Below are 57,671 nucleotides of genomic sequence, written 5' to 3' on the forward strand. Positions count from 1 at the left end.
AACAGAGCTTGGAGAATATATTCCAAGTATGGGAGAAGAAGTACCGGATTACCTTAACTTTGAAGATATTTCAGGTAGAGGCAGATTATTACTGGAATTCCTGCATAGATATTTTAAATTGTTTCCGGAAGATGTATTTAGGCGAAGTCACTTTTATACAAAGGATGATATAGATAAGTTATATGCGAAGGTACCATGGAATGAGACTTGGATGTATGAGGATCCTAAAACATTCTAAATTATACTATTGATATTTTTTAAGAGGAGCTGTTTTATATCTTAACAGCTCTTTTTTACTAAAAAAGTTGATAAACTTATAGATTGGTTTAGAGAGGTTATAGATGAGATGATAGAGGAAGGGGAATACGATGAAATATGAAGAATTAAGTAAGGAAGTTTCATACGCACTTCGCCATGCACCTTGGGAGTATGAACTTGAAATGGATGAAGAAGGCTGGGTAAGTATTGACGCAATATATAATATGCCTGAATAGGACGCAAGGTGGATTTACAAAAATCCTGATACATATAAAGAGAAAAGTAAATATTTAAAAAATTAGGGAGTATATTAAGATAATGGGAGCATCGGCATCGTTATTTAGAAAAGGTAAATATGTAACAGAAAAAGACTTGGATATAATAATTGATATATTTACCAAGATGAAGTTTTATTCAAGTGGCATAGATAAAGAAAAATTAAGTAAAGGCGAATGCTTTAGTATTAGCTTTACTAATGATCATTGGAGAAGAAGATGGGATGATGACGATTATCAATGGGATTCACTGGATGATAATGACCATATTATAATTTACTTCTATCCTAATGTGGAAATAGAGCTTGGAGAATATATTCCAAGTATGGGAGAAGAAGTACCGGATTACCTTAACTTTGAAGATATTTCAGGTAGAGGCAGATTATTACTGGAATTTTTGCATAGATATTTTAAATTGTTTCCGGAAGATGTATTTATGGAAATGCACTTTTATACAAAGGATGATATAGATAAGTTATATGCGAAGGTACCATGGAATGAGATTTGGATGTATGAGGATCCAAAAACTTTTTGATTTATACGTATAAAAAATAAGAGCCGGTCAAATAATGGCCGACTCTATTTATTTGCTGTTTATGTAGAGAAAACGAAAATTTAGTGCTTCTCATACAGATAATCATCATTTTTCTTTGGCGGCTTTTCATTTAAGTTGCCCACGTCAAAGGTAGTCTCATCTGAGATATCATTCTCATTGTTTTGTCTCTCATCAACCAGAATATCGTTTACCTCGGTTCCCTCGGCGGAAATAAGCTTGGTCTGATTGATTTCACTGTTGTTAAAGTCTACAGCACCTTGATTTCCGGCGGTATCTGAAACATATGCCTTTATACCGTAGGTGTCAAAATCAAAAGTGGCTCTGCCTTCGTCCTTATCAAGCTTTGTAGGCAATATCTTTTTGTCATTGCTGTCTATCGCATATATATTGTCATAGTCGATATCGGAATGTGTGTCCTCAAAGGTTATATTCAGCTCACCCTTTTTTACAAGCTGTGCAAATATGGTAGGAGCGGTCGAGTCTATCTTGTCAATCTTTTCATATATGGTCTGTGACATAGTATTAAGATTGGTTGCCACCACCTCCAAAGTACCGTTTTTTGTAGCTGTAGCCTCATATGTATTACCGTTTTTTGTAAAGGAGAGAGGCTCATTGTCAAGCGTCATAGTGAAACTTTTTAAAGGGAAAAAGCTTTTTTGTACCACCTTGATATCAACAGTTTTTGAGTTCTCCACCGCCTCTACAGAAACTTCAAACTTAGGCTGTGATGTAACTGCAAAAAATATGATTACATTTACGAATATAAATGCTATTATATACTTGAGTTTTGAAAACCTCCTTTTTTTAGGTTTTTCATTTACATTGGTTTCATCTGCCATAGATAATCCTCACTTTCACTTGTACAAGCAATCTTTGACTAGAATAGCAGACTTAAAATAAAACTTCAAGTTAAAATTTGCATAATAGTAATATAAGAAAATAAAGGAGTTGTTATGATAGAAAAAGCGGTGAAATTTGCTACAAAGGCACATGAAGGCCAGTTTAGAAAAGGGACTGAAATACCTTATATCACACATCCGCTTGAGGTATGTTCGATAGTATCACTGATGACCGACGATATAGATGTAAGATGTGCGGCTCTGCTTCATGATACCGTGGAGGATACGCCTGTGACAGTTGAAGATATTAGAGAGAATTTCGGCAAAAGAGTGGCAGCTCTTGTAAGTAAGGAATCTGAAGATAAGTCAAAGTCATGGATTGAGAGAAAGACACATACATTGGAGCATTTGAAAAAAGAATGTATTGAGGTCAAAATGATAACCTTGGGAGACAAGCTGTCAAATATGAGAGCCTCCGCCAGAGATTTCTTGGCTTTCGGAGACGAATTTTTATTAAAGTTCAATGAAAAGGACAAGGTAAAGCAGGGTATGTACTATTTCGGCATACTGGATTCTATAAAAGAGCTGGAGGACTGCGGGTTTTATAAGGAGTATGAGAAACTCTGTAATTTTGTATTTGGAGATGTGAAAGAGAAGATATGAGAGACGGTTTTGTAAGAGTTGCAAGTGTAACACCAGATATCAGAGTATGTGATGTAGCATATAATAAGGAAAATATAAAAAAGGCGATTGAAAAAGAATGGGAACATAAAAGCAAAATCATAGTGTTTCCCGAGCTTTGCCTTACAGGCTATACCTGCAATGACTTATTTTTTCAAGATATACTGATTAGTGAAGCAAAGAAAGCTTTAAAGGAGATTGTAGAGTTTACATCAGGTCATAAGTCGGTTGTATTTATCGGTTTGCCGCTTGATTTTAAGGGAAAACTTTACAATGTTGTTGCGGCAATATCCGACGGTGTGCTTTTAGGTTTTATAAACAAGCTGAATTTGCCGAACTACGGCGAGTTCTACGAGGAGAGATACTTTAACAGAGGTTTTGAGGAGCCTGTATGGGTGGATTTCTTTGACAATGTGGTACCTATGGGAGCAAATATACTCTTTGAGTGTACCAACTTTCAGGGGCTTACAATCGCAGGTGAAATCTGTGAGGACCTTTGGGTAGCCGATCCGCCAAGTGTGTCTCATGCGCTTGCAGGTGCAAATGTTATTATAAACGCTTCGGCATCAAACGATATAGTAGGCAAAAAAGCTTACAGAGATCTGCTTATAAGCAATCAGTCAAAGAAACTTATATGCGGCTATATCTATGCCAATGCAGGTGAGGGCGAGTCCACACAGGATCTTGTATTCGGAGGTCAGGGCATTATTGCGGAAAATGGTAAGATATTGGCGGAAAGCAACAGATTCAAAAATGAGGCTGTAAGAATTGAGATAGATATTAACAGGCTGAATTTGGAGAGAAGAAAACAAACCACTTTTAAGACCTGTGATGATGAAGGGTATTTTAAGGCCGAGTTTGAGCTTGATATAGAAGAACTTGAGCTTAAAAGAAGCTTTGACCCTAAGCCTTTTGTACCGGACGATCCTACAAAGAGGAGTGAAAGATGTGAGGAAATACTTACAATACAGGCACTCGGACTGAAGAAGAGATTGGTTCACACAGGTATAAAAAATGTGGTACTGGGTATTTCGGGAGGTCTTGACTCCACGTTGGCGCTTTTGGTATGTGTAAAGACATTTGAGATGTTGGGGCTTGATAAGAGCGGAATAAAGGCTGTTACAATGCCTGGCTTCGGAACTACGGACAGGACATATAATAATGCCTGTGAACTTACAAAGAGCTTAGGTGCAAGTCTTGAAGAGATTTCTATTGTAGAGTCGATAAAGAGGCATTTTATTGATATTAAGCATGATATAAATGTGAAGGATGTCACATATGAGAATGCACAGGCAAGAGAGAGAACACAGATTCTGATGGATATTGCAAACAGGGATAACGGGCTTGTGGTAGGAACGGGAGACTTGTCTGAACTGGTACTTGGTTGGGCTACATATAACGGAGACCATATGTCGATGTACGGCGTGAACGCTTCCATACCGAAGACATTGGTAAGACATCTGGTAAATTACTATGCCGATACTCTAAGCAATAAAAGGATTGCAGATATTCTCTATGATATTTTGTATACACCCGTATCCCCTGAACTTTTACCGCCTGAAAACGGTGAGATAGCACAAAAGACCGAGGATTTGGTGGGACCTTATGAGTTGCATGATTTCTTTTTATACAATGTATTAAGGTTCGGATTTATGCCGTCAAAGATATACAGAATGGCAAAAGCGGCATTTGATAAAGAGTATGATTATGAGGCTGTACTGAAGTGGCTTAAGGTATTTTATAAGAGATTCTTTGCACAGCAGTTTAAGAGGTCAACTCTGCCTGACGGACCTAAGGTGGGAAGTATAGCCGTATCTCCGAGAGGCGACTTAAGGATGCCCAGCGATGCAAGCAGATACCTTTGGGAGCAGGATTTGGAGAATATAAAATGATTACTTCCACATCCAACAAAAAGATAAAAGAGCTTGTAGCAATGGTCAAAAAAAGCAGTATCGGAAAGAAAAAGAATGCCTACATTATAGAAGGAATCAGGATGTTTAGCGAACTGAAGCCTGAAGAGATACTCGAGGTTTTTGTAAGCGAAAGTTTTGAAAACGAAAATAAAAGCTTGATTAAGGATATTTTTCCCGAGTATGAGACTGTAAGTGACAGAGTATTTGACTCAATATCCGATACAAAGACACCTCAGGGAGTTTTGGCGGTTGCAAAAAGAAAAGAGTATACACTTGAGGGTATACTAAAAAATGCCCAAGAGCCGTTTAGTTTATTGATACTTGACGGCTTACAAGACCCCGGAAATCTGGGCACGTTGGTCAGAGCCGGAGAAGGCGCCGGAGTAAGCGGTATTATTATGAGTGAAAATACTGTGGATATTTACAATCCTAAGGTGATACGATCTACAATGGGTTCAATATTCAGAGTTCCTTTCATATATGTAAAGGATTTGAAGGAAGTAATAGATAAGCTTAATTCAAAAGGTATTGCAGTATATGCAAGCAGTCTTGAAGGCGCTATGGAATATGACAGGCTTGATTATAAAAAAGATATCGCCTTTATAATAGGAAATGAAGCGGCGGGAATATCAAAAGAGATACTTGATATAACGGATAAAAAGATAAAAATACCTATGCTTGGTGAGGTTGAATCACTGAATGCCGCGGTAGCCGGAAGTATACTTATGTATGAGGCTGCAAGGCAGAGAAGATTATAATTTAAATATTGCATATTTATACATATAAGCGTATAATAATAGATATCACAGTTTAAGAGAGGTATTTATATGAATTTATTTGGAAGAAATTTTCTCACATTGAAAGATTATACAAGAGAAGAGATAGAGTATCTGCTTGATTTGGCTATGAAGCTTAAGGTGGATAAGAAAAAGGGTATCACAGGTGACAGACTCAAGGGTAAAAATATAGCTTTGCTTTTTGAGAAGCCTTCAACCAGAACAAGATGTGCCTTTGTTGTAGGTGCAAGAGATGAAGGCGGATTTCCGGAGTATCTCGGAAAGGACGACATACAGCTCGGACATAAGGAAAGCGTTGCGGATACCGCAAGAGTTCTTGGCAGGATGTTTGACGGTATAGAGTTCAGGGGATTTAAGCATTCCACGGTTGAAGAGCTTGCAAAGTATGCAGGTGTGCCTGTATGGAACGGTCTGACGGACGAATATCACCCTACACAAATACTTGCAGATTTACTTACAATGAGAGAGTATTTCGGAAAGCTTGAAGGGCTGAATTTTGTATATGTGGGTGACGGCAGAAACAATATGGCAAACTCACTTATGATAGGAATGACAAAGCTTGGCGTGAATATGACAATTTTGGCACCGAAGAGCCTGCATCCAAGTGAAGAACTTGTAAACCTGTGTAAGGGATATGCAAAAGAATCGGGAGCAAAGCTTAATATAAGCGATGACTTGGATGCGGTTAAAGGCGCCGATGTGATATATACCGATGTATGGGCTTCTATGGGAGAAGAGGACAAGGCAAAGGAGAGAATAGAGCTTTTAAGGCCTTATCAGGTCAATAAGGAGCTGATGGATAAAACAGGAAAGGACAGCACAATATTTATGCACTGCCTGCCTGCAGTAAAGGGCTATGAAGTCACTGAAGATGTTTTTGAAAGTGACAAATCGGTAGTGTTTGACGAGGCGGAAAACCGCATGCACACTATTAAGGCGGTGATGGTGGCTACATTAGGTAGGGAAGATGACAAGTAGAAGACGACAGGGTTTTCTTTTAATCAGGGATGTTTTGCATATCATACTGGCGATTGCCATTATTGTGATGGTTGTATTTGCTTTTTTGGCACCGACAAAATATGCAATATTTTTCCCGTTGATATTTTTATTATTTTCAATAAACTGTTTACTGGATTCAATAAAGTACTTTAAGAATGAAGAACATCACAAGTACGGATTTATAAGAGCAACGGTAATGTTTGCACTGTTTTTATTTATGCTTTTGATGTCTACAATCGGATTTTTGAACCTGTAAGTTAAAATGCCCGGAATTAAGTTTCCGGGTGTTTTTAATTTTAAGAATATAAAAACTTGATTTTTTTGGCAGACTGTTCTAATATCTTAGTGGTGATAGAGCCGGGATTTTACAGGTTCTATGCGGTTATATATAGGATGGGATTTTTTATGGTTTTTAGTCACAAGTCGGTACTGTTGGATGAGGTGATAGAATCTTTGAATATCAAACCTGACGGTTACTATGTGGACGGTACTCTGGGAGGAGGAGGTCATGCCCTGGAGGTCGTAAAAAGACTTGAGGGCGGTAAACTTATAGGTATAGATCAAGATGCGGATGCTATAAAAGCTGCAACACAGAGATTGATTGATTACCAAAATAGGGTTATAATAGTAAGAGATAACTACGTCAATATTGAAAATATATTGAAAAGAGAGGGTATCGAAAAGGTTGACGGTATATATGTCGACTTGGGAGTTTCATCATATCAGCTGGATGCGGCAGAGAGAGGTTTTACCTACAGATTTGATGCACCTCTTGATATGAGGATGGATGACAGAAACGAGCTTAAAGCATCCGATATTGTCAATGACTATTCGGAGACTGAGCTTTTTCACGTCATCAGAGATTACGGTGAGGACAGGTTTGCAAAGAATATTGCAAAGCATATCGTAGCCTACAGAAACAAAAAAAGAATTGAGACAACATTTGAATTGGTGGACATTATAAAGTCCGCAATTCCGATGAAGATACAAGTTACAGGCGGGCATCCTGCAAAGAGAACATTTCAGGCTATAAGGATTGAACTTAACAAAGAGCTTGAAGTTTTGAAGGATTCACTGAATGTAATGATTGAACTGTTAAACCCGGGAGGCAGATTGTCCGTTATCACATTTCATTCTCTTGAAGACAGGATAGTGAAACAGGCATTCAAAAAGGCGGAGTCTCCATGTATCTGTCCGAAGAATTTCCCCGTATGTGTATGTGGGAATAAGTCAAAGGGAAGAGTGATTACAAGAAAGGCTGTTTTGCCGAGTGAAAAGGAGTTGGAAGAGAACTCCAGAGCAAAAAGTGCTAAACTTAGGGTATTTGAAAAGGGAGTCTAAATGAAAGAAATTAAAAGAAAAAAGCAAGGAATAAGAAGAGCCGGTGTACAAACAGAGTACTACACTGAGGGCAATGTTGTAAGAAAGCTTGAAAGTGCATACCCGCAGACATGGGAAGAAGAGTCGCCAAGCAAAAAAGTAAGGAAAAACAGAGAAAAGATGCTTTCTATGAATTTTCCTTATCTTGTTGTGCTGTCTGCAGCGATGGTAGTCGTATTGGCGCTTTGTGCAAACTATATTTCAGTACAGTCACGTCTTACTTCCGCTATAAAGGAAGCTCAGAAAAACGAGTCAAATCTTGAAAAGTTAAAAGATGAGAATGACTCCGCCGAAAATATGATAGCAACTTATTTGGATTTGGATCATATAAAGGATGTGGCTATGAATAAGCTTGGTATGGTTTATGCCAAGAAAAATCAGGTTATAACATACGAAAAAACGGAAAATGAATATGTCAGACAATTCGATGAAATCCCAAGATAAAAACGGGACAAACAAAAAAAATAAGAATGGAAATACTTCCAATCCTTTAGATATTCTGCAGGGAAGGCTTATCATCATCCTGATTATGATTGGTATAGCTTTCGCTGCATTGTTTTTTAACATACTGTTTTTGCAGAGGAAAAAGGAAGTGGAATACAATCAAAAGATATTATCACAGCAAAGGTATGATTCCAGAGATATACCTTATAAAAGAGGAGATATACTGGACAGAAACGGAACTTATATTGCGACAAGTGAAAAGGTCTACAATATAATTTTGGACCCTAAGCTTATCAATACCGAGCAGGACAAGTACCTTAACGCTTCGGTGGGTATATTAAAAGATGTATTCGGATACAGTGAAGAAGAAATCAGAGGTGTTATTGCCGACAAGTCGGACAGTTCATATGTAAAGTATAAACAAAATATCACATATGATCAGAAGGAAGCCTTTGAAGAAAAGAAAAAAGAGTACGATAAGTGGTACAAGGATAATAAAAAAGACGAAAAAATAGGCGGCATATGGTTTGAAGAAAGCTACCAAAGGGAGTATCCTTACGGGTCTACGGCATGTAATGTACTCGGATTTGCAGGAAATGACGGAGACGGATATACCGGAATAGAGCAGTCTTATAATAATGAGCTTGTAGGTATAGCAGGCAGAGAGTACGGATACTTAAATGATGAGTCGTCTCTTGAGAGAGTTATCAAAAATCCTACAGACGGAAACAAGGTGGTCTCAACCATTGATTTGAACATCCAAAAGATAGTGGAAAAGCATATCAGTGAATGGCAAAGCTCTGTAGGTTCAAATATGACGGCGGCTATAGTGATGAATCCCAACAACGGTGAGATACTTGCTATGGCTACAAGTAGAGCCTTCGATTTGAACAATCCGAGGGATTTGAACAACTACTATACGGCAGAGCAGCAGGCCGGTATGGATGATAAGGCAAAGGTGGATGCGCTTAACAATATCTGGAGAAACTATGCTGTCAGCGATACCTATGAGCCGGGTTCACCGTCAAAGGTATTTACAGTGGCTTCTGCTATGGAAGAGGGTGCCATAAACGGAAATGAGACCTACAACTGTCGCGGATTTGAAGAAATAGGCGGATGGAAGATAAGATGTGCCAACAGAAACGGACATGGTGAAATCAATGTGACAGAGGCTCTTATGGAGTCATGTAATGTTGCGATGATGGATATATCAAGGACTGAGGGCGGACAAAACTTCTACAAATACCAAAAGGTATTCGGATTCGGTTCAAAGACAGCTATAGATTTGCCGGGTGAGGCCGATACAAGCGGACTTGTACATACGGCAGACAACGCCGGAGCTACGGACCTTGCCACAAACTCATTCGGACAAAACTACAATGTTACAATGGTACAGGTTGCCGCGGCGTACTCGTCTGTAGTAAACGGCGGTGCATATTATACACCTCATGTTGTAAAGCAGATTTTAAACCCTAACGGTTCGGTAATAAAAAACATTGAGCCTGAACTTGTAAGAGAGACCGTTTCGGCACATACTACCGCATTTATCAATGAGGCGCTCAGAAGAACGGTAGCCGAGGGTACAGGTAGCGCTGCGGCTGTAGCAGGTTATGATGTGGGTGGTAAAACAGGTACGGCGGAGAAATATCCGAGAGGAAACGGAAATTATCTGGTTTCATTTATAGGAAGTGTTCCTGCACAAAGCCCAGAGGTGGTATGCTATGTGCTTATAGATACTCCGCATTTGGGCGATCAGGCCAGATCCGCTTATGCAAGTTCACTGTTCTCAAAGATTATGACGGAAGTATTGCCATATATGAATATATATTCAAATGTGGATGAAAATATTGATGTGAGCTCATTCCCTTCAGCTGAAGGAATTACAGATTCCAATACACCTGCCGAGTCAAAAAGTTACTCTACCGAAGAGGTGATACCGAATGACGGAAAGAACGATTTGCCGGGTGCACCTGCCGGAGAGGGAGAATAAAGGTTTGGAGATATTATGTTAAAAGATACATTGATTGCGTTACTTATAAGCTTTTTTGTTACTGCAGCATTATGTCCGTTTTTTATACCGATTTTGCACAGACTGAAGTTCGGGCAGATGGTAAGAGATGACGGACCGCAGGCACATTTAAAAAAGACCGGAACACCTACTATGGGCGGCATAACATTTATGATCGGAATACTTGCGGCAAGTCTCTTTTTGATACCGAGATACAAAGAAGTTACCGTTGTATTCTTATTTACCATATCATATGGTATAATAGGATTTTTGGATGATATGCTGAAAATAAAGAAAAAGCAGTCCGAAGGCTTGAAGTCATCTCAGAAGTTTATACTTCAGCTGATAGTCAGTGTTTTTTTTATAGTATATCTGTTCAAAATGTACGGATTTGACTACGGTGTACTTATACCGTTCACAGGTTCGTTTGATACAGGTGTAGTATTAAAACTCGGCATTATCTGGATTCCTTTTGCACTGTTTGTAATACTGGGTACTGACAACGGAGTGAACTTTACAGACGGACTTGACGGACTTTGCTCATCGGTTACAATTATCGTTGCGATATTTTTCATGCTGATAGGGCTTAAGGCGGAATTTAGCGTCACACCGGTTACAGGTGCGGTGATAGGAAGTCTTATGGGATTTTTGATATTTAACGCATATCCTGCCAAGGTATTTATGGGAGATACAGGATCTTTGGCACTTGGAGGATTTGTGGCATCATATGCGCTTATGTGCAGGATACCTGTTTTTATAGCGGTTATAGGCTTTATATATATGATTGAAGTAATATCCGTTATCATTCAGGTAGGATATTTTAAGGCGACAAAGGGAAAGAGATTTTTTAAGATGGCACCTATACATCACCACTTTGAACTGTGTGGCTGGTCTGAAACAAGGACAGTGACGGTTTTTAGTATAGTTACCGTAATACTTGGTATTTTAGTATATCTGTTTATTTAGGAGGCAATATGATCGGAGTTGCAGGATTAGGAAAGAGCGGAATATCCGCCGCAAACTTGCTTTTAAAAAACGGTGAAGAGGTGATACTCTTTGACAGCAATAAAGAACTTGATAAAAATACGATTTTAGATAAGTTTGATAAGAAATATCATGAGAGAATAAAGATTGTCCTCGGTGATTTAAACGAGTCCGATGCAAAGGATATGAAATACTGCGTTATAAGCCCCGGAATCGACCTTGAGGTTGACTTTGTAAAGACATTAAAATCATGTAATATTCCTATATGGAGTGAGGTTGAACTTGGATATAAATATTCAAAAGGTGATTTGATAGCCATTACGGGAACCAACGGTAAGACCACCACAACATCACTTGTAGGCAAGATAATGTCAAACTTTAAGGAAAGTGCATTCACTGTAGGAAATATAGGTATACCTTATACAGATATTGCGGATAAGACAAATGAAAATACGGTTACGGTACTTGAAACCTCATCATTTCAGCTTGAGACCATAATAGATTTTAAGCCGAAGATATCTGCAATACTTAATATAACTCCGGACCACTTGAACAGACACCATACTATGGAGAACTATATAAAAGTAAAAGAGGATATAGAAAAAAATCAGGATGAGAATGATTTTTGTATACTCAACTACGAGGATGCGGCACTTAGAGAGTTTGCAAAGAGAGCAAAAGCAAAGGTTATATTCTTCTCAAGTAGAGAAAAACTTGGTGAAGGGTTTTATCTTGAGGACGGATTTGTTGTACAAAACAAGGGAGGAGTAGTCACCAAGCTTCTTGATACAGGCAAATTGAATATACTGGGCAGACATAATCATGAAAATGTAATGGCCGCTATGGCTATTTCCTATGCTTACGGTGTGCCTATGGATATCATTGTGAACACCTGTTATAACTTTAAGGCGGTTGAGCACAGAATAGAGTTTGTAAAAGAAGTAAACGGAGTAAAATATTATAACGACTCCAAGGGTACCAATCCGGATGCCGCAATACAGGCGGTGCTTGCGATGCCTGCCGCTACATATATTATAGGAGGCGGATATGACAAGGGCTCCGAGTATGACGAGTGGATAGAGAGTTTCGGTAACAAGGTAAAGAAACTTGTACTGATGGGAGCCACTGCCGATAAGATTGCGGATTGTGCAAAAAAACACGGATTTACAAATATAGAAAAGGTTGAGAGCATGCAGGAAGCGGTAAGTCTGTGTGCAAGTGAAGCAAAAGCGGGAGAGTATGTCCTTCTTTCACCGGCTTGTGCCAGCTGGGGAATGTTCAAAAACTATGAGGAACGCGGACATATATTTAAGGACTGTGTCAGGGATTTAGGATAATATGGCTGATGATATAAAAACCAAAAAGCCTCAAAAGACCGAACAGGAAAAAAAGGAACTTATAAATAAGGCCAAAAAAAAGGGAATTAAGGTTGAAAGACCAAAGCCGCCAAAGCCTAAAGAAGAAAAGAATAAGCCAAAGCCTAAAGAAGAGAAGAAAAAAACAGGCAGAATCTACTGTGACTACACTATGCTGTTTATGATCATTTTTTTACTTGTTTTCGGAGTAATAATGATTTATTCGGCAAGTTCATATACTGCCGGAATAAAGTTTAAGGATTCTGCATACTTTGTAAAAAACCAGATCAAATATACGCTGTTCGGTTTCGTTATATTTGGAGTAATGATGATGATTCCATATAAACTTTGGGTAAAAAAGGCGTATATTTGGTATATCGGAAGTATTGTATTGTCGGCAGCAGTGCTTGTTATCGGAAAGAGCGTCAACGGTTCCAAGAGGTGGATTGTTGTAGGTCCGGTAAGATTTCAGCCTTCCGAGTTTGTTAAGGTTACACTGATTTTATTTATTACTTATTATTTGGTAAAATATAAAGATGAGCTGTATTCAAGTGACAGAAAAGTTACTGAACATAGATTGTGGTGGCTGTTTTTATGGGTTATTATTCCGGTAGTACTGGTACTTGTTGCAAATTTGAGTACATCAATAATTATTTTTTTAATAGCTCTGGGTATGAGCTTTATCGGTACTTCAAATAAAAGATTGTTCACAGCAGGTGCTTTGACTTTTGCCGCTGTTTTGGCAAGTGCGAAACCTCTTGTAAAGCTTTTATATTCATGGGGATTCAGAAACTATCGTATTATGAGACTGCTTGTATGGGCCGAGCCTGAAAAGTTCAGCAGAGACGGCGGATATCAGGTAGTGCAGGGACTCTATGCTGTAGGTTCGGGCGGAATATTCGGAAAAGGTCTGGGTCAGGGAATGCAAAAATTCTTTATACCTGAGGCACAAAACGATATGATATTTTCAATAATAGTGGAAGAGTTCGGGCTTGTGGGCGTGCTTATGATACTGGCGGTATTTGCCTTTATTATAAGAAGAATGCTGATTATAGCGTTTTCTGTAAAAGATTTGGAAGGACGCTATATAGTTATAGGTGTGGTAATACATTTGTCTCTACAGGTAATACTTAATATAGCGGTAGTTACCGGAGTTATGCCGAATACCGGAGTATCTCTTCCTTTTATAAGCTATGGAGGCAGTTCCATAGTGGTATTGTTGGCTGAAATCGGTTTGGTTTACAGTGTGGCAAGAACTATAAAGATGGAATAATGATATGAAAAGATTATATATTGTTTTAGCCGTTATTGCCTTTATATTGCTTGGTGTTTATTCTGTAAGGATAGATAAGTTCAATTTTGGAGGAAATACCAGATACAGCGATGAAGAGATGAAAAAAATGATCTTCCCGAACGAGTTTTCAAAAGTAACGCTTTACAATGTTTTCAGAAGCAAGGTTAAAAAAGATTACAATATACCTTTTATACAGGGTATTGATATATATGTAACGGGTTTGCACAGTGCGGACATCATTGTATATGAAAAGAGTGTGGTCGGCTGTGTAAAGTATATGAGTTCATATATGTACTTTGATAAGGACGGTATTGTGGTGGAAAGTTCAAACACTCTTTTGGAAGGAATACCTGTTATAGACGGACTTGATTTCGGCAGGATTGTACTGTATGAAAAACTTCCTATATCAAATGAGAATGTCTTTAAAGAGATGCTTGATATCACACAGGTTTTGGTGGGATATGGAATAAATGTAGACAGGATAACCATATCATCGGACAACAATATTACACTTTATATAGGTAATATTGAAGTGTATTTAGGGGATTCAAGTGAACTTAACGGAAAAGTTGGTGAACTTAAAGATATATGGGAGAAGATAAAGGATTTATCAGGTACACTTTATCTGGATAATTACAATCCTATAAAGGATAATACTACATATACATTCAAAAAAAGATAAAATATTACATTGCACTTTAAAGAAAAATAAGTTGATATTTATATCAAAAACCTTTATTATTAGATGAGAGTTTGCTTAAGTGTAGGTGTACAGGAGGAAAAATATCTGTGTTAGAAATAAATAAGCCGGTAAATGAGAATGCAGCGAAGATCATCGTGGTAGGTGTCGGAGGTGCGGGAAATAATGCCGTAAACAGAATGATTGATGAAAATGTGGAGGGTGTAGACTTCATCGGTGTCAATACCGATAAGCAGGCCCTTGTAAACTGTAAAGCTGGAACTATTATCCAGATAGGAGAGAAGCTTACAAAGGGACTTGGTGCAGGTGCCAAGCCTGAAGTAGGTGAAAAAGCAGCGGAAGAGAATATAGAAGATATCACAAATAAGCTTAAGAATGCAGATATGGTATTTGTTACCTGCGGTATGGGTGGCGGTACCGGAACAGGTGCATCACCTGTTATCGCAAGAGCTTCAAAGGACCTTGGTATACTTACAGTAGGAGTAGTGACAAAGCCTTTCCCGTTTGAGGGTAGACAGAGAATGAAGAATGCACTTGCAGGTATAGAGAATCTGAAGCAGTATGTGGATACTCTGATTGTAATACCGAATGAGAAGTTGCTTCAGATAGTGGACAGAAAGACTACTATGCCTGACGCTCTGAAAAAGGCCGATGAAGTGTTGCAGCAAAGTGTTCAGGGTATAACAGATCTTATCAGTGAGACAGCTATTATCAACCTTGATTTTGCGGATGTTCAGACTGTAATGACAGGAAAAGGCCTTGCACATATCGGTATCGGCTACGGAACAGGTGACAACAAGGCGCTTGATGCTGTTAAGGCGGCAGTTTCATCACCGCTTCTTGAGACAAGTATCGACAATGCCACTCATGTGCTTATTTCAGTATCGGGTGATGTCGGCCTTGTTGAGGCGTATGAAGCAACCGACTATGTACGTGAGCTTGTAAGTGAAGAGGCGAATATTATCTTCGGTGCATCATATAATGATGCCGAGCCGGACAGTGTGAAGATTACAGTTATTGCTACAGGTGTTACTGCAGCGCTTAATGATATTCCGGCCGGAGAACTTATAAAGGATGTTAAGCATCAAAACAGTATTCCAAAGAGGAATGAGCCTTATCCACAGAACTTGAATACGGCTCCCCTACAGCCACAGCCTAAGGTGGAGCAGCCAAAGAGCGACTATCCTCCAAGCAATATACAAAGCTTCGGTGAGGGAAATTATTCAGAGGCAAGCTATGGCGGCTATACCGGAAACTACGGCTCATATCAGGGAGAGAATGTGTCTCAGCCTATGAACAATCAGCCTATAAATAATCAGGGAATGAATAATCAACCTATGAACAATCAGGGTATGAATAATCAGCCTATGAACAATCAAAATCCTTATACAGGAGGCTATACTTACGGTCAGCAGTCAGGTATCAGAGCTGTCAGACCGCATGGAGACGCCAAAATAAATGTACCTGATTTTTTAAAGAGAAAGAAATAAAAAGAGATATAAAAAACTGCCACCGACTTAGCCGGTGGCAATTTTTATTGATTTTTCATATACAGTTTTAAAAGTCCCTTGAGAAGCAGATTGTCATCCACTATAATATCATGTTTACAAAGAGGTGTGACAAAAGGCGCAAGTCCGCCGGTGGCAACCACATTCAGTTTTTGTCCAAGTTCTTCTTCCATACGTGATATTATTCCGTCCATCATACCGGCGTGTCCGAATAAAATACCGCTTCTCATACTGTCAACGGTATTTTTGGCTATAACCTTCTTAGGCATATCAAGGTTTACCTGTGGAAGCTGAGCGGTCTTTGAGCTGAGTGTATCAAGTGATATGCGAAGTCCGGGATGTATGATACCTCCTATATAGTTGCCATGTATATCAACCACAGAGATAGTGGTTGCAGTACCCATATCAATGATGGCAAGAGGCAGAGGGTATTCTTCCATAGCGGCAACGGCATCGACTATCATATCCGATCCGACAGATTTCGGATTGTCCATAAGTATGTTAATACCTGTTTTCATGCCCGACTCTACAAGCATACATTCAATACCGAGTATTTTCTTTACGGCATTTCTTATGGTTATATTGAGCGGAGGTACCACACTTGAGAGGATGGCGCCTTCTATGTCATTTGCCTTTACACCATGTATATCAAGTATGCCTTTTATATACATACAGTATTCAAGCTCCGTTCTGGTAGTATGAGTGGTAATTCTTTCAAGGAAATATATTTGCTTATTGTCGATTCCACCTACTACAATATTTGAGTTACCCATATCGATTGCTAAAATCATAAAATTGTCCTTCTTAATATTAAAATAAAAGCTGTATACTAAAGTATACTAATCTCTCTTCTTGCTTGCAATAATAAAATAGCGTATAATCGATAAGTATGATATTTAATAAGGATTTTGGAGGCTTTATGCTGGAAAATAAAAATATATTGCTTGGGGTTACAGGAGGAATTGCGGCGTATAAGATTGCAACTCTTGCAAGTATGTTAAAAAAGCAGAAGGCAAATGTAAAGGTGATTATGACTGAGAATGCCACACAGTTTATCACGCCTATGACATTTGAAACGTTGACTGCAAATAAAGTATATACAGATACATTTGACAGAAACTTTGAATTTAAAGTGGATCATATAGAGCTTGGTAAGTGGGCGGATGTTTTCCTTATTGCACCTGCAAGTGCCGATGTGATAGGCAAGCTTGCAAACGGTATTGCAGATGATATGCTTACAACTACGGCACTTGCAATGAGATGTCCTATAGTCGTTTCACCTGCAATGAATACTGCAATGTATGAAAATAAGATAGTAAAGCACAATATGATGAAGCTTAGAACTTACGGCATGGAAGTTATTTTGCCTGCAAGCGGATATCTGGCGTGCGGAGATAGTGGAGCGGGAAAGATGCCTGAGCCGGAGGTGCTTTTGGAATACATTAAGAAGGCATTATATAGTGAAAAGGATTTGGCAGGAAAGAAGGTCTGTGTCAGTGCCGGGCCTACAAGAGAGGCTATTGACCCTGTAAGATATATTTCAAACAACTCCACAGGAAAGATGGGGGTCGAGATTGCAAAGATGGCGGCATACAGAGGTGCCAAGGTAACTTTGGTGATAGGACCGTCAGATGAGTTTGTGCCTGATTTTATAAACAGAGTCGATATAAAGTCCGCAGAGGATATGTATGATGAGATAATGAAGATATCGGATTCACAGGATATCATAATAAAGGCTGCCGCAGTGGCTGATTATACACCTGCAAAATACAGCAATGAGAAAATAAAGAAAAAAGACAATGAATTGTCTATAGAACTTTCAAGAACCAAGGATATTTTAAAGGAACTTGGAGAGAGGAAGAAGGAGAATTCCAAAAAGCAGTTTTTATGCGGATTTTCTATGGAAACCGAAAATATGGAAGAGAACTCCAAAAAGAAACTGAAAAGCAAAAATGTTGATATGATAGTTGCAAACAATGTAAAGGTTGAAGGCGCAGGCTTCGGAACCGATACAAATGTGGTCACCATATATACAAAGGATAAAGAGATAATACTTGATAAGCTGTCCAAACTTGAGGTGGCAAAAAAGATATTTGATGAGATAGTGAGGAATTTTTAAGTGAATTTTGAAGAGATAAGTAAGAGAAGGACATTTGCCATAATATCACACCCTGATGCGGGTAAGACAACACTTACAGAGAAGTTTTTGCTCTATGGAGGAGCAATAAACCTGGCAGGAAGTGTAAAAGGAAAAAAGACCGCCAAGTATGCGGTAAGTGACTGGATGGAGATAGAAAAGGAGAGGGGTATCTCGGTAACATCTTCGGTTATGCAGTTTAATTATGAAGGATTTTGTATAAACATACTTGATACACCCGGACATCAGGATTTCTCAGAGGATACCTATAGAACTTTGATGGCGGCGGATTCGGCAGTCATGGTAATAGATGCGAGCAAGGGTGTGGAGGCACAGACAATCAAGCTCTTTAAGGTCTGTGTGATGAGAAAGATACCTATATTCACCTTTATAAATAAGCTGGACAGAGAGGCAAGGGATCCGTTTGAACTTTTGGACGATATTGAGAGTGTCTTGGGTATAAGGACATGCCCTGTGAACTGGCCTATAGGTTCGGGAAAGAACTTTAAAGGTGTATATGACAGACAGACAAAGCAGATAAATAAGTTCACAGCAGCCAATGCAGGTATGAAGGAAGTGGATACACAGCTTATTGAACTTGACGACAGTAAACTTGATGACTACATAGGGTTTGACTATGCGGATATATTGAGAAATGATATAGAGCTTTTGGACGGTGCCAGTGACGATCTTGATATGGAAAAGGTGTCCGTGGGTGAGTTAAGTCCGGTATTTTTCGGTTCTGCGCTTACAAACTTCGGAGTACAGACCTTCCTTGAGCATTTCCTTAAGATGACATCGTCACCGTTAAAAAGAAAGACACATGAAGGCTATGTGGACCCTATGAAGGATGAGTTTTTCTCCGCATTTGTATTTAAAATACAGGCAAATATGAACAAAGCACACAGAGACAGAATAGCCTTTATGAGAATATGTTCAGGTGAGTATGATGCAGGCATGGAGGTTATCCATGTACAGGGAAACAAAAAAATTCGCTTAAACCAGTCCACACAGATGATGGCGGATGAGAGAAAGATAGTGGAAAAGGCATATGCAGGAGATATTATAGGAGTATTTGACCCGGGTATATTCGGTATAGGAGATACTTTGACCACTGCAAATAATATTGAGTTTGAGGGAATCCCTACATTTGCACCTGAGCATTTTGCCAGAGTGCGTCAGGTGGACACTATGAAGAGAAAACAATTCTTAAAAGGTGTGTATCAGATAGCACAGGAGGGTGCAATCCAGATATTCCAGGAGTACAATACCGGAATGGAAGAGATTATAGTGGGAGTCGTAGGTGTATTGCAGTTTGAGGTACTGACCTACAGACTTAAGAATGAATACAATGTAGATGTAAAACTTGACAAGCTGCCTTATGAGCATATAAGGTGGATTGACGAGTCGTCTACTGTGGATATTGATAAGATTCAAGGTACAAGTGATATGAAGAAAATTAAAGACCTCAAAGATCGTCCTCTGCTTATCTTCACACATCCGTGGAGTATAAGAATGGTGGAGGAAAGAAATGAGGGACTTGTACTTAGCGAGTTCGGAAAGAACTAGAAAGGAAAATATGAGAAAATACAGAGAAGAGATAGAAAAGTATATAGATGAGCATACAAATGAGATGGTGGAGGATATAAAAAGACTTTGCGCGATAAACAGTGAAAGAAGCGAGTATGTGGAGGGTGCCCCTTTTGGTGACGGCCCGAGGAAAGCACTTGTTTTGGCACTTGATATGGCGGATAAGTACGGTTTTGATATTACAAATTATGACAACTATGCCGGTGCAATAGACTTAAACAAAAAGGCAAAGGGTCTTGATATACTTGCACATCTTGATGTCGTACCGGCAGGCGAGGGATGGAGTGTAACAAATCCCTTTGAACCTAAGGTTGAAGACGGCAAGATATACGGAAGAGGAACATCCGATGACAAGGGACCTGCCGTTGCAGCGCTTTATGCACTTCGTGCGGTTAAGGAACTGGGTATTCCTGTAAAGAAGAATGCCAGACTTGTACTGGGAACAGACGAAGAATGTGGCAGCGCCTGCATCAAGTATTACTATACAAAGGAAAAACAGGCTCCTATGACATTCTCACCTGACGGAGAGTTCCCGGTAGTAAATATAGAAAAGGGACAGCTTCAGGGAGAATTTTTGGCTGCAGTGGAGGATGCCGGAGATAAGAGACTTGTAAGCATTGACGCCGGAACAAAGGTAAATGTGGTTCCGCCTAAGGCAAAGGCTGTAATAGAAGGCTTCAGTGTTGATGAGGTGGAAAAAGAGGCAAAGAAGGTAACAAAGGAGACAGGTATAAAGTTTGCCTATGACCTTGAGCCTGTATTTGAAATAACCGCAATGGGCGCAAACGCTCATGCTTCAACTCCGCAAATGGGTAACAATGCTATAACAGGGCTGCTTGAGTTGCTTTCAAGACTTAAGTTTTCACCTTCAAATAAAATAGAAACTCTAAAGAAGCTTTACAAGCTGATGCCGCATGGAGATACAAGCGGTGAGGCACTGGGTATTGCCGTTAAAGATGAAAAAAGCGGTGAACTTACACTGGCATTTTCAATGCTGGATTTAAAGGACAACAGATTACACGGATTCTTTGACTGCAGAATACCTGTAAGCGGTGACGGTGATAAGATACTTGAAACTGTAAAGAAGAAGTTTAAAGGTATTGATGTGGAACTTTTGAATGATACTGTAAAATTGCCACATGAGGTGGATGCAAATTCACCGTTTATAAAGACATTGCTTTCAATATATGAGGACTACACAGGACTTAAGGGAGAGTGTATCGCCATGGGCGGAGGAACCTATGTGCATGATATAGAAAACGGTGTTGCATTCGGTGCGGTTTTCCCGGGAACGGATACAAAAATGCACGGTGCGGATGAGTTCGTAGTGATTGACGAGCTGGTAGCCGCAGCGAAGATATTTGCACAGTCTATAGTAGAACTGTGTGAGTAAGGGGGAGTATGGATTCTATTGTAAGTTTAAAGGGCATGGGCAAGGTATTTCATACCAAAAACGGCGATGTCAAAGCCCTTGACAATATCAATCTGGATATAAACAGAGGTGAGATATTCGGAATAATCGGTCTTTCGGGTGCGGGAAAGTCAACACTTGTAAGATGTATCAATTATCTTGAGATACCTACTGAAGGAGATGTTTTCTTTGAAGGTAAAGGACTGAAAGGTATGAGTGAACTTCAGATAAGAAGAGTCAGAAGAGATATGGGTATGATATTCCAACAGTTCAACCTGCTTTCACAAAGAAATATCCTTGATAATGTCTGCTTTCCGCTTGAAATAAGCGGAGTACCTAAGCCTAAGGCAAGACAGAGGGCAAAGGAGCTTTTAAACCTTGTAGGTCTTTTGGACAGAGAAAAGGCATATCCTGCACAGCTTTCAGGAGGGCAAAAGCAAAGAGTGGCGATTGCAAGGGCGGTTGCCACCAATCCGAAATTATTATTATGTGATGAAGCCACATCCGCACTTGACCCGAATACCACAGGGCAGATTCTTGACCTTATAAAGGATATCAATAAAAAGATGGGCATTACAGTAATAGTGATTACTCATGAGATGAAGGTTATTGAAAGTATCTGTGACAGAGTGGCAATAATTGAAAACAGTAAGATTGCGGAGGTGGGCAAGGTCGAAGATATATTTGCCGACCCGCAGTCTGAAATAGGAAAGAAGCTGATACTTGGCGATGTTATGGAGAGAAAAGAAATCGTTTCAGGTGTTAAGTTAAGAATTGAGTTTGACGGCAGAAGCTCGTTTGAGCCTGTACTTTCAAATATGATTCTCTCCTGTGACATTCCTGTAAATATACTGTATGCACAGACTAAGGATATAGGCGGAAGTGCATATGGACATATGATTATCCAGATATCGGGTGAAGAAGAAGCTCAAAAGGCAAAGAGATACCTTGACAGTATCAAAATGAGCTACCATGAGCTTGATTTTTCAGATAATAGTAATGAAAAAATAAGTCTTAAAAAGGGAGAGGAGGATTAGTATGGTTTCAATGATTTTGACAGGCTTGTATGAGACTTTATTGATGACTGCAGCCTCTTCATTCTTTTCATATGTGATAGGTATTCCTTTGGGAGTTTTATTGGTAGTGAGCGATACAAACGGTATCAAGCCGATGCCTGTATTAAACGGTATACTGGGTTCCGTTATAAACTTGATAAGGTCTATACCTTTTATGATTTTGCTTATTATGGTTATACCGCTTACAAGACTGATGGTAGGTACTTCCATAGGTCCTGTTGCGGTTATTCCGCCTCTTGTTATAGCCGCCGCGCCATATATTGCCAGAATGGTGGAGTCTTCTTTAAAAGAAGTGGATGCCGGAGTAATTGAGGCTGCAAAGTCTATGGGTGCAAGCAATATGCAAATCATATTTAAGGTACTTTTGCCTGAATCAAAACCTTCACTTTTGGTAGGTGCGGCTATATCCGTGACCACTATTTTAGGTTATTCGGCAATGGCCGGATTTACAGGCGGCGGAGGACTCGGTACTATTGCCATCAACTACGGTTATTACAGATATCAGACAGATATCATGTTTATCACTGTAGCTATTTTGGTCATCCTTGTACAGATAATACAGGAAATATTTATGAGAAGTTCCAAGCACTCTGACAAGAGAGTAAGATAACAGGTTATAAGAAAAGACTATAAACATACTAAGTATAAAGGATTGACAGAAGAATGTTTTTAGTCTATACATTGTATATAAGAAAACAACGGAGGAGAATATATATGAAGAAAAGAATTTTATTGGCATTAGGTTTGGCATCACTGCTTGCTTTGGCAGGATGCACAAAGAAGGCGGCAGATACAACAACTTCAAGTGAGAGCGCAAGTGAGTCTGTAAGCGAGTCATCAAGTGAGAGCGCAGCTGCAACCGGAGAGTTAAAGACAATAACTGTAGGAGCATCTCCTGCACCACATGCGGAGATACTTGAAGCTGCAAAGCCGGTTTTAAAAGAAGAGGGATATGATCTTAAGATTGTTGAGTACAATGACTACATTCAGCCGAATGTTGCACTTGATTCAAAGGAACTTGATGCAAACTACTTCCAGCATTATCCATACCTTGAAAACTTCAACAAGGAGCATAATACAACTTTAGTTTCAGCAGGTGCAATACACTATGAGCCTTTCGGTATATATGCGGGAAAGACAAAATCACTTGATGCAATTAAGGACGGAGCCAAGGTTTCAGTACCTAATGATGCAACAAACGAGGCGAGAGCACTTCTTTTACTTGAAGCGAACGGACTTCTTAAGTTGAAAGAGGGTGCAGGAATCAATGCTACAAAACAGGATATAGTAGAGAATCCTAAGAACCTTGATATAGAAGAGATTGAGGCTGCACAGGTGGCAAGAACTCTCAGTGATGTGGATATCGCTGTAGTAAACGGCAACTATGCAATACAGGCGGGACTTAAGGTGAGCGATGCGCTTGCAATCGAGGATGCAAAGTCAATTGCGGCTACAACATATGCAAATATCATTGCTGTAAGAGACGGAGATCAGAAGTCGGATGCGACACTTGCACTTATTAAGGCACTTGAGAGCGATACTGTAAAGAAGTTTATAGAAACCAAGTATAACGGTGCTGTTGTACCTATGTTCTAATCTATGAAGACTTTATCTAAGAATATAATTGTACTTGCTGCGGCTGTCTTTGTATTTGTATTTTTTATACTGACAAACAGTGTGTACGGCGCACAGGCAAATGTACAGTCCGCAATCGACAATATGGATTTTGAAAGAAAATCAAAGAATGAGATAAGTTTATCTTTTTCAAGCAGCGGCATAAATGAAGTAAACAGATATGTAATTCTTAGAAAAGATAAGACTTCAAAAAATTTTGTTGAGATAAAGAAAATAGCTTCAAAGGATATGTCTAAGACCGGAAATATTACCTATACCGATAAGTTAAGTGCTACAGGCTATGTCAGATATGAGTACAGAGTGGACGCTTATTTAAAGACCGGAAAGGTATTAAAGGGCAAGTCGATATATGCAAGTAATGTATTGGTTTGCCTTGATCCGGGACATTTTCAGACAAAGAATGCCGTAGAAGGTGATGAGGGCTACGGTTATTCCGAAGCTATGGCCGTTCTTAAGCTTGGACTTTCACTCAGAGATACCTTAAAGAAAAATTACGGTATCAGCTGTGTGATGACAAGGACTACCGAAAGTATTACAATTGACGGATTCAGCGATAAGAATCTGGACGGCGGACATATTTCACTTCGCGGTGATTTCGCAAAGAGAAACGGAGCGGATATATTTATTTCATTGCATACCAACTCAAACAATCCTCATGCCAACGGTTATCCTACAGACAGTCAGCCTCTTGCTATAAACAAGCCGATTATCATATTAAACTCTTTGGCAAAAGAGAATGATATGTGTATAAATATGGCAAATAAGCTTGGCGAGAATCTCACAAAGGTAAGCTTTGACGAGGGACTTTCAAAGAGCAAAAGTTTTGACTCTGTAAAGAAAGGCTCAATAGGTGAGTGGACTGTAGCTAAAAATGACAGTATTACTACAAACGGCAGTGTGTATTACAGACTTGGTGAAAACGGAGACTACTACGGTGTACTAAGAGGAGCCAATGCGGCGGGAGTTTTCGGTATGATAGTGGAACACGGTTTTCACTCGGTGCCTGAGGTCAGAAAGAAGGCTATGCAGTCTGATTTGATAAACAAATGGGCGAATGCAGACGCCAAGGCTATAGCGGAAGGATTCGGATTCTAATATAAGGGAACCTTTAGTTGATGACTGAAGGTTCTTTTTTTATTAAAATTTTAAAATATTTTTTAAGAATGCTAATTTATAATGAAAAAAGTTACAAAATATAGTAAAATAAATGTGCTAGTATTTTACTATTTATGTAGATTTCGGGAGGATATTTTATGAATTGCAAAAAATGTAATGCACCGTTAGAACCGGATGAGATGTTCTGTGCAAATTGCGGAGAAAAGAACCCTGATTACAAGCCGGCAGATGCAAGTGCTTTTGAAGGATATGATGAAGGCCCAAAGAAGAAAAAGAAACCTGTAGCTTTGATAGCAGGTGTTTTGGCGGCGGTTGTAGTTGTAGGAGCGGTATATGCGGGAGTAGGTGTTGCAAAGAGCGTATTTATGTCACCTAAGGATCAGTTTAAGGCCGCAATACAAAAAGAGTCCGATTCCGTGATAGGTTATATCGGAAAGTCAATAGACAGAGTGAAGGAAAGATATAAAGCATACGGAGACGGATACAATACAAACGGTATTGCAAGTTTTGAGTTGTCAAACAAGGGTAAGGATTTTTTATCATCCGAGCTTGGAATTTACAGTGATATAGACTGGTTTGACAATTTACAATTGGAATATAACGGCAATGTTACTCTTGATGATATGGAAATCGAGTTTAATACAAAACTTAATAAAAAGGACCTTTTTAAGGTAGATGCATATATGAATGATAAGAGTATGCAGGTAAAATTGCCTGAATTTTCAGATGATGTACTCACATTTAATACGGATGAATTATCGGGAATAGGGTATATGGGAGGATTCAATGCTTTTGAGTCATTGGATATAAACGCCATGTTTGCAGAGGCTGTTCCGGATTCGGCAAAACTTAAAAAGATTTCAGATAAGTATACAAAGATTTTTCTTGAAAATATAGATGATGTGGAAAAGACCTCGGACAGTGTAGAGGCACAGGGCGTGAGAGTAAAGGCTACAAAGCTTACAGCATATATATCTGGAGATAAAATAAAAGAAATCAAAAAGGATATTCTTGATAAAGCGCTTGAAGACGACGAACTTAAAGAGACTGTTATAAAGTGCGGTGACGCATACGGAAAATTCTCAGATAACGGAATGTCAGGTAAGGAGGCTTATGATGAATTCAGAAGTCTTGCAGAGCTTGAGCGTGAATATGCGGACAGCGAGCAGTTTAACGACCTTGAGTTCAGTATATGGGTTTCAGGTAAGAAAGTTGTAGCAAAAGAACTGGTTGCAGACAATCAGACTGTAATTGAGTATAAGACTCCTGTAAGTGCCTCAAAGCTGGGCGTAGAAATCAATATAGGTGACGGATATGAAAAGTTAAGTATTACAGGTAAAGGTAAGATAAAGAACTCGGCTTTAATCGGAGATTTTGATATCACAGCTTCAGGACAAACCGTCAGTATCGGTGTCAACAGAATAGATTTGAAAAAGTTGAAAAACGGATATATGGATATGGACTTGGATTTTGCGTCTGTGACCGACAGAGATATAGCCGACTACAGTTTAGGTGTAAAGGTGCAGGAGGATACAAAGAAGAGTTCGGTTATTTTAAATATTATGAAAGATGACGACACTCTTGTAAGAGTTGCCGTAGACGATGCAACAGGCAAATTCAATAAGCCGAATGAGCTTGACGGAAAGAAGCTTGACTCCACCAACGATACGGATTTGCAGGAGTACGGAGAGAACTTTGACAAGGACAAATTCACAGACAGGTTAAGGAAAGCCGGAGTCCCGAGCGAATATGTGGATGAGTTGGAAGATGAAATCAACTAGTATAGATATAGTAGGACTGAAAAAAAGATACGCAAAAAGAGATATACTAAGAGGAGTATCTCTTAGTATAGAGTTTGGCAGTTGTATAGGGATTTTAGGAGGGAATGGTAGCGGAAAGACTACCATTCTCTCTATATTGGCAGGAATAACCGATGCCGATGAGGGAGAGTTTATCTGTGAGGGGTATGATCTTTTAAAGGATGACAAAAGGAGAAGATTTGTTGTAGGGATAATACCGCAGAAAAATCCGCTTATAGAGGAGCTTTCGGCAAAGGACAATCTTTTGCTTTGGCATGACAGGAAATATTTGGATATCAGTGCAAAAGAGGGAATAATAAGAGACCTCGGCGTCACAAAATTTATAAACAAAAAGGTATCTACTTTAAGCGAGGGTATGAAAAAGAGACTTTCAATAGCCTGTGCGGTAAAGAAACATTCAAAGATATTGCTTATGGATGAGCCTAGTGCGGCGCTTGATATTGCGGCAAAGGAAGTAATACATGAGTATATAAAAAAGTTCACCGCTATGGGAGGTATAGTCATACTTGTGACACATGATGAGGGTGAGCTTAATTTATGTGACAGATATTATATTTTAAAAGACGGATTACTTAGTGATTACCGCTTTGACGGCGATATAAAAAATCTTGCGAAACTGATAGGTGATTAGATGTTCAAATCTTATCTTTTGATTCAAATAAAGAGATTGTTTCGAGTACTTCCGATGGCTCTTTTGTTTAATTTTTTGACAATAGCAGGTATTTGCGGCATTTTTGCTTTAAAAATCGGGACGGCCGGTAAGTCACAAAGCAGGATAGGAGTCGGCATAGTAGGGAGTATTGAAAATAAATATATGAAACTTGGAGTGGAGATGTTAAACAATATGGATGCTTCAAGGTTTTCAATAAAGTTTATAAATATGGACGAGACCGCGGCAAAAAGCTCTCTGAAATCAGGCGAGATAATAGGTTATTTTAAAATAGATAAGGACTTTATAGAGGCGCTTGAAAACGGAGAAAACAGACCTATAGAATATGTAAGCTCGGGAGCAGGCATGGTAAGTGATCTGTCAAAGGAGGTTGCTGCCGTTTTTTCAACGCTTTTGGTAAACTCAGAAAGAGCGATATATGCGGCAGATGATTATCTGATTGATCATCCGCAGGTATATGACAGAGAGCGTGCAAATACCGAACTTAATATAGAACTTTTAAAGAATGTAATGAGCAGAGGTAAAATATATGATGTGAAAAGTGTTGATACTCTGAGCGCACTTTCAGATACGGATAATTATATTTGCGGTATGAGCGTTCTTTTTATGATGTTTACAGGGCTTGGACTTGGAGGGTTGCTTTCTGAAAAAAATGAGAGTCTTTTAAAGGTATTAAAATCTGGAGGACTTTCATACTCTGCTTCACTTACTGCGGATATACTTGTAGTAAGCCTGTATATAAGCTTAATGGTGATTATATTTACAGCCGGTATGGCTTTGACAGGTGATATTTTATCGTGGAATCATAATTCTTTACATTTATTTGAATATTGCAAAGATATAATTTTTTTATCCGCTATGTTTGCTTCAATGCATTTGTTCATATATGAGATAACAGCTAAAAGAGTGGTGGCGGTACTTTTGGAGCTGTTACTTGGGCTTTCACTCGGATATATAGGCGGATGTATCTACCCTATAAGATTTTTTCCGGATACTGTAAAGGGGCTTTCAATGTTTTTGCCTTCAGGTGCGGGTATACAGGTACTTAGTGACGGCATGGGGTATAATGTGGATATTTTTTATTTTGCGGTGATACTTGTATACAGTATTTTATTTATCGGAGGAGTATATGTTTTGCGAAATAAAAGATAATATCCTGACAATAAAAAGATGGTATATTGCTCTTTTTAAAAGACTTCTAAAAAGGACCGAGTTTATAGTAATGCTTCTTACATTGCCTTTACTTGTATTTGGCATAATGTCCGTATCCAAGCAAAAAAAGGGATTACTTGATATCGGAATTGTGGCGTATTCTTCATGTAACAGTGATGTAAGAGCGGTTGTAAATAAGCTTAAGAATGAGAAGAGTGTACTTGACTTTAAGGTTTACGGCGACGAACAACTTGCAAAAGAAAGTTTGAAAAGAGGAAAGCTTGATATCATATGGGTATTTCCGGATTCACTTGATGATATGGTAGATAATAGTATAAAGGTGATTCAAGGCAAAGACTCTGCTATAAACAGTATCACAAGAGAAAAGCTGTATGCCGCACTGTATCCGTATATTGCACACTCCGAGTATATAAAATATATGAGAAAAATCGGTGTGAGTGATACAAAGGTGCTTGATAAATATTTTGACGATATAGATGTGGACGGTGACTTTATAAAGTTTGAGGGTGTAAAAGGAAAGAGTCCTTATGAAAACCTTGACTATATGACATATCCGATAAGAGGTTTTATATGTATATGGCTTTTTGTAGGTACTTTGACTGCCGATATCTATTTTTTAAATGATGAGAAAAACGGACTTTTTTCTATGGCGGATAAAAAGATTAAGAGAGTCATTGCATCTGTATACAGCGTAGGTATTGCGGCTACATTGGCAGCTGTAATGCTTTTTACATTATTTTTGACAGGTCAGGCGGCAGATATATTTATTGAGATAGAGGCTATATTTTTACTTTCGGTCTCGTTTATACTGATTGCGGATATACTTGGAAAAACTTTTAAAAGAGCCGAAATATTGGAAGCGCTTATTTTTCCGCTTATTTTATTTTTGATTATTTTTGCACCTGTAATATTTGATGTGAGAGTTTTGGGTATCAGGTTTATTACAAGGCTTGATCCGATATATTACTATTTGAGTGTGATTGAAGACGGCAGGTTTTATGATTTTATATTATTTGTTGCGGCATTGCTGTCTGTTGATAAAATTATATCCTTTATAAAACTCAAATAAAAAAGCACCTGCGAGACGGTTATTGTCAAACAGGTGCCTTTTTTTAATATGCCGTTACGGCATCATATATTGCTATTGTAGCGTTGCTGCCCGGGTCCACAGAGTACTGTGAAAATCTCCAAACACCGTCACTGCCTTTTTTGAGGACATATTCAGGTTTTTGGTTTACTCTTTCCCATATCCTTATTTGTGAATCCGGACCTACATTCCACGAATTTCTATAAAGTATATTATTTAGCTGGTTTAATTTATCTCCGGTAAAGGAGCTGTACTTTCTGTCAAGTATAACATCATAATCTTCGTCGGTAGCAAGTTTTATAGTATTTTCATCCACTACAGTGATTGAACTTACACTGTATGACATCAGGCTCTCACTTACCACATTGGCAAATCCGCCTGTAACCTGCTTTGACATCTGGTACTTCAGTCCGGTTTCGTCTGTAGGACTTACAGTATCATCTATCTTTGAAGCCAATTGGTTGTAACTGTGAGAATTCATATCTTCGATATAGCTTCTTAAGAAATTACCTAAAAGAGTGTTGAAAAAGTCGTTTCCCGAGTTTGTCTCTATATCGGCACTTCCACCGACACCGTCTCCCTTTACATACACATTAAAATCTCTTTTATCCGTATAGTTTGTCGGATCCGGCATTTCGTATTCTATTTCGTAGTACTTCTTCATTCCTGTATATATGCTGTTGTAGAAATTACCCATATCCATACCGAAAGAGGAGAAGTATTTAAACTCACCTCCTGAGGCTGAAGTGATCTGCATAAGTTCAGGGTCGTTTGCACTGTAGTTATCACCTATTCTTACTATATAAACAGGTATCTTGTAGGATGATACCACATTGACTACATCGCTTGCACTGTTATAGCTTCCTACATCCTCACCGTCTGTAAAAGCCAGAACACATTTAGCACCCGGTATTCCGGATACATCCTGTACTGCATAGATAAGTGTATCGTAAAGTTTTGTCTGACCGGAGGCCACATATGAAAAAATCTTTTGATTAAGTGCGTTTACATCAGATGTGAAAACTCCGCTTTTATCAATATATGAGTTGAACTCAGTAAGCTTTACTTTATCCCCTACATTGAACTGTACGGTATTTAAAAAAGTTGACATTACAGTCTTTGCGCTGCTTAGTCTCTCACCTTCCATACTGGAACTGGTATCCGCTACCATATCAATGTTCAATGCGTCCTTTTGGTCAAGCATTGAGATATTTTTAATGGTTACGGATTGAAAATCACCGTTTGCTACGCTTTTTTGTGAGACAAAGAACATATTAGGCGAGAGATTGGTGACAACATTTCCGGATGAATCTTTTACATCCACATACATTCTGACTGTAGGATAGTTGGTGTAGTCAAACTGGACAATATTTACATCAAGACCTGTAAGCTTTGTGCTTGAATTTTCCACAAGCTTACTGAAGCTCTCTGAAATATCCTTATAATTGCTGAAGTCGTGCTTTTTTATCATGTCTGAAACAGTTTCACTGTACTCGGAGATTTTTTTCTTATCATCCTCCGAGGCGTACGGTACATCTGTTTTGCCCAACTTCTCTACAAGGTCCTTAGCCGAATCCTCAAGCCTTGATTCTATTTGAGAGCTTAGCTTTACAAGCTTTTTTGCAGTCAAAAGTTGAGTTTTGTAATCATTGTCCTTGATATCGTCACATTCTTCATCAATCTTTTGAAGCTTTTCCTTCTCATCGTCCTCAAGTCCGTAAGACTCAAGTTTTTCGGCCAAATCCATTTCCCAGGCGTTGAATTCCTTGCCTTCGGTTATCTTTTTCAGGCTGCCCTTGTCAGTGAGACTGCAGGCGGATATAGAAAATGATAGAGCCAGTAAAGTTGCGGCAATTATGATTTTTTTCATATTTAATAAAAACTCCTTACTTTATTATTAATATTATACATCTTAAAATATTAAGTGTAAATCATGAATAAGTTTTACGAAACATTTATATTTATAATTATTATTGACAGTATTATAAGACAACGGTTGTTTATAAAGTATTTTGTCAAAATTATGATTATATAATTAGGATATGCTTAACAAGAAATTATTTTTTATAGTATTTAAGAATCAATTATGGTAAAATTTACTGTATAAAGAAGATTCTATTACATATCGAGGAGGGAATAATATTATGGCAAAATTCTGTGCAAATTGCGGCGCACCGATGGAAGACGGGGATGCTGTCTGCGGACAATGTGGTACACCTGTTTCAAATGTTGTAAAGGATAAAGCTGAGACAAAGGCTGTGCCTGAAGGAGGAAGCAATAAAAAGCTCGGCATTGCGGTTGCTGTAGGATGTGCTGTAGTTGTAATAGCTGTTATAGCGGTAATAGCAAATATAATCGGCGGCGCTTCAGGATATAAATCCACTTTAAATAAGTTTGTTAAGGCGATGAAAAACGATGACGATACTACGATTGTATCCATATCAAGCAGCATAAGCCAAGATATTTACGGAGCTAAGGATTATGACAAGATGATTGACAGATTCCTTGATAACAAGCTTGACGGCTATGAGGACAGGATAGACAGTGAGGTTAAAAAGATTACTTATGAGATAAAGGACAAGTCTGAAATTACAGACAGAAAACTTGAAAAGTATAAGGATAAGCTTTCAGACGACTACAATGTGGATACAAACGGCATTACAAAGATGATAAAGATTGATAAACTCAAGCTTACCGTAAAGGGCAGCAAGAAGTCATCATCAGACAGTATTGACGATCTTTATCTTATAAAGGAAGACGGTAAGTGGACAATATTCTTTGATGATTACGGAATATTCAGATAGATAAGGGAGAATAAGCATGTTTTGTACAAAATGCGGGAAGCAGGTAAGAGACGGACTCAAGTACTGCACGAACTGCGGTGCACCTATAAAACAACATGAGAGTGGAGGTACAGGCGGTCAGAACAGGATTGTAGCAGGCGGCAAGGTAAATCTTAAAAAGGATGACGATACTGCAAAACCTGCAGCGGTTTCACAGCCAAGCAACAGTATAAGTTTCAATACGGGAAATACCGCAGGAAACACTCCTGTCAAAAAGCCTAAAAAGAATAAAGGAATTAAGATTGCAATTATTACAATACTCGGTATTATATTGGCAATTCTTTTGATTATCTTTGCACTTGTTCAGACCGGAGTTATCAGCATATCTGTAAGTGATAATGAGAATCAGGAAAGTACACTTGATAAGAGCAAGTCGTCCAAAAGAGAGAAGGAAAAGGAGAGAAGGGCCAAGGAAAAAGAGAGCGAGAGTGAGAGTGAAGCAAATACTATGCCTACTGTAGAACAGACGGAGCCTAATACTATGCCTACAGTGGCACAGACAGAAAGCGTTACAGTACCCGGTACAGTTGCAATGAACAGTGAATTTATTTTGCCTGACAGCAGCACAAGGGTACTTGATAAGAGTGAGTTGGCAGGTTTTACTGCCGAACAGTGTCGCCTTGCAAGAAATGAAATCTATGCAAAACACGGAAGAATGTTTGATGACGCCGGATTGCAAAATTACTTCAATTCACGCAGCTGGTATCACGGAACTATACCTGCAGACAGATTCAGTGACACAATGCTTAGTGATATTGAGATACAAAACAGAAATTTGATAATCGCATATGAAAAGGAAATGGGATATACAAAGTAAGGAGGTAATATGAAAAAGAATAAGATGTATCATTTAGTGTGCGGTATATTGATTATATCGGTAGCGGCAAGTATAAGTGTCAGCGCAGGTACCGCAAAGAGAAAGGTAAAACCTGTTACAAGGTATAATACTGCAGAAACAGCCGCCGCTACACAGGCCGCTACGCAGGCACAGGAAAAGAAAACGGCAGTTGCCCAAAACGGAGTATATCACCTGAGCGAGAATTCAAAGTACAGACCTTATCTGTGGAAAAATGCGGACGGAAGTGCACCTGATTATAAGGCTTATGTATTTGAACCTAAGGTGTTCAACGGCCATACGGTATTTGTAGACCCGGGACATGGTGACAATTCGGCACCTGAAGCCAATCAAAAAAGAGAAAAATATTATCCGGTTGATGACTCGCTGCTAAAGAGTATGAAGACTTCCATGGTAGGCGCTAAGGCGTACGGAGTCGGTGTGGAGGCCAGAGACAGCAAAAATGTCTATGATAAAATAGAAACTGAACCTGAGTTCAGTCTTAAGGTGGCTCTGAAACTGAAGGATTTGCTTATAAATAACGGATACCGTGTAGTTATGAGCAGAACGGATTTTAATCAAAATATTTCAAACGGTGCAAGAAGTGCTATAGCAGGTGAGACCTCCGATATTATGGTATCAATTCACTCAAATACCGGTAAAAACTCAGGTACTCTAAGTTTTTATCCGGGAGACAGTGACTATATATCGGGCAGTACTTATCCGGGATATACAAATATAATGGGTCTGACAAAGTCAAATGTAGAGTTGTCAAAGAAGCTTGCGGAAAATATGGAAAGCAATATCACTATGACTACAGGTTTAAAGAATAAGGGAACACATTCTGCGGTTCTTAGGATATTCTCATATTCATCCATTCCTACCTGCTTGGTGGAAGTAGGATTTGCCGACAACGCTACAGATGCAAAGATACTCTCAACAAAGAAAGATGCTATTGCGACTTCTATGGCCAATGCTATAGATCAGTATTTTAACAAGTAGTGGAGAACTTTATGAAAATAAAAAGAGTGATAATATATTTATTTTGTTTATTTGCCGCAATATTTGCCCTTTCTGCATGCGGGTCAAAAAGTATAACAATAAAACTTGGCGGTGATAACAAAACCACAGAGGAAGATAGGGATGAAAAGGAATCCACAGAGGATGAGAGCGTTCCTACGGTGGAAGAAAGCACTGTAGATAAGACCTCTACTGTGCCGATGAGCGAACAGGCGGACATACCGCAGACAACTCAGATACAGACTCAGGCAGCAGAGCCTGCCACAGCTATGACGCAGGTTTTGACTACTCTTTATGTTGTGAATTGTAATGAAAGTATTACACTTCGTACAGCGGACTCTACAAGTGCAAAGGAGATAAGGCAGATACCTTTAGGTGCGGCGGTAAGTTTTATGGAGAATGCCGCAAACGGCTTTTATAAAGTCAGCTATAACGGAAGTACTGGCTATGCTCTTGCTTCATATTTAAGTGTCGACCCGTATAATCACTATGTGGCTTCCACAACTGCGGCAGCAAGTACATCATGGACAGGTAAAGTGGTCAGATGTAATGAATTTATAACTCTTCGCAAGACTCCAAGTACAAAGGGAGAAGAGATTACAAAGATTCCTTTAGGGTCGATAGTGACCGTTTACAGCGGTGCCGATAACGGATTTTATTATATCAATTATTACGGAATCGAAGGCTATGCATTGGCAAGTTATATTGATGCGTATTGATTTTATAGTTATGTGAAAAAATAAAATTGGTGACTATTACAGTGAACATATAGATGCTAAATATACCGGAGTCAGAAGCTTTTAATAACGACAGCTTTCATAAAGATTGTATACATATTGACTTGATATATATCTTGATATATACTTATTTTGAAAGGATGGTGATTTTATGTTGGCAGCAAAAGTTTTTGAAAATGGTAGAAGTCAGGCGGTAAGATTGCCTAAGGAGTATAGATTTCATTGTGATGAAGTGATGGTAAATAAAATTGGTGATGTAGTGATTCTATTACCTAAAAATAGCAAGTGGGATTCTTTTATTATAGCTATAGATATGTTTTCAGACGACTTTATGATTGACAGAGAAGATAACTTAGTTCAGAAGAGAGAAGAACTATGAGATATATGTTAGATACAAATATATGCATATATATAATAAAGAACAAGCCGGACAGTGTAATAGAAGAGTTGAAAAGGCATGATCCTGAAGAAATATGTATTTCATCTATAACATATGCAGAGCTGGTGCATGGTGTAGAGAAAAGTAAGGCAGTTGATAAAAACAGACTTGCGCTAACATTGCTGTTATCTAATATAGAGGTGCTGGATTTTGATATTAATGCAGCAAATAATTATGGAAAAATCAGGGCTTATTTAGAAAAAAAGGGAACACCGATAGGTCCGCTTGATATGATGATAGCTGCTCATGCACAGTCGCTGGGTTATTCTATAGTAACCAACAATATTAAAGAGTTCACAAGAGTCCCCGATTTAGAAGTATGTAATTGGGTCAAGTAAGCATGGAATCCGATTTCCCCCTTGCATTTATGTAAGAAATGTGCTATAGTAATTAAAATATGTTTGACAGGAAAGTGGGCCGGTGGGTCCACTTTTTTATGCATATGAAAGGATAGAAATGAGCAAAAGTGAAACTTATGTAAAAAGAACGGAAGAGTTCTTAGAAAAACTGAGCGGTGAGCTTGAATTTGAGGTGGTGGATGTCGAATTTGTCAAAGAAGCCGGAGAATACTACCTAAGAGCATACTGCGATATGGAAGGCGGCATAGGGATAGAAGACTGTGCCGAGATTTCAAGGCGTCTTAGCGATTGGCTGGATGAGAATGATTTTATTGATGAGGGATATATTCTGGAGGTTTCTTCACCGGGACTTGGAAGAGCCCTGAAAAAGGATAAGGATTTTCTAAGAGAACTTGGGAAAGAAGTTGAGCTTAAGCTCTATAAGCCAAGGGAAGGTGTGAAGGATTTCGAAGGAGTATTAAAGTCATTTGACGGCGAAAATATAACAATAGAAACAGAAGATAAAGATGAAGTCTTTACAAAAAAAGAAATCGCAAATATCAGATTGAAAATAGATTTTTAACGGAGGATAATACAAAGGATGAATAAGGAATTACTTGAGGCGCTTGATCTCTTGGAAAAAGAAAAAAATATCAGTAAGGCGGCAATATTAGAGGCAATTGAGAACTCATTGATCTCTGCATGTAAGAACAACTTCGGAACGGCTGACAATGTAAAGGTAAGCGTAAATCCGAATACATGTGACTACTCCATAATACAGAGTAAGGAAGTTGTGGAAAGTCTGGGCAACAAGCCAAGCCTTGAGGATAAGGCTACAAAGATATCACTTGCGGAAGCGAGAATGAAAAATCCGAACCTAAGCGTGGGAGATGTAGTACTTGTACCTGTTATTTCAAAAGAATTCGGAAGAATAGCGGCAGGAGTGGCAAAGAACGTTATCTTACAAAAAATAAGAGAAGAAGAAAGAAAAGTTATCTTCAACGACTACTATATGAAGGAAAGAGATATAGTAAGCGGAGTTGTTACAAGATTTATGGGCAAGAATGTAGCAATAAATCTCGGTAAAATAGATGCGGTACTTGCTGAAAGTGAGCAGGTAAAAGGCGAAGAATTAAAGCTTGGAGACAGACTAAAGGTATTTGTACTTGAGGTAAAGGACAATCCTAAGGGTCCGAGAATATCGGTATCAAGAACACATCCCGAATTTGTAAAGAGACTGTTTGAGTCTGAAGTGCCTGAGATAAGAGACGGCGTGGTTGAGATAAAGTCAATAGCCAGAGAAGCAGGTTCAAGAACAAAGATTGCTGTATGCAGCAATGAGCCGGATATAGATCCCGTAGGAGCCTGTGTAGGTGTGGACGGCGTCAGAGTAAATGCTGTGGTTGATGAACTCAGAGGCGAAAAAGTGGATATAGTAAACTGGGATGACAATCCTGCATACCTTATCGAGAATGCGCTTTCACCGGCAAAGGTTATCGCGGTTGTAGCGGATGAAGAGACGAAGGAAGCGGACGTAATAGTTCCGGACTACCAGCTTTCACTTGCGATAGGTAAGGAAGGACAAAACGCCAGACTTGCCGCCAGACTTACAGGATATAAGATAGATATAAAGAGTGAAAGTCAGGCAAGAGAGCTTGGAGTATTTGACTCATTAGACGGAAATGAAGATATGTCTACAGACAGTGAAGATTACACGGATGTGGATAATAATGAGGATGCTGAGGCAGAAACAGAAAATGGCAACGATATTGAAGAATAAAGTACCTCAAAGAAAATGTATCGGATGTAATGAGTCAAAGCCTAAAAAAGAATTGATCAGAATAGTAAAGACACCTGAGGGAGAGATGCTTGTAGATGATACAGGCAGAGCAAACGGCAGAGGAGCATATATATGCAATGACCCCGAATGCCTGCAAAAAGCTATAAAAACCAAAGGATTGAACAGAGCATTTAAAATGAATGTAGATACGGATGTTTTGATAAAGCTTAGTGAGGAGATGGCAAAGCTTGGCAAGAGATAAGGTATTGAGTTTGATAGGACTTGCAATGAAAGCAGGTCAGGTGGTGTCAGGAGAGTTTTCAGTGGAAAAATGTATAAAGTCGGGCAAGGCGAAACTCGTCATAATAGCGACTGACGCATCTGAAAACACAAAAAAGAAATTTGAAGATAAGTGTAAATTTTATCATGTTCCAATGATAATATATTCCACAAAGGAAACTTTGGGAACAGCTTTAGGCAAAGGGCTTAGATCATCAATAACATTGACTGAGGACGGATTTAAAAATGCAATATTAAAAATCACGGAGGAATGATAATTGAGAGTAAACGATCTGGCAAAAGAAATAGGAAAAAAGAACAATGAGCTGACAGCATATTTGAAGGAAAAGGGCATAGATAAGGCTGCCATGTCAAATATATCAGCTGATGAAGAAAAAATGCTTAGAGAAAAATTTAATAATATAGATGGTAATAAAAAAGTGAATAATAAAGAGAATATAGAAAACAACAAGGCGGAAGAGACAACTAAAGTATCTGAGGGCAAAAAGGATGAAGCTCCGAAGAAAAAGGTAAATGTCGTGTTCAGACCGCAAAACGCACAGCAGATGAATACAAAAAAATCAGTTTCAAAGGCAGGTACACAGGCAAAGAAGGCTGCAAAGAAAACTTCTGAAGGTGATGTATCAAAGCATACTCAAAATAAGAGTGCAGGTGAAGAAAAGAATAAGAGTGATATGCCAAAAGACGTAAAGAAAGAGGCAAAGAAGCAGGAGACAAGTGCTACTGTAGAGAAGGCACCTGTATCAAAGCCGGTTGAAAATACAGTATCGACTGCAGTAGAAGAAAAAAAGGCTGAACCTGTAAAGGAAGATGTAAAAGAGCCTGTTAAGCCGAGAAATGTCTATGCTGAGATGGAAGCTGCAAAAAAGGCTAAGGAAAATGCCGCGCCTATCAGAAATATCTTCAAGGAAAGAGAAGAAAGAGATAAGGCAAGAGGAAAAGATTCACGCTCTCAAAACAGAGACCAGAATAGAGACAAGAAGCCTTTTAACAGAGATAAGGATCAAAAGGGCAACTTCAAAAACGACAGAAATCAAAGGGGCAAAGACGGAGAGGGCAGAAACAGAAACTTTGCAGGCAAGGACAATAAGAGCTTTGGCAATTCAAACGACAGAAACAAAGACTTCTCCAAAGATAACGGCTCTAACAGAAGTTTTGGAAACAACAAACAGCAGGGCTTTAAGAAAAACGACTCAGCCGCAGGCGGTGTTCCTGTACTTGACGGCTTAGGAAAGAAGACTTCCAACAGAGTCAATAAAAACAACTTTAAAAATAACAATAAGAACGATAAGAAGCACAGAACCGAGGACGGACCTGCAAAGGGTAAGGTAAGCAAGCACCCGTTCATAATGCCTGTAAAGCAGAAGGTGGAAGAGGTACAGGATGATATCAAAGAGATCATTATCCCTGAGACAATCACTATCAAGGAGTTTGCTTCAAAGCTTAAGCTTCAGCCTTCAACAATAGTAAAGAAGCTCTTCTTAAAAGGACAGATAGTTACATTGAATACGGAACTTACATTTGAGCAGGCTGAAGAGATTGCTCTTGAGTATGACGTTATCTGTACTATGGAAGAAAAGGTCGATGTTATCGGAGAGCTTTTGGCTGAAGAGGACGATCCGGAGGATACTTTGGTACCTAGACCGCCTGTAGTAGTGGTAATGGGTCATGTCGATCACGGTAAAACATCACTTCTTGACGCTATAAGAAAGACAAATGTTACCAGCAGAGAGGCAGGCGGTATCACACAGCATATCGGTGCATATATGGTAAAAATCAACGGAGAGCCTATCACTTTCCTTGATACACCGGGACATGAGGCGTTTACAGCAATGCGTATGCGTGGCGCGCAGGCTACAGATATTGCAGTACTTGTAGTAGCTGCGGATGACGGCGTGATGCCTCAGACTGTAGAGGCCATCAACCATGCAAAGGCTGCAGGTGTTGAGATAATAGTTGCAATCAACAAGATAGACAGACCTGCCGCAAATATCGACAAGGTAAAGCAGGAGCTTTCAGAGTATGAGCTTATTCCTGAAGATTGGGGCGGTTCAACTATATTTGTACCTGTATCCGCAAAGACAGGAGAGGGTATCTCAAACCTTCTTGAGATGATAATACTTACAGCAGAAGTAAAAGAGCTTAAGGCAAATCCGAACAGAAAAGCAAGAGGTCTTGTAATAGAGGCCGAGCTTGATAAGGGTAAAGGACCTGTAGCCAGAATACTTGTTCAAAAGGGTACTCTTCATGTAGGAGATTTCATAGCGGCAGGAGCATGCTCAGGTAAGGTTCGTGCAATGATGAACGACAAGGGAGTCAAGGTAAAATCGGCAGGACCTTCAACACCTGTTGAGATCTTGGGACTTGACAGCGTACCGAATGCAGGTGAAGTATTTGTGGCTACAGAAAACGACAAGGAAGCTAAGGCATTTGCCGCAACCTTTATCTCAGAGAGCAAGAATAAGCTTATCGAAGATACCAAGGCAAAGCTTTCACTTGACGATTTGTTCAGCCAGATTAAGGCGGGAAATGTCAAGGAACTTCCTATAGTTGTAAAGGCCGATGTGCAGGGTTCTGTTGAGGCTGTAAAGCAGTCACTTACAAAACTTTCAAATGAAGAGGTTGCCGTAAAGGTAATCCACGGCGGCGTAGGCGCTATCAATGAGAGCGATGTTGTACTTGCGGCAGCAAGTAACGCAATTATTATCGGATTCAATGTAAAACCGGATCAGATGGCAAAGGCCACAGCTGAAAGAGAAAATGTCGACCTCAGACTTTATCGAGTAATCTATCAGGCAATCGAAGATATCGAGAGCGCTATGAAGGGTATGCTTGAGCCTATCTATGAGGAGAAGGTTATCGGACATGCGGAGATCAGACAGATCTTTAAGGCTTCAGGTGTCGGTAATATTGCAGGTAGCTATGTGCTTGACGGTAAGTTTGTAAGAGGATGTAAGGTAAGAATTACAAGAGACGGAGAGCAGATCTTTGACGGAAATCTTGCATCACTTAAGAGATTTAAAGACGATGTTAAGGAAGTTGCCACAGGTTACGAGTGCGGTCTTGTATTTGAGAAGTTCAACGATATCAAGGAATTTGACCAGGTTGAAGCATATGATATGGTAGAAGTTCCGAGAAAGTAAAAGAAAGGAATGTATGAGAAAGAACAGTTTGAAGTCTACTATGATAAACTCGGAGGTAATGAAAACTGTATCTGAAATCATCAGGGGAGAGGTGAAGGACCCGAGAGTCGCACCTATGACCAGTGTTACAGATGCGGAGGTTACCACAGACTTAAAGTACGCTACAATATATGTCAGCGTACTTGGGGATGATGAGCAGTCAAAGAAGACATTGTTGGGATTAAAATCCTCTTCAGGCTTTATAAGAAAAGAGCTTGCGAGAAGATTGAACTTAAGAAACACACCTGAACTCAGGTTTGTTTTGGACGAGTCATTGGCTTACGGTATGAAAATGGATAAGCTGATAGATGAAGTAATAAAAAAAGACGAGACGGGCAATGAATAAATTATTAGAGCTTATTGAGAATGCAAAAAATATAGCAATTACAGGGCATGTAAGCCCTGACGGAGATTGCACAGGTTCAACACTTGCACTTTATAACTATATAACTGAAAATTTTGAAGGTAAGCAGGTAAGAGTTTGCCTTGAGAAGCCGTCTATGAAGTTTTCATATATGAACGGGTTTGACCTGATAAGTGAAGACCCGTTTTTACAGGCGGATCTGTTGGTATCTTTAGATGCCTCTGACAGAGAAAGACTTGGAATCAGGGGTGCAATGCTTGATACTGCAAAGAACAGTATCTGCATAGACCACCATGTCACCAATACAAATTTTGCAAAGTTCAACATAGTGGAGGACTTTAGAAGTTCCACCTGTGAGCTTTTGTATACGCTGCTTGATTATGACAAAATCAGTGTAAATACGGCTGTTTGCCTATACACCGGAATAGTTCACGACTCAGGGGTGTTTAAATATCAGTCAACCACAAGGCAGACTATGGAAATAGCAGGCGCACTTATAGATAAGGGTTTTGATTTTACAAAGATTATTGATGATACCTATTTTAAGAAAGACTTCAACGCAACAAAGCTTTTGGGTTTGGTACTTACAAATGCCAAGCTGATATTTGACGGTAAATGTTGTTACGGCTTGCTTGACTATGACACTTGGACAGGCTATATTGATGATAAGAAAAAAATGGATGGAATCATAGACAATCTCAGAAATATAGACGGTGTGGAGATAGCATTATTTATGTATGAGACTGCCAAAGATGAACATAAGGTAAGTCTTCGCTCAATAAATGCGAATGTAAGCTCTATTGCCACGGCACTTGGCGGCGGAGGTCATATGAGGGCGGCAGGAGCTACAGTCTACGGCAAGGCTGATGAACTTTTGGAGAACACCATATTGCCTATGATAAAGAAAGAACTAAATGGCTAAGAATACTTATAACGGTATAATAAATATCTTTAAAGAAAAAGGTTATACCTCTCACGATGTCGTAGCAAAGATGAGAGGTATATTAAAGCAAAAAAAGATAGGACATTCAGGTACTTTGGACCCTGATGCTACAGGTGTACTTCCCGTTTTACTTGGGAATGCAACCGTACTTTCGGATATGCTTACAGACAAGTCAAAAGAGTATGAGGCGGTGTTGCTTTTGGGTATGTCCACAGATACTCAGGATATATCAGGTGAGATATTAAAAAAAGCCGATACTTCATCATTGAAAGAAGATGATGTAAAGTCTGTAATACTTTCCTTTTTAGGTGAGTATATGCAGCTGCCGCCGATGTATTCCGCACTTAAAGTGGGCGGTAAAAAACTTGTGGACTTGGCAAGAGAAGGCAAGGAAGTCAAAAGAGAGCCGAGAAAAGTTCATATTTTTGATATCGACATTATAGATATAAGTCTGCCGAGAGTTAAGTTTAAAGCCAAGGTATCAAAGGGTACATATATAAGGACGCTATGTCATGATATAGGAGAAAAGCTTTTAGTAGGCGGTTGCATGGAGTCACTTATAAGGACGAGAGTGGATAGGTTTGACATAAAAGGGGCGCTTACCCTTAATAAGGTTGAAGAAAGAAGAGAGTGTATAAATAATGATATAATGAGCGTGGAAGAATACTTTTCCTTCCTGCCGAAGATAAATACCTCTGCCGAATTTGACAAGTATCTGTACAACGGCAATAAGTTAAAGCTTAATAAGGATTTTGAATTAAGTGAATTATACAGATTATATGATTCACAGGATAGATTTATTGCGATATATAGAAGAGAGATGACTGAACTGAAGCCATTTAAGATGTTTTTATAGACAGGTGATAATGTGATTACATTTATAAATACAACTGACATAAATATAACAGAAAAAACAGCTGTTGTTATCGGAAAGTTTGACGGTGAACACAGAGGGCACAGAAAGTTGTTTAGGACGCTTAAGAAAGAGGCGACCGAAAGAGGACTGAAGACTGTGGTATTTTCCTTCAGGATATTGCCGTCAAATATTGTAAAAAATAAACATACCACACAGATTTTTACAAATGTGGAAAGAAGAAAAAAATTAGAAGAACTTGGAATTGATTACTATATAGAGTATCCCTTCAATATGGATATCGCAAGACTCACAGGTGAGGAGTTCTTAAAAGATATTCTTATAGGAAAGCTTGGCATGGCTGAGATAGTGGCAGGAGACGATGCGGCTTTCGGCTATAAAAAAAGCGGTAATATAGAGCTGCTTAACAGGCTTTCAAAGGAATGGGGCTTTGATGTAAAGATAATTACAAAGGAAAAAGACGATTTCCAAAATGATATAAGCTCCACACTTATCAGGTCAAAGCTTGATGAGGGAGATATGGAAGAAGCCAATAAGCTTTTAGGAGGAGTATATTCTATAAGCGGTGTTGTTGAAGAGGGAAATAAGCTCGGTGTTAAGCTGGGTTTTCCGACACTGAATATTTTTCCTTCAAGTGAGAAGCACCTGCCCAAATCCGGAGTGTATGCGTCAAGAGTAAGAATAGGCGATGACGATACACTCTATTTAGGGCTTACAAATGTAGGTTCAAATCCAAGTATAAAAGATGATAAAAAGGACCATATTGCAAGGGTTGAGACATATCTCTACAACTTTGACGCCACACTTTACGGCAGAGAGATAGAGGTATATCTTTATAAATATATAAGACCTGAGATAAAGTTTGAAAGTTTGGAGGCTTTAAAGAGCCAAATAAGCAAGGACAAAGTGGAAGTATTGAACTTCCTGAACAGTCATGCAAATTAAAGGAGAGCTATGGAAGAGAAAGATTTATTTGAAAATGGTATTGTAGATGACGGAAGTGTATCTGTTTCTATCACACTTGATGATGACACGGTATTGGAGTGCATTGTATTAAATATATTCAGTGCAGGTGACAGAGAGTATATTGCGGTAATGCCTGAGACGGATGACGAGGAGGGAACGGTATATCTTTACAGATATTCAGAGACAGAAGACGGTCAGCCTGAGCTTACCAATATAGAGACAGATGAAGAATATGAGATAGTTGCAGATGCCTTTGACGAGCTTCTTGACGATGAAGAGTTTGAGGATATGCTTGGAGACGATGAATTCTAAATAAAATGCAAAATCAGGTTACAGTTTGACAATGCGGTTAAACTGTAACTTTTTGCATATATGGTGAAGGAAATGAAAAAAGAATTAGACTATTTTAATGTTGACGGTAAATATGGATGGGACCAAAACGATTTTAAGGACCTTTGGATGAATAAGGGCGGATGTGCCTGTGTAACCGCTTGTGACAGCTTTATTTATATGAGAAAGTATATGGGTAAGGATAAGCTCTATCCATATGATATTGACAGGATAACTTCCCTTGATTACATTGACTTTTCAAACAGCGTAAAGCCTTATTTAAGACCCAGAATAACGGGAATTGACAGACTTGAGATATATGTGGACGGAGTAAGTGAGTTTTTGGAAGATATGGATGAGCATTCTATAAGTCTGTCGGAATTTTCAGGCGACAACTCACTTGATGATGCAAAAAATGCAGTAAAATCACAGATAGACAGGGGACTTTTGGTGCCGATGCTTGTTCTTATGCATAAGAATACAAAGTACAGAGATTTTTCATGGCATTGGTTTTTGCTTACCGGATATGACGAGGAAGTGGATAAGTTTTTGGTCAAGGTGGTAAGCTATGGAAGCTACAGGTGGTTTGACCTTAAAGAGCTTTGGAATACAGGCTATAGAAGAAAGGGCGGATTGATACTCTTTAATAAAAATGCTTGACAATATCTTAAATAGAGCATAGATTGGTAGAAAAGGCTTATGTAGTTGCCGGAAAAAGGATGGAAGAATGATGGATAAAAGAAATTTGACATTACTGACAGACTTGTATGAACTTACAATGATGCAGGGATATTATGTGGAAAACAGCGCCAATGAAACAGTTATTTTTGATATGTTTTACAGATCAAATCCGAATAAGAACGGATATGCAATATGTGCGGGACTTGACCAAGTCATCGACTACATAAACAACCTGCACTTTGATGATGAAGATATAGAATATCTGAGAGGTACAAAGATATTCAGAGATGATTTTTTGGAGTACTTAAGAAACTTCAAGTTTACAGGAGATATCTACGCTATACCTGAGGGTAGCGTTATCTTCCCGAGAGAGCCGCTTGTAAAGGTTATTGCACCTATAATGCAGGCACAGCTTATAGAGACCGCACTGCTAAATATCATAAACCATCAGTCACTGATAGCAACCAAAGCAGCAAGAGTTGTTTTGGCTGCGGAAGGTGACGGAGTTATGGAGTTCGGACTTAGAAGAGCACAGGGACCTGACGCAGGTATATACGGTGCCAGAGCGGCAATGATAGCAGGTTGTGTGGGAACCAGCAATGTACTGTGCGGAAGAATGTTTGATGTACCGGTACTGGGAACACATGCACACAGCTGGATAATGAGTTTTCCGGATGAGCTTACCGCATTCAGAGCATATGCAAAGACATTCCCTACAGCATGTACGCTTTTGGTAGATACTTATGATACCTTAAAATCAGGTATACCGAATGCGATAACAGTATTTAAAGAGATGAGAGCGGCAGGCATACCTCTTAAAAACTACGGTATCAGACTTGACAGCGGTGACCTTGCATATCTGTCAAAAAGAGCTAAAGAAATGCTTGATGAGGCTGGTTTTAGTGATGCTGTTATATCCGCTTCAAACGACCTTGATGAGAATATTATTTCTTCATTGAAATTGCAGGGTGCCACCATCAACAGATGGGGTGTAGGTACAAATCTTATCACATCCAAGGATTGTCCTGCATTCGGAGGTGTATATAAGCTTGCAGCTGTTAAGGATGATAAGAACGGCGAGTTTATACCGAAGATAAAGTTGTCTGAAAATGCGGAAAAGATTACAAACCCGGGAAATAAGAAAATATACAGGATTTACAATAAGAAGACAGGTAAGATAATAGCCGATTATATATGCTTGGAAGATGAGATTTTATCTGAAGATGAATCACTTATGCTTTTTGACCCTGTGGAGACATGGAAGAGGACAAAGCTTAATGCAGGTTCATTTGAGGTTAAGGAGCTTTTGGTTCCGGTATTTAAAAACGGTGAATGTGTATATAAGTCACCTTCAGTAATGGAGATAAGAGATTTTTGTAAGAAGGAGCTTGATACTCTTTGGGATGAGTCAAAGAGACTTGCATACCCTCATGAGACTTATGTAGACTTGTCACAGAAGCTTTGGGATATGAGATATGAATTATTGCAAAAATATCATTATCAGGAGTTATAAATAGATAGAAATTATGATACAGGAGATATACCCTAAGGTCTTTTATCCTGAGTTCAGGAATAAGAAGGCTACAAATAAAAAATCATTTGTTTTACATTTTGAATACAATAAAGTAATGCTTATAAAGGATGTAGTGACAGGAGAGATAAGACTTCCGAGGTTTGAGGATTTAGAAGATGACGATGAGAATATATATGAAAAGTCTTATTATGTAAACGCTGTAGACGATGAGGAATTTTATCTGGTTGATGATATACAGGTACCTGAGTTCGGCGGTTTCTATATGGAAGGAATGCAGGTATTTCGTGAATTTTCACCACAGTATCAGGCATTTGCAGCCATCAGTGCATCGCAGGTCTACAGATGGATGAAGAGCAGGAAATACTGCGGATACTGCGGAACGGTTACAGAGAAGTCAAATACCGAAAGAGCGTTGATTTGCCCGAAGTGTAAGAATATAGAATATCCTAAGATATCTCCTGCAATTATAGTGGCTATAAGGGATGGAAACAGACTGCTTCTGACAAAGAATGTAAAGGGTACATATAAGTTTTATGCGCTTGTAGCAGGCTTTGTCGAGGTGGGAGAGAGCCTTGAAGATGCTGTAAGAAGAGAGGTTATGGAAGAAGTGGGGCTTAAGGTGAAGAATATACAAAGTTATAAGTCACAGCCTTGGTCATTTTCAGATTCTCTTATGCTTGCCTTTATTGCGGACTTGGACGGCGATGATAAGATTACAATACAGGAAGAAGAACTCTCTGAGGCAAGATGGTTTGAGAGAGAGGATGTTCCCGTACTTCCTTTTCATATCAGTGTCGGACATGAACTTATACAAAAATTTAGAGACGGTGAAATATAAAAAGTCGGGGAAACCCGACTTTTTTATGGCAGTCTGTATGGATAAAACGGCAGATTCCTTATAATGCCGTATATTATTAAAATCACTATAAGTACAATCATTATATTATTTTCAATAGGACTTATCCTTCTTTGCCCTGTTTTTATATATCTTATCTGATAGAAGATATAATACAGTACAATGACCGGTGTCAGAAAGATAAGTATCTGATTATAATAAAATGCCGATTTTATGTCGCCATGTGAGAGTGCGACGCACATTCTGCTGACACCGCAGCTTGGGCAGTCAAGATGTGTAAGCGTTTTGAAAGCACATGGTATTCTTATATGAAAATTATAGAGTATATATAAAAAAATACCAAGGCAAAGAATCGCAATGGTATTTTTTATTGTTCGTATCAGTCTGTTTTTCATATATTTATGTTATAGTGTAGGCTTATCAATTATGGTATAATTCTGTTCATCGGCAATAACATTGATACTGTTTTGTAATAGTATGTATACAACCATAATCAGAAGAGGTATAAAATATCCCATTATAATAAGTGACAAATACAAACTGGAACGATTTTCAGATATTCTACCAAATTCTATTGCCTTTTGATCTAATAATGTACCTGCCTTATAAAACCAATATACAGAGTATATTCCACAGGTAACAATACTCAGAAGAATAACAACTATAGGAGACATACTGTCAGAATCTCCCGATATGGTATTGATATCGCTAATCATGCAATAAAGCCAGTAGATACCGTAAATACCACAGGTAACAAAAGTTAAAATAATACATGCCACTATATTCTTTTTTTCTAATATCATAATACTCCTTTCAAGATATGGTACAAAAAATTCATACCTATTACAATGCCGATGCAGTATAACAGAAAATACAGGTATAGTAAATAGTGTAAATATAATTGTAAAGTTTTATAAATGACAATGTAAATAATAAAAATATGAATTTGAAAATATTTTTTTGTATTCCCCCACTTTTTTTGAACTTTAACCCGAATATTATATTATCGGTGATAAACGCAGAACAAAAAAACCGATAGAAATATAATTGGATGGGCAAAGCCCGAAAGGAGAACAATATGATTAAGAGAAAACTTTTTGTAGCAGGTATGACAGCATTTGCAATTACTACAGCCACAGGAATAGCAGCATTGGCATCACAGGGAAATGTAAATAGGAATGCTTTTGGAACGGGCGCACAGAACCAGTACTTTGCAGGTCAGAACTTTTCAAATCAAACAGACGGAGTTTTTGATAAGGGAATGATGAATGATAACGGTTTTGACAGAAATGATTTTTCTACAGATTATAACTCTGAAATAGGAACAGCAAATAACGGTATAGCCGGACAGGGATTTAAGGCAGGAGATAATGAAATGTCCGGACAGAGCTTTGATACAGCAGACAACAACTCAGATGAAAAGCCTGTACTTCCGAGAAAGTCTGACGAAGAGGCAACGAAGGAAGGAAATCCTAAGCCAACCTTGCCTATGGGTGTAACAGTTGATGACGCCGATGTATTAAGTAACTAATACTTTTTCATACGTTGACGACTAAATAAATTTAAAGTAATATTTTATACAATATAAATATCATACCTGTGCAGATACTGTAACGAAATTTTGAGTATAGTATTGCACAGGATGTGATTGATATTTATACCAATCGGGAGATCTTACGTGTTTATATTTGGAACTGAACAAATTTCTGAAGATGTGTTAAGAGCACAGACAGATGAAAATTATATGAATGATTTTATCAAAAAGCACAAGAAATTTATTTTACTTAGTGCTTTTAGAGCAACAAAACGTTTTATAACAGAAAATGACGATGAATACTCTGTGGCTATGATTGCCCTTTGTGAAGCTGTGAAATCCTATGAAGAATCCAAAGGAAGCTTCAAAGGGTTTGCTTTTTTGGTGATTAAAAGAAGGTTAACAGACTATTCCATCTCACAGGCACGATTTCAAAAAGAATTGTCAGTCGAACCGGCCTCTATGGACGGAGAGATAGAAAATGAAGAAGAAGTCAGTGCACTACAAATAGAAATACGACAAAGATCTGCGGAAATCTCAAAGACTGAAGGTATAGGCGTGGAGAATCCCGGTTCAACCCCTATGCAGGATGAGATTGCGGCTGTTCAAAAATTACTCTCAGGCTACGGGTTTTCTTTTTATGACTTGACGGAGTGTTCACCGAAGGCGGAGAAAACAAAGATAGCCTGCGCAAAGGCGGTTGCAATAATTTTGAAAAATTCCTCTTTATTCAAAAAAATGCAAACCTCAAAAACGCTACCTGTTAAGGATATCTCATCAGATAAGAGTATTTCCGTAAAGATTTTGGAAAGGCATAGAAAATATATTATTGCAGCGGCAGAAATTATGAACGGAGATTATCCTCTGTTAAAAGAATATATGAATTATATCAGAAAGGCATTAGAATCAGAGCTATGAAAGCAGTAGTATTGGAAATCAAAGAAAAATGGGCCGCTGTTCTTTGTGAGGACGGGGTAATCAGAAAGGTAAAAAAGGGAAACTTTAAGGTCGGAGATTCATTTGACTTTAAAGCTGAAAATCATGGAAAAGTGGTTTCGATAGGATCATTAAGGCGAAATATGGTTGGAAGTGCGGCGGCACTTTTCCTGATTGTTGCAGGAGTAGCCGGAACGTATTCATATAATAATGTACTGGCATGCTCATATGTATCATTGGATATAAATCCGTCAATAGAGTATACATTAAACAGACAGGATAAGGTGGTAGCGGTTAAAGGGCTAAACAATGACGGACAGGAAATTGCAGATGAACTGTTATCTGTAAGAAAAACAACCTTAAAAGAGGCTCTAAAAGAGACAAAGCAGCTGCTGACACAAAAGAACTATTTTAAGAGCGGTTCAAGCGAAGATGTACTGATTGATATTTCTGCAAATAACTCAGCACGTACAGATGCATTAAAAAAAGAAGCTTTGTCGGTGTTTGGTACAGAGCTGACAAAAGGCGAATTAAATCTTGTACTTACAGAATCAGATTTAAAAGAACATAAAAGAGCAAGCAGCCTTGGAATTTCTACAGGAGAGTATAAACAGATTCAATATATTAAGAATAAATCTGAAAATGTTGGAGATAATCAATATAATGAAAATAAGGATTATGTGCTGCAGGCTTCAGATATTGCCATATATAAGGATTACACGGTGTCACAACTTTTGGAATCTTCAGGACAGGGAAAGAAAAATACTCAAAATGATACCTCCGACAGTAAAGTAGAGTCAAAATCTGTTGAGCAAAGCACCACAGCTTTGAAAGAAGAACAAAACGGTGAAAAACAGATTGAACAGCCTACAAAAAACAGCAACATTGAGGATGAAAATACCGGAGTGCAGACCGAAAAACCGAGTGATGAGAAGGAATCAAAGGCGGTAAAAGAACCTTCTAAAAACCGAGACAGTTTACAAACAGTTGAGGAAACACCAAATACGCAGATTGAGACAAATGCTGATAAGACTGTGGAAAATAATAACATAAGTGAACAAGATACAGAAAGAAACAATATAAAATCTTATGATGAATCGAGAAAAGAACAGGAAAACTTACCACAGAAAAATAATAATACTAAGGATAACGGAATGAAAAATGAAGGAGGAAATCAAGGAGACGTAAGAAATCGTTAATACAGACCCGACTTCATGTATGTTATCATTTTATATATGTATACTACAAGTAGAATGACATCAGAATTTTTCTATGTTATTCTTTTGTAAGTAATAAAAAGTAAAAGCCGCTTACTCTTTATGGGTGGCGGTTTTTAATGACAAATAACTTTTAGTATGTTATTCTATGAACAAGTGATTTGGGCATGTGCCCGGAAAGGAAAAGACATGAGAACAATGAATCGTTTTGACTATTTAAATATTGAACGCCGTGATTACGCGCTCCTTAGTATGCCGTCTAGGAAGGGCTCTGTTTTAGTGCACTCATTGGAGATAGGTCAAGTACGAGAAAATTGTTTGTATAATTATAGGCATAGGTAGACACTATGCTAATATTAGATAAATGTTTTTGAGACCGCTTACTCTAAATGGGTAGGCGGTTTTTTTGATGTAAAGGAGAAGATATGGATAGAATTGAGATAAAAGGTAGAGTAAATACAGCTATATGCTATGCAAAGGTTGTAGAGGATGAGGCAATAGAGCAGATAAGAAGAATGTGCGATTATGTAATAACAGAAGAATCAAAAATTCGTATAATGCCGGATGTTCATGCCGGAAAGGGATGCACTATAGGAACTACAATGACTATAAAGGATAAGGCGGTTCCAAATATAGTCGGAGTAGATATTGGATGCGGAATGTACACGGTAAAGCTTGGAAATGTGGAAATAGATTTTGAGAAGGTAGATGAAGCCGCTCATTATATACCGTCAGGAATGAATGTATGGGACGGCAGACAGGAGCACTTTGATTTAACAAAGTTAAACTGCTTCAGATATTTGAGGGACTCAAGAAGGCTTGAGCGTTCACTTGGCACACTTGGCGGCGGAAATCATTTCATAGAGATTGATGAGGCAAGTGACGGATGTAAATACTTAATAATACATTCAGGCTCAAGAAATCTCGGAAAGCAGGTTGCACAGTATTATCAGAGATTGGCGGCAAACTTAGATAGAGGGTATGATACTTATCTTGAAAAAAGAGATGAGATAATAAGAACTTATAAGGAGCAGGGCAGAAAAAGTGAAATACAGACCGCTCTAAAGGATCTTCATTGGCATGTATATGAGTCGGAAACAAGCATGCCTGATGATTTATGTTATGTTTCAGGAAAATATCTGGATGATTATTTAAAAGATGTGGAGATTTGTCAAAACTTTGCAAAGAGAAATCGAGAGTTGATGGCGGATATCATACTAAGAAGAACAGGAATGAAGAGTCTTGAGTCATTTCATACTATACACAACTATATTGATGTAGGTGAAATGATCTTACGAAAAGGCGCTATTGCCGCACATAGCGGTGAAAAGGTCTTGATTCCGATAAACATGAGAGACGGAAGTGTTCTGGCAGTGGGTAAGGGCAATCCTGATTGGAACTACTCCGCACCTCACGGTGCAGGAAGACTTATGTCAAGAACCGCCGCAAAAAATAATTTAAGTTTAGATGAGTATAAAGAGACGATGAAGGGAGTTTATTCCACTTCTATAAATGAAGATACATTGGATGAGGCTCCGATGGCATATAAAAGACTTGAGGATATCATAGATGTTATAAAGGATTCAGTTGATATCATGGAGGTAATGAAACCTATTTATAATTTTAAAGCTTCAAACTGAGGAATTCTCTTTTCCCAGGCTTGAGGCGGAAAGGAAAAGAGATGATTGTATTTCCTACCATTGATTTGGTAGCAACAGGAAAAAATATTATAAAACTTAGAGAAGAGTCGGGACTTAGTGTAAGAGATTTGCAAAATATCTTCGGTTTTGCAACCCCGCAGGCTATTTACAAATGGCAGCACGGAACGGCACTGCCTACAATAGATAATCTTATAGTACTGTCGGCGGTATTTAAGGTATCTATGGAGGAGATTATTATAGTAGAGACGAAAATAAGTGCTTAAATATTAAAAATAAAATAGCTAAAAAGAATAAAAAATACCTTAAATAGAATTATATTGAGATAATTTTCTAAATATGTTACTATATAATCTATATGGAGGTGGTTTTATGTGGAAGGATATTGTTAGATTGTCATCTTTAACAATAAAAAATATTAAGAATGTAAAAAACGGTACAATAATCATGCCACATGAAAACAATAGAAGTTTGGATTGTGGCGATGCGGAAATACTTGGTATCTATGGACAAAACGGTTCGGGAAAGACCGCAATTGTTGATACGTTTTCATTCCTTCAACAAATTATGATTGGCGAGGAATTAGACACTAAAATAGCTGATTATATTGATACGGATTCAGAAAGCGCCGAGGTAAATGCAGAGTTTAATATATTCAGTGAAAATACTTTATATGAAGTCGGATACAATATAATTTTTGCGAAGAGTGAAGAAGGAGTATTTATTGATAGAGAATATATAAATTGTGCAATAAATTGTGACGGAAGCAGAACAAATAAAAATATCTTTATGGACTATAAGAGAAATGAAAATGAAGCTATTTTTAAGCCGCAGAGAAGACTGGAGGAATTGATTGGAAAGAATAAGGATATAAAAACAGACCTCATTGTAGCAAAGAAAATGGCTGAAAAGAGTAATTGCTCATATATATTTGGAGAAAGCAGTAGAGATATTTTTTTAAATAATAAATCAGATAAATTCAAAAATTATAAATTTGTATTAGAGTCATTATTTAGATTTGCGGTTAGAGATTTATTTGTAATTGATAATTCACACTCAGGCATGATTTCGACTAATGTTTTGTTACCGATGTCTTTTCGTGTTGATAAAGAAAAAGTCGGAATGAAAGGAGATTTTGCAGTACCTTTGATGGAGCCTTTTGTGTTGGATGGCGAACGAAAGGAGCTTCTTGGGGAGATTGTGGATCAAATCAATACAGTCCTTTATACAATAATTCCGGGAATGATAATAGATATTAAAGACTATGGTAAGCAGGCTTTAGACTCAGGTGAAGAGGGATGGAAAGTTGAGCTTATGTCTGTAAGAGGAGATAAGAAACCTATTCCAATAAGGATGGAATCAGACGGTATTATCAAAATAATTTCAATTTTAAATGCTCTTATACAGGCATTTAGCAATTCTTCAATATGCCTTGTTATAGATGAGTTGGATGCCGGAATATTTGAGTATCTGTTAGGTGAGTTATTGGATATTTTTTCAAAGAGTGCCAAGGGTCAGTTGATTTTTACATCTCATAATCTTCGTGCTCTTGAGATGCTTGATAAAGAAAGTATTATGTTTTCGACCGTCAATCCTGATAACAGATATATTCATATGAAAAATGTTAAGGATTCAAATAACCTTAGAAGTATGTATATAAGAAGTATAACTCTTGGCGGCCAGGAAGAGTTGATTTATGAAGAAACAGACAGCTTAAAGATATCCAGAGCATTCAGAAAAGCAGGGAAACTTTTAAATGAAGAGAGAAAAAAAGGTTGTTATGGTAATAGTTGAAGGTCCCAGTGATGAAAGTGCAATGGGAGGCATTTTAAAAGAATATTTTTCATCTAAGGAAGTTCAATTTGCAGTGGTTCATGGTGATATTACATCAGACTATGATACTACAAGAGATAATGTGCTGATAAAAATAGGAGATAAAGTAGAAGAAATCAGAAGTAGGTACGGATATCGTCTAAGTGATTTTGTCAGCATAATTCATATAGCAGATACAGACGGTGTATTTACAAAAGACTGTATAAAGAAAAGTGAAGTAAAGAATATACAATATTATGAGGATCATATTGAGGCTGTAAATATTTCAGAAGTAGAAAAGAGAAATATACATAAGTCTGAAATCCTTTCAAAGTTGTATTCTACAGGAAAAGTTAAAGATATCAGTTACAGGATTTACTTCAATTCCTGTAACCTTGAGCATGTATTATATAATGAATTGAAAGACTTTACAGATGATGAGAAAGAAATACTTTCAGATGACTTTGCAGAAAAGTATGAGGGAGAAGTTGAAGCATTTATTGAATTTATCTCTGATTCCAATCTTGCGGTTATGGGTACTTATAAAAACACTTGGAAATTTATAGAAAAGGATATGAATTCACTTCATAGGCATTCTAATATGCATTTAATATTTAAATGATATTTACGTACTAAGGAGAATAATATTTCATGGAAGAGAATGTAAACTTTATTTTTTGTAGTCATCCTTTAGATAAAAAGAAAGTGGATGAGGATTATTTTGAAGAATATCAGGCTGCGGGCTTAAATCATGCGTGTGCATTATTCAGTTATGAAGATTTGGAAAGAGGAAAACTGTCACTTTGTGGTGAAGATATTAAGGGGACTACAATATACAGAGGTTGGATGATGTCACCGCATATGTATGAAAACTTTTATAATCTTCTGCTTGAAAGAGGAATACAGCTGATAAATTCTCCGAAGGAGTATGCAAAATATCATCTTTTACCGGGGTGGTATAAAGATTTTGAAGGTCTTACTCCGTTCAGTGTGTGGAACGAGTCAAAGGATATAGATGATGCCTTAAAACTTACAGAAAATCTTGAAGGAGCATTCATTGTAAAAGATTATGTAAAAAGCAGAAAGCATGAGTGGTACGATGCCTGTTTTATAAAAGATATTAAGGATAAAGAGGAGGCATCTCGAGTTATCAGAAATTTTATTACCCGTCAGGGTGAGAGCCTTGAGGGTGGAGTTGTACTTCGTAAGTTTGAAAGCCTTAAATGTATAGGAAATCACAAAGACAGCGGTATGCCGATTTCAGAAGAATACAGAATATTTATTTTCAAGGGTAAGATATTGATTGCTGATAATTATTGGAATAAGGATAAAGCAGTAAATATATCTGAAGATGAGTATACTTGGATTGAATCAGTAGCAAGTAAGATAGAGAGTGATTTTATGACCATTGATTTGGCAAGGAAAACCGACGGCAGTCTTATAATAATGGAAATGGGAGACGGACAGGTGTCGGGATTACAGCAAATCGGTGCATATGAATTTTATAGGGGGTTTCAGGTAATACAGGAGAGTGATAAACTATAAAATATTTTGATATATAATACTATAAAATATTTTGATATATAATATCTTGCTTTGTAAGAGCACATATGCTACAATATTGTGGTTGTGAATAAGGCGATGGTCCTCTGGAAGAAATTTTAAGAACATCAAAATAATAGGAGGTTTCACATGAACGATTTAATAAGAAGTATTGAGGCAGAACAGCTTAAGGCAAATGTTGATGACTTTAATGTAGGTGATACAGTAAGAGTACACAACAAGATCCGCGAGGGTAACAGAGAGAGAATCCAGATATTTGAGGGAACAGTTCTCAAGAGACAAAACGGCGGTGCAAGAGAGACTTTCACAGTAAGAAAGAACTCAAACGGTATCGGTGTTGAGAAGACATGGCCATTACATTCTCCATCTGTTGACAGAGTAGAAGTTGTAAGAAAAGGTAAAGTTAGAAGAGCTAAATTATATTATCTTCGTGACAGAGTCGGTAAGGCTGCTAAGGTTAAAGAAGCAGGCGCAAGATAATCTGAACTTAATATTTTTAACGGCTGCTACATATGTAGCAGCCGTTTTTTACATAAATCTGAATAAACCGATAACTTTTCCAAGGATAGTGACCTCCTTTACCAAAATAGGTTCCATAAAATCATTCTCAGGTTGTAATCTGTAGTAATTGCTTTCTTTAAAAAATCTCTTTACAGTGGCTGAATCATCAATAAGAGCAACTATGATATCACCGTTTTTAGCAGTGTTTTGCTTAGCCACTATTATCTGGTCTCCGTCATAGATACCGACATTTATCATAGATTCTCCCTTGACCTTCAACATGAAAATGTCAGTGTTTGGCAGAAATTCTGTGGGAATAGGGAAGTAGTCTGAAATATTCTCTGTAGCAAGCAGTGGCATACCTGCAGCTACCGTGCCCACCATAGGAACATTGACCACCTCTCTGCGTGTGAGGTTGAAGTCATCGTCGGTTATCTCTATGGTTCTGGGTTTTGACGGGTCCTTTCTGATATAACCCTTTTTCTCAAGGGTATTGAGCTGAGCATGTACTGAAGATGTGGACTTAAGTCCTACAAGTTCACCGATTTCACGAACAGACGGCGGATAGCCCTTTTTCAGGATGGAATCCTTGATAATATTATAAATTTCTTCCTGTTTTTGTGTTAATGGCTCCATAAAATCTCCTTTATATGGGTATAGTTATACATCTATCCTAACATATGTTCGATTAAAATGCAAACAAAAGTTCGAAAATGCTGATT

The 57,671-nt window shown here is 38.3% G+C and carries 59 protein-coding genes and 2 pseudogenes; 55 read left to right on the forward strand and 6 right to left on the reverse strand.

Annotated features, from left to right (window positions below):
- From EHW90_RS03530 to EHW90_RS03540, 3 genes and pseudogenes are all read left to right on the forward strand, one after another.
- Positions 1-238, forward strand: a pseudogene (locus tag EHW90_RS03530) (hypothetical protein); the annotation flags it as partial.
- Between the two features lie 130 nt (positions 239-368).
- Positions 369-476 (forward strand): annotated as a pseudogene (locus EHW90_RS03535) (RNA 2'-phosphotransferase); the annotation flags it as partial.
- A gap of 100 nt (positions 477-576) precedes the next feature.
- A complete protein-coding gene (locus tag EHW90_RS03540; RefSeq protein ID WP_124951267.1) occupies positions 577-1,068 on the forward strand; it encodes a hypothetical protein in 492 nt (163 codons plus the stop codon).
- Between the two features lie 80 nt (positions 1,069-1,148).
- Here EHW90_RS03540 and EHW90_RS03545 read toward each other — a convergent pair whose 3' ends face one another.
- A complete protein-coding gene (locus EHW90_RS03545) occupies positions 1,149-1,928 on the reverse strand; it encodes a hypothetical protein (protein WP_124951268.1) in 780 nt (259 codons plus the stop codon).
- Positions 1,929-2,042: 114 nt separating this feature from the next.
- Between EHW90_RS03545 and EHW90_RS03550 the strand changes: the two genes are divergently transcribed.
- From EHW90_RS03550 to ftsZ, 13 genes are all read left to right on the forward strand, one after another.
- On the forward strand, positions 2,043-2,591 hold the full coding sequence (locus EHW90_RS03550) for an HD domain-containing protein (RefSeq protein ID WP_124951270.1): 549 nt from the start codon (positions 2,043-2,045) through the stop codon (positions 2,589-2,591).
- Positions 2,588-4,501, forward strand: a complete 1,914-nt coding sequence (locus EHW90_RS03555; protein WP_124951272.1) for an NAD(+) synthase — start codon at positions 2,588-2,590, stop codon at positions 4,499-4,501. Before EHW90_RS03550 ends, EHW90_RS03555 begins: the two co-directional genes overlap by 4 nt.
- Complete coding sequence (locus EHW90_RS03560; RefSeq protein WP_124952629.1) at positions 4,498-5,280, forward strand: TrmH family RNA methyltransferase; 783 nt, start codon at positions 4,498-4,500, stop codon at positions 5,278-5,280. Before EHW90_RS03555 ends, EHW90_RS03560 begins: the two co-directional genes overlap by 4 nt.
- Before the next feature lie 69 nt (positions 5,281-5,349).
- On the forward strand, positions 5,350-6,297 hold the full coding sequence (gene argF / locus EHW90_RS03565; protein WP_124951274.1) for an ornithine carbamoyltransferase: 948 nt from the start codon (positions 5,350-5,352) through the stop codon (positions 6,295-6,297).
- A complete protein-coding gene (locus EHW90_RS03570; protein WP_124951276.1) occupies positions 6,287-6,574 on the forward strand; it encodes a hypothetical protein in 288 nt (95 codons plus the stop codon). The genes argF and EHW90_RS03570 overlap by 11 nt, the downstream gene beginning before the upstream one ends.
- Positions 6,575-6,723: 149 nt before the next feature.
- Positions 6,724-7,659 (forward strand): 16S rRNA (cytosine(1402)-N(4))-methyltransferase RsmH, encoded by a 936-nt coding sequence (gene rsmH / locus EHW90_RS03575; RefSeq protein ID WP_124951278.1) that lies wholly within the window; start codon positions 6,724-6,726, stop codon positions 7,657-7,659.
- A complete protein-coding gene (locus EHW90_RS03580) occupies positions 7,660-8,142 on the forward strand; it encodes a cell division protein FtsL (RefSeq protein ID WP_124951280.1) in 483 nt (160 codons plus the stop codon).
- Positions 8,111-10,132, forward strand: coding sequence for a peptidoglycan D,D-transpeptidase FtsI family protein (locus tag EHW90_RS03585; protein WP_207667029.1), 2,022 nt, complete (start codon positions 8,111-8,113; stop codon positions 10,130-10,132). Before EHW90_RS03580 ends, EHW90_RS03585 begins: the two co-directional genes overlap by 32 nt.
- Before the next feature lie 15 nt (positions 10,133-10,147).
- On the forward strand, positions 10,148-11,116 hold the full coding sequence (mraY, locus tag EHW90_RS03590) for a phospho-N-acetylmuramoyl-pentapeptide-transferase (RefSeq protein ID WP_124951282.1): 969 nt from the start codon (positions 10,148-10,150) through the stop codon (positions 11,114-11,116).
- Positions 11,117-11,124: 8 nt separating this feature from the next.
- Positions 11,125-12,471, forward strand: coding sequence for a UDP-N-acetylmuramoyl-L-alanine--D-glutamate ligase (murD, locus tag EHW90_RS03595; protein WP_124951284.1), 1,347 nt, complete (start codon positions 11,125-11,127; stop codon positions 12,469-12,471).
- Between the two features lies 1 nt (position 12,472).
- Positions 12,473-13,762: an FtsW/RodA/SpoVE family cell cycle protein gene (locus tag EHW90_RS03600; RefSeq protein WP_124951286.1), complete on the forward strand. Its 1,290-nt coding sequence runs from the start codon at positions 12,473-12,475 to the stop codon at positions 13,760-13,762.
- Between the two features lie 4 nt (positions 13,763-13,766).
- Complete coding sequence (locus EHW90_RS03605; RefSeq protein WP_124951288.1) at positions 13,767-14,465, forward strand: cell division protein FtsQ/DivIB; 699 nt, start codon at positions 13,767-13,769, stop codon at positions 14,463-14,465.
- A 107-nt stretch (positions 14,466-14,572) separates the two neighbouring features.
- Complete coding sequence (gene ftsZ / locus EHW90_RS03610) at positions 14,573-15,973, forward strand: cell division protein FtsZ (protein ID WP_124951289.1); 1,401 nt, start codon at positions 14,573-14,575, stop codon at positions 15,971-15,973.
- Positions 15,974-16,017: 44 nt separating this feature from the next.
- Here the strand turns inward: ftsZ and EHW90_RS03615 are convergent, their stop codons facing one another.
- Entirely contained in the window at positions 16,018-16,782 is a 765-nt protein-coding gene (locus EHW90_RS03615; protein WP_060930506.1) for a type III pantothenate kinase, read from the reverse strand.
- Between the two features lie 128 nt (positions 16,783-16,910).
- Here EHW90_RS03615 and coaBC point away from each other — a divergent pair, with 128 nt between their 5' ends.
- The 11 genes from coaBC to EHW90_RS03670 all read left to right on the forward strand — a co-directional run bounded on the left by coaBC (position 16,911) and on the right by EHW90_RS03670 (position 29,688).
- A complete protein-coding gene (gene coaBC, locus EHW90_RS03620; RefSeq protein WP_124951291.1) occupies positions 16,911-18,110 on the forward strand; it encodes a bifunctional phosphopantothenoylcysteine decarboxylase/phosphopantothenate--cysteine ligase CoaBC in 1,200 nt (399 codons plus the stop codon).
- Positions 18,111-19,697: a peptide chain release factor 3 gene (locus tag EHW90_RS03625; RefSeq protein ID WP_124951293.1), complete on the forward strand. Its 1,587-nt coding sequence runs from the start codon at positions 18,111-18,113 to the stop codon at positions 19,695-19,697.
- A gap of 10 nt (positions 19,698-19,707) precedes the next feature.
- Positions 19,708-21,111 (forward strand): dipeptidase PepV, encoded by a 1,404-nt coding sequence (pepV, locus tag EHW90_RS03630; protein WP_124951295.1) that lies wholly within the window; start codon positions 19,708-19,710, stop codon positions 21,109-21,111.
- 8 nt (positions 21,112-21,119) lie between these two features.
- Entirely contained in the window at positions 21,120-22,166 is a 1,047-nt protein-coding gene (locus tag EHW90_RS03635; RefSeq protein WP_124951297.1) for a methionine ABC transporter ATP-binding protein, read from the forward strand.
- 1 nt (position 22,167) lies between these two features.
- Positions 22,168-22,815: a methionine ABC transporter permease gene (locus EHW90_RS03640; RefSeq protein ID WP_124951299.1), complete on the forward strand. Its 648-nt coding sequence runs from the start codon at positions 22,168-22,170 to the stop codon at positions 22,813-22,815.
- 104 nt (positions 22,816-22,919) lie between these two features.
- Positions 22,920-23,801 (forward strand): MetQ/NlpA family ABC transporter substrate-binding protein, encoded by an 882-nt coding sequence (locus EHW90_RS03645; protein WP_124951301.1) that lies wholly within the window; start codon positions 22,920-22,922, stop codon positions 23,799-23,801.
- Between the two features lie 3 nt (positions 23,802-23,804).
- Positions 23,805-24,935 carry an N-acetylmuramoyl-L-alanine amidase family protein gene (locus tag EHW90_RS03650; protein ID WP_124951303.1) on the forward strand — a complete coding sequence of 377 codons (1,131 nt, stop codon included), beginning with the start codon at positions 23,805-23,807 and terminating at the stop codon, positions 24,933-24,935.
- A gap of 158 nt (positions 24,936-25,093) precedes the next feature.
- Positions 25,094-26,737, forward strand: a complete 1,644-nt coding sequence (locus EHW90_RS03655) for a zinc ribbon domain-containing protein (protein ID WP_124951305.1) — start codon at positions 25,094-25,096, stop codon at positions 26,735-26,737.
- A complete protein-coding gene (locus tag EHW90_RS03660; RefSeq protein WP_243113904.1) occupies positions 26,724-27,407 on the forward strand; it encodes an ATP-binding cassette domain-containing protein in 684 nt (227 codons plus the stop codon). Before EHW90_RS03655 ends, EHW90_RS03660 begins: the two co-directional genes overlap by 14 nt.
- Positions 27,408-28,598, forward strand: coding sequence for an ABC transporter permease (locus EHW90_RS03665; protein WP_124951307.1), 1,191 nt, complete (start codon positions 27,408-27,410; stop codon positions 28,596-28,598). It abuts the gene before it with no gap.
- A complete protein-coding gene (locus EHW90_RS03670) occupies positions 28,576-29,688 on the forward strand; it encodes an ABC transporter permease (RefSeq protein WP_124951309.1) in 1,113 nt (370 codons plus the stop codon). The genes EHW90_RS03665 and EHW90_RS03670 overlap by 23 nt, the downstream gene beginning before the upstream one ends.
- Before the next feature lie 43 nt (positions 29,689-29,731).
- On the opposite strand, the gene EHW90_RS03675 is transcribed toward EHW90_RS03670, so the two are convergent.
- Complete coding sequence (locus EHW90_RS03675) at positions 29,732-31,576, reverse strand: vWA domain-containing protein (RefSeq protein WP_124951311.1); 1,845 nt, start codon at positions 31,574-31,576, stop codon at positions 29,732-29,734.
- Between the two features lie 274 nt (positions 31,577-31,850).
- Between EHW90_RS03675 and EHW90_RS03680 the strand changes: the two genes are divergently transcribed.
- The 19 genes from EHW90_RS03680 (at position 31,851) to nudC (ending at position 47,710) form a co-directional block, all read left to right on the forward strand.
- A complete protein-coding gene (locus EHW90_RS03680; protein WP_124951313.1) occupies positions 31,851-32,510 on the forward strand; it encodes a zinc ribbon domain-containing protein in 660 nt (219 codons plus the stop codon).
- 16 nt (positions 32,511-32,526) lie between these two features.
- Positions 32,527-33,366, forward strand: coding sequence for a YARHG domain-containing protein (locus EHW90_RS03685; RefSeq protein WP_124951315.1), 840 nt, complete (start codon positions 32,527-32,529; stop codon positions 33,364-33,366).
- Positions 33,367-33,375: 9 nt separating this feature from the next.
- On the forward strand, positions 33,376-34,386 hold the full coding sequence (locus EHW90_RS03690; protein WP_124951317.1) for an N-acetylmuramoyl-L-alanine amidase family protein: 1,011 nt from the start codon (positions 33,376-33,378) through the stop codon (positions 34,384-34,386).
- Between the two features lie 11 nt (positions 34,387-34,397).
- Positions 34,398-35,123: an SH3 domain-containing protein gene (locus EHW90_RS03695; protein ID WP_124951319.1), complete on the forward strand. Its 726-nt coding sequence runs from the start codon at positions 34,398-34,400 to the stop codon at positions 35,121-35,123.
- 169 nt (positions 35,124-35,292) lie between these two features.
- Positions 35,293-35,520, forward strand: a complete 228-nt coding sequence (gene vapB / locus EHW90_RS03700) for a type II toxin-antitoxin system antitoxin VapB (RefSeq protein ID WP_124951321.1) — start codon at positions 35,293-35,295, stop codon at positions 35,518-35,520.
- A complete protein-coding gene (gene vapC, locus EHW90_RS03705) occupies positions 35,517-35,918 on the forward strand; it encodes a type II toxin-antitoxin system tRNA(fMet)-specific endonuclease VapC (RefSeq protein WP_124951323.1) in 402 nt (133 codons plus the stop codon). The genes vapB and vapC overlap by 4 nt, the downstream gene beginning before the upstream one ends.
- 82 nt (positions 35,919-36,000) lie before the next feature.
- Positions 36,001-36,501, forward strand: coding sequence for a ribosome maturation factor RimP (locus tag EHW90_RS03710; protein WP_009445759.1), 501 nt, complete (start codon positions 36,001-36,003; stop codon positions 36,499-36,501).
- Between the two features lie 18 nt (positions 36,502-36,519).
- Positions 36,520-37,698 carry a transcription termination factor NusA gene (gene nusA, locus EHW90_RS03715; RefSeq protein ID WP_124951325.1) on the forward strand — a complete coding sequence of 393 codons (1,179 nt, stop codon included), beginning with the start codon at positions 36,520-36,522 and terminating at the stop codon, positions 37,696-37,698.
- Positions 37,676-37,960 carry an RNase P modulator RnpM gene (rnpM, locus tag EHW90_RS03720; RefSeq protein WP_124951327.1) on the forward strand — a complete coding sequence of 95 codons (285 nt, stop codon included), beginning with the start codon at positions 37,676-37,678 and terminating at the stop codon, positions 37,958-37,960. The genes nusA and rnpM overlap by 23 nt, the downstream gene beginning before the upstream one ends.
- Entirely contained in the window at positions 37,947-38,252 is a 306-nt protein-coding gene (locus tag EHW90_RS03725) for a L7Ae/L30e/S12e/Gadd45 family ribosomal protein (protein ID WP_009445756.1), read from the forward strand. The genes rnpM and EHW90_RS03725 overlap by 14 nt, the downstream gene beginning before the upstream one ends.
- A gap of 3 nt (positions 38,253-38,255) precedes the next feature.
- Positions 38,256-41,141: a translation initiation factor IF-2 gene (infB, locus tag EHW90_RS03730; RefSeq protein ID WP_124951329.1), complete on the forward strand. Its 2,886-nt coding sequence runs from the start codon at positions 38,256-38,258 to the stop codon at positions 41,139-41,141.
- A 13-nt stretch (positions 41,142-41,154) separates the two neighbouring features.
- The gene (rbfA, locus tag EHW90_RS03735; RefSeq protein WP_009445754.1) at positions 41,155-41,526 is read left to right on the forward strand and encodes a 30S ribosome-binding factor RbfA; all 372 of its coding nucleotides are present in this window, start codon (positions 41,155-41,157) and stop codon (positions 41,524-41,526) included.
- On the forward strand, positions 41,519-42,466 hold the full coding sequence (locus tag EHW90_RS03740) for a DHH family phosphoesterase (RefSeq protein WP_124951331.1): 948 nt from the start codon (positions 41,519-41,521) through the stop codon (positions 42,464-42,466). The genes rbfA and EHW90_RS03740 overlap by 8 nt, the downstream gene beginning before the upstream one ends.
- Entirely contained in the window at positions 42,459-43,343 is an 885-nt protein-coding gene (gene truB, locus EHW90_RS03745) for a tRNA pseudouridine(55) synthase TruB (protein ID WP_124951333.1), read from the forward strand. The genes EHW90_RS03740 and truB overlap by 8 nt, the downstream gene beginning before the upstream one ends.
- A gap of 12 nt (positions 43,344-43,355) precedes the next feature.
- On the forward strand, positions 43,356-44,306 hold the full coding sequence (locus tag EHW90_RS03750) for a bifunctional riboflavin kinase/FAD synthetase (protein ID WP_124951335.1): 951 nt from the start codon (positions 43,356-43,358) through the stop codon (positions 44,304-44,306).
- Between the two features lie 9 nt (positions 44,307-44,315).
- Positions 44,316-44,639, forward strand: coding sequence for a DUF1292 domain-containing protein (locus tag EHW90_RS03755; protein ID WP_124951337.1), 324 nt, complete (start codon positions 44,316-44,318; stop codon positions 44,637-44,639).
- Between the two features lie 72 nt (positions 44,640-44,711).
- Entirely contained in the window at positions 44,712-45,317 is a 606-nt protein-coding gene (locus EHW90_RS03760; protein ID WP_124951339.1) for a hypothetical protein, read from the forward strand.
- Between the two features lie 70 nt (positions 45,318-45,387).
- A complete protein-coding gene (locus EHW90_RS03765) occupies positions 45,388-46,851 on the forward strand; it encodes a nicotinate phosphoribosyltransferase (protein WP_124952632.1) in 1,464 nt (487 codons plus the stop codon).
- A 13-nt stretch (positions 46,852-46,864) separates the two neighbouring features.
- Positions 46,865-47,710: an NAD(+) diphosphatase gene (nudC, locus tag EHW90_RS03770; protein ID WP_124951341.1), complete on the forward strand. Its 846-nt coding sequence runs from the start codon at positions 46,865-46,867 to the stop codon at positions 47,708-47,710.
- Positions 47,711-47,733: 23 nt separating this feature from the next.
- Here the strand turns inward: nudC and EHW90_RS03775 are convergent, their stop codons facing one another.
- Both EHW90_RS03775 and EHW90_RS03780 read right to left on the reverse strand, forming a co-directional pair.
- Positions 47,734-48,123: a DUF2752 domain-containing protein gene (locus tag EHW90_RS03775; RefSeq protein ID WP_124951343.1), complete on the reverse strand. Its 390-nt coding sequence runs from the start codon at positions 48,121-48,123 to the stop codon at positions 47,734-47,736.
- A gap of 9 nt (positions 48,124-48,132) precedes the next feature.
- Positions 48,133-48,531, reverse strand: coding sequence for a DUF4234 domain-containing protein (locus EHW90_RS03780; protein ID WP_124951345.1), 399 nt, complete (start codon positions 48,529-48,531; stop codon positions 48,133-48,135).
- A gap of 275 nt (positions 48,532-48,806) precedes the next feature.
- Between EHW90_RS03780 and EHW90_RS03785 the strand changes: the two genes are divergently transcribed.
- The 9 genes from EHW90_RS03785 to rplS all read left to right on the forward strand — a co-directional run bounded on the left by EHW90_RS03785 (position 48,807) and on the right by rplS (position 56,928).
- A complete protein-coding gene (locus tag EHW90_RS03785) occupies positions 48,807-49,259 on the forward strand; it encodes a hypothetical protein (RefSeq protein ID WP_124951347.1) in 453 nt (150 codons plus the stop codon).
- Positions 49,260-49,406: 147 nt separating this feature from the next.
- Positions 49,407-50,180 carry a sigma factor gene (locus tag EHW90_RS03790; protein ID WP_243113905.1) on the forward strand — a complete coding sequence of 258 codons (774 nt, stop codon included), beginning with the start codon at positions 49,407-49,409 and terminating at the stop codon, positions 50,178-50,180.
- A complete protein-coding gene (locus tag EHW90_RS03795; protein WP_124951349.1) occupies positions 50,177-51,397 on the forward strand; it encodes an anti-sigma-I factor RsgI family protein in 1,221 nt (406 codons plus the stop codon). Before EHW90_RS03790 ends, EHW90_RS03795 begins: the two co-directional genes overlap by 4 nt.
- A 443-nt stretch (positions 51,398-51,840) precedes the next feature.
- Positions 51,841-53,055 carry an RtcB family protein gene (locus EHW90_RS03800; RefSeq protein ID WP_124951351.1) on the forward strand — a complete coding sequence of 405 codons (1,215 nt, stop codon included), beginning with the start codon at positions 51,841-51,843 and terminating at the stop codon, positions 53,053-53,055.
- A gap of 41 nt (positions 53,056-53,096) precedes the next feature.
- Positions 53,097-53,339 (forward strand): helix-turn-helix domain-containing protein, encoded by a 243-nt coding sequence (locus tag EHW90_RS03805; RefSeq protein ID WP_124951353.1) that lies wholly within the window; start codon positions 53,097-53,099, stop codon positions 53,337-53,339.
- Between the two features lie 106 nt (positions 53,340-53,445).
- On the forward strand, positions 53,446-54,867 hold the full coding sequence (locus tag EHW90_RS03810; RefSeq protein ID WP_124951355.1) for an AAA family ATPase: 1,422 nt from the start codon (positions 53,446-53,448) through the stop codon (positions 54,865-54,867).
- Entirely contained in the window at positions 54,830-55,507 is a 678-nt protein-coding gene (locus EHW90_RS03815; protein WP_124951357.1) for a hypothetical protein, read from the forward strand. Before EHW90_RS03810 ends, EHW90_RS03815 begins: the two co-directional genes overlap by 38 nt.
- A 29-nt stretch (positions 55,508-55,536) precedes the next feature.
- Positions 55,537-56,430, forward strand: coding sequence for an ATP-grasp domain-containing protein (locus EHW90_RS03820; RefSeq protein WP_124951359.1), 894 nt, complete (start codon positions 55,537-55,539; stop codon positions 56,428-56,430).
- A gap of 147 nt (positions 56,431-56,577) precedes the next feature.
- Positions 56,578-56,928 (forward strand): 50S ribosomal protein L19, encoded by a 351-nt coding sequence (gene rplS / locus EHW90_RS03825; protein WP_009445735.1) that lies wholly within the window; start codon positions 56,578-56,580, stop codon positions 56,926-56,928.
- A 48-nt stretch (positions 56,929-56,976) separates the two neighbouring features.
- Here rplS and lexA read toward each other — a convergent pair whose 3' ends face one another.
- Positions 56,977-57,585, reverse strand: coding sequence for a transcriptional repressor LexA (gene lexA / locus EHW90_RS03830; RefSeq protein WP_060930539.1), 609 nt, complete (start codon positions 57,583-57,585; stop codon positions 56,977-56,979).
- Positions 57,586-57,671 lie beyond the last annotated feature (86 nt).

Source organism: Lachnoanaerobaculum orale, assembly GCF_003862485.1.
Taxonomy (GTDB): domain Bacteria; phylum Bacillota; class Clostridia; order Lachnospirales; family Lachnospiraceae; genus Lachnoanaerobaculum; species Lachnoanaerobaculum orale.

Coding starts and splice junctions, on each gene's coding strand:
- EHW90_RS03695 (WP_124951319.1), top strand. CDS start 34,398: ATGAAAATAAAAAGAGTGATAATATATTTATTTTGTTTATTTGCCGCA.
- EHW90_RS03665 (WP_124951307.1), top strand. CDS start 27,408: ATGTTCAAATCTTATCTTTTGATTCAAATAAAGAGATTGTTTCGAGTA.
- argF (WP_124951274.1), top strand. CDS start 5,350: ATGAATTTATTTGGAAGAAATTTTCTCACATTGAAAGATTATACAAGA.
- EHW90_RS03655 (WP_124951305.1), top strand. CDS start 25,094: ATGAATTGCAAAAAATGTAATGCACCGTTAGAACCGGATGAGATGTTC.
- vapC (WP_124951323.1), top strand. CDS start 35,517: ATGAGATATATGTTAGATACAAATATATGCATATATATAATAAAGAAC.
- EHW90_RS03605 (WP_124951288.1), top strand. CDS start 13,767: ATGAAAAGATTATATATTGTTTTAGCCGTTATTGCCTTTATATTGCTT.
- EHW90_RS03810 (WP_124951355.1), top strand. CDS start 53,446: ATGTGGAAGGATATTGTTAGATTGTCATCTTTAACAATAAAAAATATT.
- EHW90_RS03540 (WP_124951267.1), top strand. CDS start 577: ATGGGAGCATCGGCATCGTTATTTAGAAAAGGTAAATATGTAACAGAA.
- vapB (WP_124951321.1), top strand. CDS start 35,293: ATGTTGGCAGCAAAAGTTTTTGAAAATGGTAGAAGTCAGGCGGTAAGA.
- EHW90_RS03780 (WP_124951345.1), bottom strand. CDS start 48,531: ATGATATTAGAAAAAAAGAATATAGTGGCATGTATTATTTTAACTTTT.
- EHW90_RS03635 (WP_124951297.1), top strand. CDS start 21,120: ATGGATTCTATTGTAAGTTTAAAGGGCATGGGCAAGGTATTTCATACC.
- coaBC (WP_124951291.1), top strand. CDS start 16,911: ATGCTGGAAAATAAAAATATATTGCTTGGGGTTACAGGAGGAATTGCG.
- EHW90_RS03800 (WP_124951351.1), top strand. CDS start 51,841: ATGGATAGAATTGAGATAAAAGGTAGAGTAAATACAGCTATATGCTAT.
- EHW90_RS03545 (WP_124951268.1), bottom strand. CDS start 1,928: ATGGCAGATGAAACCAATGTAAATGAAAAACCTAAAAAAAGGAGGTTT.
- nudC (WP_124951341.1), top strand. CDS start 46,865: ATGATACAGGAGATATACCCTAAGGTCTTTTATCCTGAGTTCAGGAAT.
- EHW90_RS03815 (WP_124951357.1), top strand. CDS start 54,830: ATGAAGAGAGAAAAAAAGGTTGTTATGGTAATAGTTGAAGGTCCCAGT.
- murD (WP_124951284.1), top strand. CDS start 11,125: ATGATCGGAGTTGCAGGATTAGGAAAGAGCGGAATATCCGCCGCAAAC.
- EHW90_RS03805 (WP_124951353.1), top strand. CDS start 53,097: ATGATTGTATTTCCTACCATTGATTTGGTAGCAACAGGAAAAAATATT.
- EHW90_RS03670 (WP_124951309.1), top strand. CDS start 28,576: ATGTTTTGCGAAATAAAAGATAATATCCTGACAATAAAAAGATGGTAT.
- lexA (WP_060930539.1), bottom strand. CDS start 57,585: ATGGAGCCATTAACACAAAAACAGGAAGAAATTTATAATATTATCAAG.
- EHW90_RS03555 (WP_124951272.1), top strand. CDS start 2,588: ATGAGAGACGGTTTTGTAAGAGTTGCAAGTGTAACACCAGATATCAGA.
- nusA (WP_124951325.1), top strand. CDS start 36,520: ATGAATAAGGAATTACTTGAGGCGCTTGATCTCTTGGAAAAAGAAAAA.
- EHW90_RS03760 (WP_124951339.1), top strand. CDS start 44,712: ATGAAAAAAGAATTAGACTATTTTAATGTTGACGGTAAATATGGATGG.
- EHW90_RS03615 (WP_060930506.1), bottom strand. CDS start 16,782: ATGATTTTAGCAATCGATATGGGTAACTCAAATATTGTAGTAGGTGGA.
- EHW90_RS03645 (WP_124951301.1), top strand. CDS start 22,920: ATGAAGAAAAGAATTTTATTGGCATTAGGTTTGGCATCACTGCTTGCT.
- EHW90_RS03690 (WP_124951317.1), top strand. CDS start 33,376: ATGAAAAAGAATAAGATGTATCATTTAGTGTGCGGTATATTGATTATA.
- EHW90_RS03580 (WP_124951280.1), top strand. CDS start 7,660: ATGAAAGAAATTAAAAGAAAAAAGCAAGGAATAAGAAGAGCCGGTGTA.
- rsmH (WP_124951278.1), top strand. CDS start 6,724: ATGGTTTTTAGTCACAAGTCGGTACTGTTGGATGAGGTGATAGAATCT.
- EHW90_RS03680 (WP_124951313.1), top strand. CDS start 31,851: ATGGCAAAATTCTGTGCAAATTGCGGCGCACCGATGGAAGACGGGGAT.
- mraY (WP_124951282.1), top strand. CDS start 10,148: ATGTTAAAAGATACATTGATTGCGTTACTTATAAGCTTTTTTGTTACT.
- EHW90_RS03560 (WP_124952629.1), top strand. CDS start 4,498: ATGATTACTTCCACATCCAACAAAAAGATAAAAGAGCTTGTAGCAATG.
- EHW90_RS03785 (WP_124951347.1), top strand. CDS start 48,807: ATGATTAAGAGAAAACTTTTTGTAGCAGGTATGACAGCATTTGCAATT.
- truB (WP_124951333.1), top strand. CDS start 42,459: ATGGCTAAGAATACTTATAACGGTATAATAAATATCTTTAAAGAAAAA.
- EHW90_RS03795 (WP_124951349.1), top strand. CDS start 50,177: ATGAAAGCAGTAGTATTGGAAATCAAAGAAAAATGGGCCGCTGTTCTT.
- EHW90_RS03685 (WP_124951315.1), top strand. CDS start 32,527: ATGTTTTGTACAAAATGCGGGAAGCAGGTAAGAGACGGACTCAAGTAC.
- rplS (WP_009445735.1), top strand. CDS start 56,578: ATGAACGATTTAATAAGAAGTATTGAGGCAGAACAGCTTAAGGCAAAT.
- rnpM (WP_124951327.1), top strand. CDS start 37,676: ATGGCAACGATATTGAAGAATAAAGTACCTCAAAGAAAATGTATCGGA.
- EHW90_RS03640 (WP_124951299.1), top strand. CDS start 22,168: ATGGTTTCAATGATTTTGACAGGCTTGTATGAGACTTTATTGATGACT.
- EHW90_RS03660 (WP_243113904.1), top strand. CDS start 26,724: ATGAAATCAACTAGTATAGATATAGTAGGACTGAAAAAAAGATACGCA.
- EHW90_RS03740 (WP_124951331.1), top strand. CDS start 41,519: ATGAATAAATTATTAGAGCTTATTGAGAATGCAAAAAATATAGCAATT.
- pepV (WP_124951295.1), top strand. CDS start 19,708: ATGAGAAAATACAGAGAAGAGATAGAAAAGTATATAGATGAGCATACA.
- EHW90_RS03675 (WP_124951311.1), bottom strand. CDS start 31,576: ATGAAAAAAATCATAATTGCCGCAACTTTACTGGCTCTATCATTTTCT.
- EHW90_RS03775 (WP_124951343.1), bottom strand. CDS start 48,123: ATGAAAAACAGACTGATACGAACAATAAAAAATACCATTGCGATTCTT.
- EHW90_RS03820 (WP_124951359.1), top strand. CDS start 55,537: ATGGAAGAGAATGTAAACTTTATTTTTTGTAGTCATCCTTTAGATAAA.
- EHW90_RS03550 (WP_124951270.1), top strand. CDS start 2,043: ATGATAGAAAAAGCGGTGAAATTTGCTACAAAGGCACATGAAGGCCAG.
- EHW90_RS03600 (WP_124951286.1), top strand. CDS start 12,473: ATGGCTGATGATATAAAAACCAAAAAGCCTCAAAAGACCGAACAGGAA.
- EHW90_RS03650 (WP_124951303.1), top strand. CDS start 23,805: ATGAAGACTTTATCTAAGAATATAATTGTACTTGCTGCGGCTGTCTTT.
- EHW90_RS03570 (WP_124951276.1), top strand. CDS start 6,287: ATGACAAGTAGAAGACGACAGGGTTTTCTTTTAATCAGGGATGTTTTG.
- EHW90_RS03755 (WP_124951337.1), top strand. CDS start 44,316: ATGGAAGAGAAAGATTTATTTGAAAATGGTATTGTAGATGACGGAAGT.
- rbfA (WP_009445754.1), top strand. CDS start 41,155: ATGAGAAAGAACAGTTTGAAGTCTACTATGATAAACTCGGAGGTAATG.
- EHW90_RS03585 (WP_207667029.1), top strand. CDS start 8,111: ATGTCAGACAATTCGATGAAATCCCAAGATAAAAACGGGACAAACAAA.
- EHW90_RS03765 (WP_124952632.1), top strand. CDS start 45,388: ATGGATAAAAGAAATTTGACATTACTGACAGACTTGTATGAACTTACA.